At 66.0% G+C, this 56170-nt stretch carries 51 protein-coding genes (2 of these 51 cut by a window edge); 18 read left to right on the forward strand and 33 right to left on the reverse strand.

Annotated elements, in window-relative coordinates:
• The 4 genes from LN047_RS25655 to LN047_RS25670 all read right to left on the reverse strand — a co-directional run.
• Positions 1-1881, reverse strand: partial view of an autotransporter outer membrane beta-barrel domain-containing protein gene (locus LN047_RS25655; protein ID WP_373980589.1) — the 5' portion only. The gene continues 1677 nt to the left of window position 1, outside the view; the window shows 1881 of its 3558 coding nt (coding positions 1-1881); it begins with the start codon at positions 1879-1881; its stop codon lies beyond the left edge, outside the window.
• A gap of 308 nt (positions 1882-2189) precedes the next feature.
• Positions 2190-2735, reverse strand: coding sequence for a GAF domain-containing protein (locus LN047_RS25660; protein ID WP_056324802.1), 546 nt, complete (start codon positions 2733-2735; stop codon positions 2190-2192).
• Positions 2732-4087, reverse strand: a complete 1356-nt coding sequence (locus tag LN047_RS25665; RefSeq protein WP_373980590.1) for an MFS transporter — start codon at positions 4085-4087, stop codon at positions 2732-2734. Before LN047_RS25665 ends, LN047_RS25660 begins: the two co-directional genes overlap by 4 nt.
• A 36-nt stretch (positions 4088-4123) precedes the next feature.
• Entirely contained in the window at positions 4124-5353 is a 1230-nt protein-coding gene (locus LN047_RS25670; protein ID WP_062841225.1) for an amidohydrolase family protein, read from the reverse strand.
• Positions 5354-5499: 146 nt separating this feature from the next.
• Here LN047_RS25670 and LN047_RS25675 point away from each other — a divergent pair, with 146 nt between their 5' ends.
• Positions 5500-6516: a LysR substrate-binding domain-containing protein gene (locus LN047_RS25675; protein WP_373980591.1), complete on the forward strand. Its 1017-nt coding sequence runs from the start codon at positions 5500-5502 to the stop codon at positions 6514-6516.
• Positions 6517-6548: 32 nt separating this feature from the next.
• Here the strand turns inward: LN047_RS25675 and LN047_RS25680 are convergent, their stop codons facing one another.
• Together LN047_RS25680 and LN047_RS25685 are read right to left on the reverse strand one after the other, a co-directional pair.
• Positions 6549-7751, reverse strand: coding sequence for a pyridoxal phosphate-dependent aminotransferase (locus LN047_RS25680; RefSeq protein ID WP_334165573.1), 1203 nt, complete (start codon positions 7749-7751; stop codon positions 6549-6551).
• A gap of 62 nt (positions 7752-7813) precedes the next feature.
• Positions 7814-8788: a D-2-hydroxyacid dehydrogenase gene (locus LN047_RS25685; protein WP_373980592.1), complete on the reverse strand. Its 975-nt coding sequence runs from the start codon at positions 8786-8788 to the stop codon at positions 7814-7816.
• A 168-nt stretch (positions 8789-8956) separates the two neighbouring features.
• Here LN047_RS25685 and LN047_RS25690 point away from each other — a divergent pair, with 168 nt between their 5' ends.
• Positions 8957-9952 (forward strand): LysR family transcriptional regulator, encoded by a 996-nt coding sequence (locus tag LN047_RS25690; protein ID WP_373980593.1) that lies wholly within the window; start codon positions 8957-8959, stop codon positions 9950-9952.
• A 148-nt stretch (positions 9953-10100) separates the two neighbouring features.
• On the opposite strand, the gene LN047_RS25695 is transcribed toward LN047_RS25690, so the two are convergent.
• From LN047_RS25695 to LN047_RS25705, 3 genes are all read right to left on the reverse strand, one after another.
• Positions 10101-11075: a Bug family tripartite tricarboxylate transporter substrate binding protein gene (locus LN047_RS25695; RefSeq protein ID WP_373980594.1), complete on the reverse strand. Its 975-nt coding sequence runs from the start codon at positions 11073-11075 to the stop codon at positions 10101-10103.
• A 132-nt stretch (positions 11076-11207) separates the two neighbouring features.
• Positions 11208-12923: an amidohydrolase family protein gene (locus LN047_RS25700; protein WP_373980595.1), complete on the reverse strand. Its 1716-nt coding sequence runs from the start codon at positions 12921-12923 to the stop codon at positions 11208-11210.
• 33 nt (positions 12924-12956) lie between these two features.
• A complete protein-coding gene (locus LN047_RS25705) occupies positions 12957-13961 on the reverse strand; it encodes a tripartite tricarboxylate transporter substrate binding protein (RefSeq protein ID WP_062841231.1) in 1005 nt (334 codons plus the stop codon).
• A 166-nt stretch (positions 13962-14127) separates the two neighbouring features.
• Between LN047_RS25705 and LN047_RS25710 the strand changes: the two genes are divergently transcribed.
• Positions 14128-15108 carry a LysR family transcriptional regulator gene (locus tag LN047_RS25710; RefSeq protein WP_373980596.1) on the forward strand — a complete coding sequence of 327 codons (981 nt, stop codon included), beginning with the start codon at positions 14128-14130 and terminating at the stop codon, positions 15106-15108.
• A 22-nt stretch (positions 15109-15130) separates the two neighbouring features.
• On the opposite strand, the gene LN047_RS25715 is transcribed toward LN047_RS25710, so the two are convergent.
• On the reverse strand, positions 15131-15352 hold the full coding sequence (locus tag LN047_RS25715) for a hypothetical protein (RefSeq protein WP_062841233.1): 222 nt from the start codon (positions 15350-15352) through the stop codon (positions 15131-15133).
• 89 nt (positions 15353-15441) lie between these two features.
• Positions 15442-16566: an FUSC family protein gene (locus LN047_RS25720; protein ID WP_373980597.1), complete on the reverse strand. Its 1125-nt coding sequence runs from the start codon at positions 16564-16566 to the stop codon at positions 15442-15444.
• Between the two features lie 209 nt (positions 16567-16775).
• Here LN047_RS25720 and LN047_RS25725 point away from each other — a divergent pair, with 209 nt between their 5' ends.
• Positions 16776-17792, forward strand: a complete 1017-nt coding sequence (locus tag LN047_RS25725) for an amino acid ABC transporter substrate-binding protein (RefSeq protein ID WP_056324770.1) — start codon at positions 16776-16778, stop codon at positions 17790-17792.
• 10 nt (positions 17793-17802) lie between these two features.
• Here LN047_RS25725 and LN047_RS25730 read toward each other — a convergent pair whose 3' ends face one another.
• Positions 17803-18723, reverse strand: a complete 921-nt coding sequence (locus LN047_RS25730) for a LysR family transcriptional regulator (RefSeq protein ID WP_063954814.1) — start codon at positions 18721-18723, stop codon at positions 17803-17805.
• Positions 18724-18888: 165 nt separating this feature from the next.
• On the opposite strand from LN047_RS25730, the gene LN047_RS25735 reads away from it, so the two are divergent.
• The 3 genes from LN047_RS25735 (at position 18889) to LN047_RS25745 (ending at position 22465) form a co-directional block, all read left to right on the forward strand.
• Positions 18889-19863, forward strand: coding sequence for a tripartite tricarboxylate transporter substrate binding protein (locus LN047_RS25735; protein WP_063954813.1), 975 nt, complete (start codon positions 18889-18891; stop codon positions 19861-19863).
• 11 nt (positions 19864-19874) lie between these two features.
• Positions 19875-21320 (forward strand): M81 family metallopeptidase, encoded by a 1446-nt coding sequence (locus LN047_RS25740; protein WP_373980598.1) that lies wholly within the window; start codon positions 19875-19877, stop codon positions 21318-21320.
• Between the two features lie 146 nt (positions 21321-21466).
• Positions 21467-22465 carry a Bug family tripartite tricarboxylate transporter substrate binding protein gene (locus tag LN047_RS25745; RefSeq protein ID WP_373980599.1) on the forward strand — a complete coding sequence of 333 codons (999 nt, stop codon included), beginning with the start codon at positions 21467-21469 and terminating at the stop codon, positions 22463-22465.
• Between the two features lie 110 nt (positions 22466-22575).
• On the opposite strand, the gene LN047_RS25750 is transcribed toward LN047_RS25745, so the two are convergent.
• The 8 genes from LN047_RS25750 to LN047_RS25785 form a co-directional block, all read right to left on the reverse strand.
• On the reverse strand, positions 22576-23553 hold the full coding sequence (locus tag LN047_RS25750) for a 2-hydroxyacid dehydrogenase (RefSeq protein ID WP_373980600.1): 978 nt from the start codon (positions 23551-23553) through the stop codon (positions 22576-22578).
• A 16-nt stretch (positions 23554-23569) separates the two neighbouring features.
• Positions 23570-23779, reverse strand: a complete 210-nt coding sequence (locus LN047_RS25755) for a hypothetical protein (protein WP_056324762.1) — start codon at positions 23777-23779, stop codon at positions 23570-23572.
• A 31-nt stretch (positions 23780-23810) separates the two neighbouring features.
• On the reverse strand, positions 23811-24137 hold the full coding sequence (locus LN047_RS25760; RefSeq protein WP_056324760.1) for a 2Fe-2S iron-sulfur cluster-binding protein: 327 nt from the start codon (positions 24135-24137) through the stop codon (positions 23811-23813).
• Between the two features lie 20 nt (positions 24138-24157).
• Positions 24158-25351, reverse strand: coding sequence for an FAD-dependent oxidoreductase (locus tag LN047_RS25765; protein ID WP_280001181.1), 1194 nt, complete (start codon positions 25349-25351; stop codon positions 24158-24160).
• Positions 25352-25356: 5 nt separating this feature from the next.
• Positions 25357-26349, reverse strand: coding sequence for a Bug family tripartite tricarboxylate transporter substrate binding protein (locus tag LN047_RS25770; protein ID WP_373980601.1), 993 nt, complete (start codon positions 26347-26349; stop codon positions 25357-25359).
• A gap of 103 nt (positions 26350-26452) precedes the next feature.
• Positions 26453-27022, reverse strand: a complete 570-nt coding sequence (locus tag LN047_RS25775; protein WP_056324755.1) for a 3-phenylpropionate/cinnamic acid dioxygenase subunit beta — start codon at positions 27020-27022, stop codon at positions 26453-26455.
• On the reverse strand, positions 27019-28377 hold the full coding sequence (locus LN047_RS25780; protein ID WP_056324752.1) for an aromatic ring-hydroxylating dioxygenase subunit alpha: 1359 nt from the start codon (positions 28375-28377) through the stop codon (positions 27019-27021). The genes LN047_RS25775 and LN047_RS25780 overlap by 4 nt, the downstream gene beginning before the upstream one ends.
• 36 nt (positions 28378-28413) lie before the next feature.
• Positions 28414-29178, reverse strand: a complete 765-nt coding sequence (locus LN047_RS25785) for a FadR/GntR family transcriptional regulator (RefSeq protein ID WP_082586342.1) — start codon at positions 29176-29178, stop codon at positions 28414-28416.
• A gap of 262 nt (positions 29179-29440) precedes the next feature.
• Between LN047_RS25785 and LN047_RS25790 the strand changes: the two genes are divergently transcribed.
• The 4 genes from LN047_RS25790 to LN047_RS25805 all read left to right on the forward strand — a co-directional run bounded on the left by LN047_RS25790 (position 29441) and on the right by LN047_RS25805 (position 32967).
• Positions 29441-29722 carry a peptidylprolyl isomerase gene (locus LN047_RS25790; protein ID WP_056324750.1) on the forward strand — a complete coding sequence of 94 codons (282 nt, stop codon included), beginning with the start codon at positions 29441-29443 and terminating at the stop codon, positions 29720-29722.
• A gap of 248 nt (positions 29723-29970) precedes the next feature.
• Positions 29971-30903, forward strand: a complete 933-nt coding sequence (locus LN047_RS25795; RefSeq protein ID WP_373980603.1) for a 3-keto-5-aminohexanoate cleavage protein — start codon at positions 29971-29973, stop codon at positions 30901-30903.
• A gap of 32 nt (positions 30904-30935) precedes the next feature.
• Positions 30936-32135, forward strand: a complete 1200-nt coding sequence (locus LN047_RS25800) for an ABC transporter substrate-binding protein (RefSeq protein ID WP_373980604.1) — start codon at positions 30936-30938, stop codon at positions 32133-32135.
• Between the two features lie 25 nt (positions 32136-32160).
• Positions 32161-32967 (forward strand): SDR family oxidoreductase, encoded by an 807-nt coding sequence (locus LN047_RS25805; protein WP_373980605.1) that lies wholly within the window; start codon positions 32161-32163, stop codon positions 32965-32967.
• 17 nt (positions 32968-32984) lie between these two features.
• On the opposite strand, the gene LN047_RS25810 is transcribed toward LN047_RS25805, so the two are convergent.
• The gene (locus tag LN047_RS25810; RefSeq protein WP_373980606.1) at positions 32985-33914 is read right to left on the reverse strand and encodes a LysR family transcriptional regulator; all 930 of its coding nucleotides are present in this window, start codon (positions 33912-33914) and stop codon (positions 32985-32987) included.
• Positions 33915-33923: 9 nt separating this feature from the next.
• Complete coding sequence (locus LN047_RS25815) at positions 33924-35078, reverse strand: DUF1254 domain-containing protein (protein ID WP_373980607.1); 1155 nt, start codon at positions 35076-35078, stop codon at positions 33924-33926.
• Positions 35079-35227: 149 nt separating this feature from the next.
• Between LN047_RS25815 and LN047_RS25820 the strand changes: the two genes are divergently transcribed.
• On the forward strand, positions 35228-35824 hold the full coding sequence (locus LN047_RS25820; RefSeq protein WP_373980608.1) for a hypothetical protein: 597 nt from the start codon (positions 35228-35230) through the stop codon (positions 35822-35824).
• A gap of 23 nt (positions 35825-35847) precedes the next feature.
• Here the strand turns inward: LN047_RS25820 and LN047_RS25825 are convergent, their stop codons facing one another.
• Both LN047_RS25825 and LN047_RS25830 read right to left on the reverse strand, forming a co-directional pair.
• Positions 35848-36405 carry an ureidoglycolate lyase gene (locus LN047_RS25825; RefSeq protein WP_373980609.1) on the reverse strand — a complete coding sequence of 186 codons (558 nt, stop codon included), beginning with the start codon at positions 36403-36405 and terminating at the stop codon, positions 35848-35850.
• Positions 36402-36635: an Arm DNA-binding domain-containing protein gene (locus tag LN047_RS25830; protein WP_062841246.1), complete on the reverse strand. Its 234-nt coding sequence runs from the start codon at positions 36633-36635 to the stop codon at positions 36402-36404. Before LN047_RS25830 ends, LN047_RS25825 begins: the two co-directional genes overlap by 4 nt.
• Before the next feature lie 103 nt (positions 36636-36738).
• On the opposite strand from LN047_RS25830, the gene LN047_RS25835 reads away from it, so the two are divergent.
• Positions 36739-37119, forward strand: coding sequence for a cupin domain-containing protein (locus LN047_RS25835; protein ID WP_056324729.1), 381 nt, complete (start codon positions 36739-36741; stop codon positions 37117-37119).
• 61 nt (positions 37120-37180) lie between these two features.
• Here the strand turns inward: LN047_RS25835 and LN047_RS25840 are convergent, their stop codons facing one another.
• Entirely contained in the window at positions 37181-38422 is a 1242-nt protein-coding gene (locus LN047_RS25840) for an MFS transporter (protein ID WP_373980610.1), read from the reverse strand.
• A gap of 430 nt (positions 38423-38852) precedes the next feature.
• Between LN047_RS25840 and LN047_RS25845 the strand changes: the two genes are divergently transcribed.
• Together LN047_RS25845 and LN047_RS25850 are read left to right on the forward strand one after the other, a co-directional pair.
• On the forward strand, positions 38853-41999 hold the full coding sequence (locus tag LN047_RS25845; protein ID WP_373980611.1) for a WG repeat-containing protein: 3147 nt from the start codon (positions 38853-38855) through the stop codon (positions 41997-41999).
• Positions 42000-42001: 2 nt separating this feature from the next.
• The gene (locus LN047_RS25850) at positions 42002-44905 is read left to right on the forward strand and encodes a WG repeat-containing protein (protein ID WP_373980612.1); all 2904 of its coding nucleotides are present in this window, start codon (positions 42002-42004) and stop codon (positions 44903-44905) included.
• On the opposite strand, the gene LN047_RS25855 is transcribed toward LN047_RS25850, so the two are convergent.
• Positions 44899-45759, reverse strand: coding sequence for an oxaloacetate decarboxylase (locus LN047_RS25855; protein WP_373980613.1), 861 nt, complete (start codon positions 45757-45759; stop codon positions 44899-44901). The genes LN047_RS25850 and LN047_RS25855 overlap by 7 nt on opposite strands.
• Positions 45760-45862: 103 nt before the next feature.
• On the opposite strand from LN047_RS25855, the gene LN047_RS25860 reads away from it, so the two are divergent.
• The gene (locus tag LN047_RS25860; protein WP_373980614.1) at positions 45863-46750 is read left to right on the forward strand and encodes a LysR family transcriptional regulator; all 888 of its coding nucleotides are present in this window, start codon (positions 45863-45865) and stop codon (positions 46748-46750) included.
• A gap of 22 nt (positions 46751-46772) precedes the next feature.
• Here LN047_RS25860 and LN047_RS25865 read toward each other — a convergent pair whose 3' ends face one another.
• The 3 genes from LN047_RS25865 to LN047_RS25875 all read right to left on the reverse strand — a co-directional run bounded on the left by LN047_RS25865 (position 46773) and on the right by LN047_RS25875 (position 49401).
• Positions 46773-47588, reverse strand: coding sequence for a siderophore-interacting protein (locus tag LN047_RS25865; protein ID WP_373980615.1), 816 nt, complete (start codon positions 47586-47588; stop codon positions 46773-46775).
• A gap of 26 nt (positions 47589-47614) precedes the next feature.
• The gene (locus LN047_RS25870; protein WP_373980616.1) at positions 47615-48391 is read right to left on the reverse strand and encodes a PadR family transcriptional regulator; all 777 of its coding nucleotides are present in this window, start codon (positions 48389-48391) and stop codon (positions 47615-47617) included.
• Between the two features lie 107 nt (positions 48392-48498).
• Positions 48499-49401 (reverse strand): helix-turn-helix transcriptional regulator, encoded by a 903-nt coding sequence (locus LN047_RS25875; RefSeq protein ID WP_373980617.1) that lies wholly within the window; start codon positions 49399-49401, stop codon positions 48499-48501.
• 96 nt (positions 49402-49497) lie between these two features.
• Here LN047_RS25875 and LN047_RS25880 point away from each other — a divergent pair, with 96 nt between their 5' ends.
• Complete coding sequence (locus LN047_RS25880; protein WP_373980618.1) at positions 49498-50949, forward strand: MFS transporter; 1452 nt, start codon at positions 49498-49500, stop codon at positions 50947-50949.
• Positions 50950-50986: 37 nt separating this feature from the next.
• Here the strand turns inward: LN047_RS25880 and proC are convergent, their stop codons facing one another.
• The 4 genes from proC to LN047_RS25900 all read right to left on the reverse strand — a co-directional run bounded on the left by proC (position 50987) and on the right by LN047_RS25900 (position 55113).
• Entirely contained in the window at positions 50987-51793 is an 807-nt protein-coding gene (gene proC / locus LN047_RS25885) for a pyrroline-5-carboxylate reductase (RefSeq protein WP_056324707.1), read from the reverse strand.
• Positions 51794-51892: 99 nt separating this feature from the next.
• Positions 51893-52663, reverse strand: a complete 771-nt coding sequence (locus LN047_RS25890) for a phytanoyl-CoA dioxygenase family protein (RefSeq protein WP_373980619.1) — start codon at positions 52661-52663, stop codon at positions 51893-51895.
• Positions 52664-52767: 104 nt separating this feature from the next.
• Entirely contained in the window at positions 52768-53880 is a 1113-nt protein-coding gene (locus tag LN047_RS25895; protein WP_056324702.1) for an AI-2E family transporter, read from the reverse strand.
• Between the two features lie 165 nt (positions 53881-54045).
• Positions 54046-55113 carry a LysR family transcriptional regulator gene (locus tag LN047_RS25900; protein WP_056324699.1) on the reverse strand — a complete coding sequence of 356 codons (1068 nt, stop codon included), beginning with the start codon at positions 55111-55113 and terminating at the stop codon, positions 54046-54048.
• 386 nt (positions 55114-55499) lie between these two features.
• Between LN047_RS25900 and LN047_RS25905 the strand changes: the two genes are divergently transcribed.
• Positions 55500-56170: the 5' portion of an efflux RND transporter periplasmic adaptor subunit gene (locus LN047_RS25905; RefSeq protein ID WP_271263682.1), read on the forward strand. 532 nt of this gene lie beyond the right edge of the window; only the first 671 of its 1203 coding nucleotides appear in the window; its start codon is at positions 55500-55502; its stop codon lies off the right edge, out of view.

A 56170-nucleotide genomic window follows, 5' to 3' on the forward strand; every position in this document is an offset into this window, starting at 1 on the left:
TTGCGCACCGGGAGACACGAACTGCACGACACCCGCGTTGGTCAGGCTCTTGACGGCAGAATCGCCGCGCACGTTCCAAACGCTGCTGGCGTCTAACTTGACACTGTCCACCGAGCCCTGCCCCGCGCGCACCGCGCCGGTCCACTCACTGCCGCTCGCCAGGCCAATGTCGACGCGGCCGCTGTCGGCGGTCAACACGTCGCCCGTCATGAGCGCGCCTGTGGCGTTCAGGGTGACGCGTTGCGTCTGGTACGGTTGCCCGGGGACGATTCCCGCGCTGGGGGTCGCCTGCGTTCTAAGCAGGATGCCGCTGGCTTCGTCGCCGCCGGCCCGGGCCACCACGGTGGCGTTCTGGACGGTGATGTCGTGGTCTCCGCCCCTGACGAGAAATCCCACCCCATCGTGGGTCTGAAGGTTGCTGCCGTCCGACAATACGAGCGAATTGGCGCCCTGCGGCTCGTAGCGCACGCTCTGCACGCCGTTTGCGTTTTGACCCGTCATGATGACTTGCGTGTCGCTCAGCGAAACCGCCGTGTCGCCGGCGCCGATGTTTCCAAGCAACTGCACGCCGATCGAGCCTGTGGATTGCCCGTTCAACTGTGAATTGACAGCGTCGATGCGTGCCTCGTCGGTTGCCCGAAGCGCTGCGCCCGTGATGCCGGACACGTCCACGGTAACGCCGTCCAATGTCACGTGCGTGCCGCGATGGTTGGCACTCACGCCTACCCCATTCATGACTTCGGCCAGGATATGCGTTCCCACGGCATCGATCGTTGTTGCCGCCGTGTCATCGATCGAGTGTGCATACAGGCCGGCCCGTCTTCCGCGTAAGGTCCCGCCTTCAATCTGTACCGCCCCATTGCGGCTTCGGATCGCATACAAGTCCGCACGGATGTCCAGGTTCTGTCCGGTCATCGCATGGTTGTTCATCACCGTGACGCCCTCGTTGACCGCAACGGCTTCGCTGCCGATTGTCACGTTCGTCAAAGACGCCGAAGACCCACTGGTTTGACTCGCCTCGTTATACAAGAGCACGCCGAAGTCCACCGAATGCGGACCGGCAACAACCGTATCCGTCATGGTCAGGCTGGAACCGTCGACAACGGAAATCTGGCCTTCAATGGTGCTTCCTTGAACGGTGACGATGGCATTTTGCGTGATATGCACGGTTGCCGCCGAGGCATTTTCTGTGCCTCCTGCCTTGACGTGGCTGTCGGTCAGCGACAGCGTGGCCTCTTGCACCGAAAGGTCCGCCCCCGTCGCCGCGCCCATGTCATCCACGCTGGACACAATGACGTTGGACAGTTCGACGCGCCCGCCTGACTGGACGCGCACGCCATAGTTGTTGACGCCATTGCGATCAATGCTCTTGATCTCCAGGTCACTTGCCGTGATGACGCCCCCATCGGAGGCACGGACGGTCCCCTGAAAACCGCCTGATCCCGACACGGTTCCGCCAAGCAGATTGATGCGGCCCGCATCGGTCGCAAGCACGGCCGTTGCCTCCGAGGAGATGAGGGAAATGTCGGCGTGAACAAAACTATTTTCCTGGGACGCGGACAATGCAGCCCCGGCTTGCGTCTGGATCGTGCTGTCCGTGATCGTGATCGAGCCTCCGCTTTGGGCATGGGCGCCTCGGGCGTCCGCCTCTGCGGTCACGGTGATGCCGTTGACGAAGATGCTGTTGCCCTGATTGTTGACGCGGATTGCGTCTCCAGTGTTGACGTTGATGCTCGCGCCGGGGAACACCTCCATCGACGTGTTGCCTTCCGGGTCATCAATGAGGATAGGCGCTGCCGGTGCCGCCAACACCATCAAGGGAAAGGCCGGGACCGTGGCGGCGAGAATCGCCGCGACAACCGGGGAAAGGGGGAAATGCATCGCAAGCTCCGTAACCCGTGCGCGGCCTCGGAGATGCGAAAAGCCAGATGCCAGCCAAGTGCAGCAACGCCGAACCGCCACGAAAAAAAGCGACCATTCTCTTGACGTCGCGCAAGCTCGCACATCGAAAGACTTCTAAAGCTCGCTCCCCCTCTTGCAAAAACGCGGTAACACGCAACAATTCAGACCAGTTCCCGCAACAATGTGCAAAACTGGGGCTGTCCCTGTTTCCGGACGAAAAAAGGGCCGCTTCGAAAGCGGCCCGCAAACATCGTCCCGCACCGGGACGGATACTCAAATTACGCGGCTCACACGCTGTCCAACGCGGACCGGTCCACGCTTGCCGCCGCGGACGCCGCGTCCTGCATCGCTTCGATGAACACGGGCGCGCACAACCCAGCCACGACCGCCGCCAGATCCGGATCGATATCGTCGTAGGCGTGACGCGCGGCCAGCATGTTCAGCGAGCCGATCACCCGCCCCGCGTGCCGCACCGGAATGTTGAACGCCGACTGCAGCCCGCGCTCGATCAGCATCGGCGCTTCGGAGAAAACGGTACGCACGTCGTCTTCGTTGCTGGCGACATACAGGCGCCCTTCTTCCAGCACCAGCCGTGACCACGGGCCGTTGCCGGTGGCCTTGAAGCCGCCGAGCGGACTGATGGTGTCGTCCGACGTGTGCAGACGCTTCATCAGTTTGTGGTCCTGCAAGTACAGCAGCGCCGTGAACAGCTTGTGGCCAAAGCAGTCTTGCAGCAGGTTGGAGATCACGCCCCACTGCGCCTGCCGGTCGCCGGCCAGCGCCAGATCGCGGGCGTGGCCAGCCAACGCGTTGAATGCGGAGGCCTTGGTCATGCGTTGATTTCCTCGAGCACGACGCCACGCGTGTTCTTGCCGTAGAACAGGATGCCCAGGCCGCCGACCAGCAGGATCGCGGTCATCATGGCAAACACGCCGGCAAAGCCCAGGACCGGATACGCCACGCCAACGATGGTGGGCGATGCAATGGAGCCGATGCGGGCAAAGGCGGAGGCCGCGCCCATGCCGGTCGCGCGGATCGACGTGGGATAGATTTCGGCGGTGTAGGTGTATTGACCGGCGATCACACCGTTCATGCCGAAGGACAGCAGCATGCTCAGCATGATGATCTGATGCTCGCCGCTGGCCAGCGCCAGGCCCAGCGCCGACAGGCACGACAGCAGCATGTACGCCAGGATCGTGTACTTGCGGCCGACCTTGTCGTTGAAGTACGCGGCCGAAAAGTAGCCCGGGATCTGCGACAGGTAGATCAGGATCGTGTACGAGAAGCTCTTGGTGATGGTGAAGCCGCGCTCGACGAGCAGGCTGGGGATCCACACCAGGAAGGCGTAGTAGCAGAACAGCACGGTGATCCAGAACACCCAAACCAGCGCGGTGGTGCCCAGGTATTGCTTGGAGAACAGCGACGTCAGCTTGGCCATGGCGGTCTGCTGGTCTGCGGGCGAGGACGCAGCCTTGCGCGTGGCGACAGGCGTAGGCAGCGGGCGGCCGGTGCTTTGCTGCACTTCGGCTTCGATGGCTTCGCAGATGCGGTTGGCCTCGGAAGTCTGGCCGGTGTGTTCAAGCCAGCGGGGCGACTCGAACAGCGACTTGCGCCACCACAGCAGGAACACGACCGGCACCGAAGCGATGATCATGATGTAGCGCCAGCCGTCGTCGCTCATCGGGACGATGAAGTAGCCCAGGAGCGCCGACATCACGAAGCCGAACGAGAAAAATCCCGCCAGCGCGCCGGTGAAACGGCCGCGGTACTTGCTGCTGACGAACTCGGCCAGGTACGGCGCGATGATGGCGCCTTCCGCGCCCATGCCGATGCCGGCGATCATGCGCAGGATGTAGAACTCGTGATAGTTGCGCGCAAAGGCGTTGACGAACGTGGCGACGCAGAACAGCAGCAGCGCCCACATCATGATCTTCTTGCGGCCGTAGCGGTCGCCCAGGATGCCGGAGAACAGCGCGCCGACCAGGAAGCCGACGTACGTGCTGCTGGCGATCCAGCCGATCTGGCCGGTGGTCAGGCCCCACTGCGTGCGCAGCGAGGGAATGATGAAGGCGATGATGCCGGCGTCCAGTGCTTCGAAGGCGAGCCCAAGGCCGCCGATCATCAGCAGCCGGAAATGAAAGCTGCTGAAGGGCAACCGCTCCAGGCGGTCGGATACGGAAAACATGATGGGGAAGTTCCGGAGATAAAAGGAAGGGGACCGTCAGCAGGCGTTCTTGTGCAACAGGCCGCGGTTCATGATGAGCTTGATCGAATCGGGCTTGGTCAGCAGTTCGATGTCGTCCAGCGGATTGCCATCGATCAGCAGCAGGTCGGCGTAGGCGCCTTCGCACACTTCGCCCAAGAGGCCTTCCTGGTTCAGGATCTCGGCGCCGATCAGCGTCGCCTGCTGGATGACCTTGGCATTGCCCAGCACGCGGCTGCGCAGCACCAGTTCGTCGGACTGCATGTAGTGGGTTTCGCCCAGCAGGTCGCTGCCGTAGCCCATCTTCACGCCGACTTCGTCCAGGATCTCCAGCGCGGTCAGGCCTTGCGTGCGCACGGTGGCGATCTTCTTGACCGAGTCCAGCGGCAGGCCGTAGCGCTCGCCGTCGTTGGCCAGGCCTTCGTAGGTGATCAGCGTGGGCACCATGTAGGCGCCATGTTCCTTCATGACCTCGGCGGCCTCGCGGTCGACGAGATTGCCGTGCTCGATGGTGCGCACGCCGCAACGCACGGCGCGCGTGATGGCGCGCGGGGTGTAGGCGTGGGCCATCACGTAGGTATTGGCGTTATTGGCCTCTTCGACGATGGCGATGAGCTCGGCCTCGGAGAAGCCCAGGTTCTGGATGGGGTCGTTGGGCGAAGCCACGCCGCCGGACGCCATGACCTTGATCTGCGTGGCGCCCTTCAGGATTTCCTCGCGCACGGCCAGGCGGCAGTTGTCCACGCCGTCGACCACGCGGCCGATGTTGCCGATCTTGACCGAGCAGGGGCACGGATCGAGTTCGTCGTTGCGCTGGCGGAAGTCGCCGTGACCGCCGGTCTGGGACAGAGCCTTGCCCGAGCAGAAGAGCCGCGGGCCGTCGATGGTGCCGTCCAGCACGGCCTGCGCCAGCGCCCAGTCCGCGCCGCCCGCGTCGCGCACGGACGTGAAGCCGCGGTCCAGCATGCCCTGCATGATGGGCAGCGCGCGCAGCAGCGCCAGCGCGTTGGGCAGGGACGCGACGCGGCCCAGGTTGAACGACGACGCCACGACGTGCACGTGGCAGTCGATCATGCCGGGCATCAGGGTCATGCCCTTGGCGTCCACCACCTGTGCATCCGCGGCAGCCGGTTCATCGGCGCCAATGCGGGTGATCACGCCATCCTCGACCAGCACGGTCGCGGCGGCTTCAAGGGCCAAGGTTCGGGTATTGAGGATCCTGCAATTCTTGATGACAACCGGCTTCATAAATCGACCACGTAAACAGTTCAAAACGCCGGGAAATCACGGCATGCCGAACTCTACCGGTACAATTCGGGGGTCCGATACCGGGTCTCCCCCTATGCGTTCGACACAAATTTGAACAGCCTTATGAGCATTACTCATACCCCCCTATGAGACGTCGCTGCCCCACCCTTTCTGAGTTAAACGCATTCTCCGCGGCGGCCCGGCACTTGTCGTTTTCCAAGGCGGGCAAGGAACTGTTCGTCACGCAAAGCGCCATCAGCCGGCATATCGCCACGCTGGAGAACTACCTGGGGCATGCGCTGTTCATCCGGGGCACCAACGGGCTGCAGCTCACGCGCATGGGCGCCACCTATCTCAGCCTGATCCGACCGGCCCTGCATACGCTCGAAAGCGCCACGTCACAGGTCATGGCGACGCAGCAGTCGGCAAAATCCCTGAACGTATCGGCCGCGCCCACCTTTGCGGCGCAATGGCTGTTTCCGCGATTGAAGACGTTCCGCGAGGTCAACCCGGACATTTCCATCAATTTCGTGCGCTACAGCGTGGCGGATTACAAAAGCACCGAGCTCGATTTCGATGCGTCGATCCAATATGGGTATGGCGACTGGCACGACGGCGACGCCAAATACCTGACGGGGCGTGAAACGCGCCTGGTGTGCTCGCGGGAATATCTGGATCAGCACCCCATCGGCAGCCTCGAAGACATCAAGCAATGCACGCTGCTGCAGCACATCGAGATTCCGCTGTCCTGGGAATATTGGTTCTCGACCTACCTGGGCGATTATGACCGCGCACGATTCGGCCCGGGCTTCAATCTGTTTTCGATGATTATCCAGGCCGCGTCTTCCGGCTTTGGCGTGGCGCTGATGCCGCATTGCCTGATCGAAAAGGAACTGGCCACCGGGCAACTGGTGGACATTTTCGACCGGACGTTTGAAAGCCCGCTTGGCTATTATCTTTGCGCGCCGAACTGGCGCAGCAACATGGAAAGCTACGAACGGCTGAGCCAGTGGCTGGCGCACGAGTGTTTTCACGGCGGGCACGGCGGCGACGCCGCCCTGCCCACTGACGTGCGGCCCGCGCCGGGAAAGCCGGCTGCTGGACGGATGGCGCCCGCGCAGCCCGGTGAATCCGACTGCCCGTATTGCGGGGCGGCAGCCTAATCGTCCGGCGCAAACGCCCGCCCCAACCGCCTTTATCCCAGCTTCGCGCAAGCGCGCTTGATGCGCGCGCAGCCCTCTTCCAACTGTTCCATCGACGCCGCGTACGAGATCCGGAAGAACGGCGACACCCCGTACGCCGCGCCTTGCAGCACCGCCAGGTTCTCCTCGTCCAGCAGGTACATGATGAAGTCCTCGTCGGTCTTCAGTTGCTTGCCCGCGGGCGTCGTCCTGCCCAGCAGCCCCTCGCAGGACGGAAACACGTAGAACGCGCCTTCCGGCATGTGGCAGTCGATGCCGTCGATGCGGTTCAGGCTGGCCACGATCATGTCGCGGCGCGCCTGGAAGATGCGGGTGCGTTCGGCCATGAAATCCTGCGGGCCCGACAGCGCCTCCTGCGCGGCCGCCTGGCTGATCGAAGACGGGTTGGACGTGCTCTGCGACTGCAGCTTGGTCATCGCCTTGATCAGGTCGGCCGGCGCCGCCCCGTAACCGATACGCCAGCCGGTCATCGCATAGGCCTTGGACACGCCGTTGATGGTGAGCGTGCTCGCCTTCAGGTCGGGGGCCACCTGCGCCAGCGTGGCGAACTGCCGGCCGTCGTACAGGATGTGCTCGTAGATGTCGTCAGACATCAACCAGACATGCGGATGGCGCCGCAGCACTTCGGCCAGCGCCAACAGCTCTTCGCGCGAATAGGCCGCGCCGCTGGGGTTATTGGGACCATTCAGGATTACCCAGCGCGTGCGCGGCGTGATCGCCTTGTCCAGGTCGGCGGGTTGCAGCTTGAACCCCTGCGCGGGCGGGCAGGCCACGAAGACCGGCGTGCCGCCCGCCAGCAGCACGATGTCGGGATACGACACCCAGTACGGCGTGGGCACGATCACCTCGTCGCCCTCTTCGACGGTGGCGAGCAGCGCGTTGAAGATGATCTGCTTGCCGCCGTTGCCGACGATGATTTCGCTGGCAGCGTAGTCCAGGCCGTTGTCGCGGCGGAATTTCTCGCGGATGGCGGCCTTGAGCTCGGGCGTGCCGCCCACGTCGGTGTACTTGGTGCGCGACTGCGCCATCGCGCGCACGACCGCCTGCGTGACGTTGTCGGGCGTATCGAAGTCGGGCTCGCCGGCCGTCAGCGCGACGATATCGCGGCCGGTGGCGCGCAGTTCACGGGCCCGCTGGCCCGCCATCGAGCTGGGCGAGGGTTTGATGCGCTGGATGCGCGCGGCGGTCTGGATCATGGAAGGTCCTGGAATTGACGGGTTGCAAGCAGGGGGGGGGTGCGGGGGCAATCAGGCTGGCGTTACTGCCGCCACTGCCGCAGGTAATCAAGAAAGATCCGGTCTACGCGCGCCTCGTTGCCATCCGAGTGGCCCGCCGAATGCGGCGTGACGAATGCGTTGGGCAGCGTCCATAGCGGCGATTCGGCATCCAGCGGTTCGTGTTCGAACACATCCAGATACGCGCCGGCCAGCGTCTTTGCGCGCAGGGCGTCGATCAGTTCGGCTTCAGCCACGATCTCGCCACGCGCCACGTTGACGAGCCGGGCGTGCGGCGCCATGGCGGCGAGCACACGCGCGTTTACCAGCCCGCGTGTGCGATCGCTTAAAGGGCAGGCCAGCACCAGCCAGTCGGCGCGTCCGGCAATGCGTTCCAGATCCTCGAACGCGTAGGTTTCGATGCCATCGGCGGGCGGCGTGGCCGCGCTGCGAACAGCGATGACGTTCAGGCCCAACATCCGCAGATATCCGGCAAGCGTCTGGCCGATCGGCCCCCATCCCACGATCACGGCGGTCTGCCCGGCCAGGTCGCGCGGCAGCAATCCGCCGATCAGTGGCGTCCACGTGCGCGCCCGCTGCGCGTCGAACAGGCGGGGAAACTCGCGTGCCAACGACAGGATCGCGGCCAGCGCCGTCTGCGCCACCACCTGCGCATTGGCCCCGGACGACGTCGTGACGCGCACGCCGCGCGCCTTCAGTTCGCCGAAGATCGGGCGGTCGGCGCCCGCCGAATGCACGTGCACCCAGGCCAGCTTCGGCGACCGGCGCAGCGTGACGTAAAACGCCTCCAGCGGTTCGAGGACGCGATGCTTGGTCGACAAGCCCGTCACGTCGCGCGAGATGAAGGCGACATCCACATCCGCCGGCTCATTGCCGTGCGCCTGGGCCGCAATCACGGCCTCGAAGGGGCGCTCGTCCAGGGCCTGGCTGATAGCGTCGCCGATCCGGTCCCGCGTCGATGCGGACATGAGGATGCGCAAGGGTTGTGGTGTGCTCATGTGGGCAATACGCCTGCAGCGCTCATTTCAGTTCGCTCCCTGTTGCGTGCGGTGGAGACGGCGCGATGCGCCAGATCGAAGGAAATTCTAGAGCGCGGTTTTCTTCACTACAAATTGTTGGTTTTTGCTTATTATTCGGTTTCACCAATATATGAAACGGTGGGGAGCATGACGGCCAAACGCAGCATCACCCTGCGGCACTTTCGCAGCTTCGTCGCCGTGGCCAACACGGGTTCGTTCACCGTTGCCGCGTCGCAATTGTTCCTTACCCAGTCTTCGCTGACGGCGACGATCCAGCAGTTCGAAGACGCGGTAGGCGTCAAGCTGTTTGACCGCAGCACACGCCGCGTGGCGATGACGCCGGAGGCCGCGCGCTTCAGGGCCGAAGCCGAGCGCATCCTCAGCCAGTTCGACGGCGCCTTGAGCGACCTGGAAGCGTTGTCGCAAGGGCGTCAGGGGCATGTGCGGATCGCGGTGGTGGCGTCGGTCACCAACTACTTCCTGGGCGACGCCATCGCGGCGTTCCGCCTGGCTTATCCCAAGATCACGTTCTCGTTGCACGACGCCGGCTCGGAACAGGTGGAAAAGATGATCGCCAACGGCGACATCGATTTTGCGATTTCGACCTCGCACCATGGCTTTGACGAGCTGGTCTACACACCGCTGTTCGAAGACCGCTACGGCGTGATCTGCGCGGCGTCCTATCCGTACGCGCAAGGCGCCAAGCCCTTGAAGTGGGCTGACCTGGACCCGGCGGAATATGTGGGGTTTACCGAGGACACGGGCATCGGGGCGTTCCTGCGCGCGCATGCCGGCAAGCCTGGGTTCTTTGAGCAGCAGCACGACGAAGTGTCGCGGACGTCGTCGCTACACGCCGTGCTGCGCGGCGGCGGGCGCTACTCGATTCTGCCGGCGCTGGCGGCAAGTTCCATCGCGCCGCCGCAGACCCAGGGGATCGAACCGGGGACGTTCGTGTTTCGGGAATTGAGTTCGCCGCGGTTGTCGCGCGAGGTCTGTCTGATTACGCGGCGGCTGCGGTCGCTGTCAGCGAGTTCCGAGCTGTTCCTGCAGTACATGCGGGACGTGATCAACGAAAAGCCGGTACCGGCGGGGGTGAAGGTGTCGGGGAAAAGGTCCAGGAAGGCGGCGTCTGCCGGTGTCTGACACCTGCACCGCCGGTGTCTGACACCCAGGACAGTCGACAATTCACCGCAGGTGTCTGACACCCATGGAGTCGGTCTGCATCTTGAACCGCTGCCGCAAGGGTGTCAGACACCTTTTCTGCACGGGTGCCGGACACCCACGCCGGGGGCTACTGCACCGCGATCTTCGCTTCCTTCACCAGCTTGCCCCATTTGGCGCGTTCGGCTTCGATGTGTGCGGTGAAGTCCTGGGGCGAGCCGCCCGTGGCCTGCGCGCCTAGTTCGGTGAGCTTCTTGCGCACGGCCTCGTCGGCCAGGATCGCGTTGACCTCCTTGTTGAGCCGGTCCACCACGGCCTGCGGCGTGCCGGCGGGTGCAACCACGCCGGTCCAGGACAGGGACTCGTATCCCTTCAGGCCCGCCTCGGTCAACGGCGGAATCCCCGGCAGCACCGACAGCGGCGTGGTGCTGGTGACGGCCAGCGCCTTGACCTTGCCGGATTGCGCCAGCGGCACCGCCGACGGGGCGTTGTCGAAGATCATGTTGATCTGGCCGCCGACCAGGTCCACCAGCGCCTGGCCGCTGCCTTTGTACGGCACGTGCATCAGGTCCACGCCCGCCATGTTCTTGAACAATTCGCCCGACAGGTGCGTCGAGCTGCCCGCGCCCGAGGACGCAAAGGAATACTTGCCGGGGTTGGCCTTGGCCAGCTTGATCAGGTCGTCCACACTGGACACCGGCATGTCGTTGTTCACGATCAGCACGTTGCTGATGGACGCGGTGTACGCCACGGGCTTCAGGTCGCGGTCGGCCTTGTAGCCCGGGTTGTTGTACAGGAACTCGTTGATGGCCAGGATGCCCGTCGTGCCAAAGAGCAGCGTCTGGCCATCGGGCGCGGACTTGGCCACCATGGCCGCGCCGATGTTGCCGCCGGCGCCCGAGCGGTTTTCGACCACCACGGGCTGCTTGAGCGCCACCGCCAGCCGCTCGGCCAGGAGCCGTCCGATCACATCCGTCGACCCGCCGGGCGCGAAAGGCACGACCAGCGTGACCGGGCCCTTCGGATAGGCGGTTTGCGCGCCCGAGGCCGTGGTCACGCAGGACAGCACGGCCAGCGCCGCGCCGGCCAGTTTCCACTTCTTCATTTTTTTCCCCTTGATTTTTGGGTTGCTGGTGAAGCAACCCTGCCGATCATAGGGAGCGCAATCCTGCGCCACAAATGAGAAATTCCAGTGGATTAATCGGTGCAATCAATATATTCGGGAATGCCCGGATGCTTATCCGCGTTGCGGTCCGGCCCCGCGCAGCAGCTTGCCTGGGAGCTCGCCCGTGGCCTGGCCGCGCTCGAAGATCGGTAGGCCGTTGACCAGCGTGGCCACGTAGCCATCGGCACGCTGCACCAGCCGGCGCCCGCCGCCCGGCAGGTCGAAGACCATTTCCGGGCAGTGGACCTTCAGCGCATCGGGATCGATGATGTTGATGTCGGCCTTGTACCCTGGCTGCAACAAGCCGCGATCGTGCAAGCCATAGACCAGCGCGGTGTCGCGGGTTTGCCGGCGCACCACGTGTTCCAGCGGCAATAGCGGGCCGCGGCGGCGGTCGCGCGTCCAGTGGCTGAGCATGAAGGTCGGCATGCTGACATCGCAGATGTAGCCGCAATGCGCGCCGCCGTCGGACAGGCTGTTCACGGTATTGGCGTGCTGCATCAACTGATGAAGGTGATCCAGGTTTTCGTACGAGTAGTTGAAGGACGGGTAATAAAGAATCGCCCGGCCGTCGTTCTCCAGCATCAGGTCGTACACCAGCTCCAGCGGCGGGCGCCCGGTGCGCGCCGCCATGGCCGCCACGCTGTCTTGGGGCAGCGGTTCGTAGTCGGGATCCTGGCCTAACCGGTAGATCTTGTGAAAGCTGCTGAATAGCGTTTCGGCCCGGCGGTCCAGCAGGCCGCGCTGCTCGCTCATGATTTTCTGACGGACCTGCGGATCGCGCAGCTGCGCGAGCTTTTCCGGCAGGGGCAGCGCGTGCAGCGCCTGATAGGTCGGATGGGCAATGAAGGGGTGCAGCGAACTCTGCCAGGAGAACAGGATGCCGAGCGGCCGGCCGCTGATGCCGGCCATGAGCGGCACGCCTTCGTCGCGCGCCTTGTCCAGCGTGCGCTCGATCTGCTTCCAGACGTCTGGCGCGCCATCGGTCTGCTGAAGGTTGAACAGCACCGGCAGACGATTGTGGCGGGCAAGCTGCTCCAGCCAGGGGATCTCGCCTTCCATTGCGGGATGGTTGGCCGTCATCTGGAACACGCCGTGACCGACTTCGCCCATGACCGATCCCAGCGCGCTGATCTCTTCGCCGGTGGCGAACGTGCCCGGGGGATACTTGCGCTCGTCGTACTTGTGCAGGAACGTCCGCGACGTCGAAAAGCCGACCGCGCCCGCCTGCAAGGCGGCGCGCACGACCTCGCGCATGGCCAGCAGGTCTGCGGGCGAGGCCTCGTCGTGATGAATGGCGCGATCGCCCATCACGTACGCGCGCACCGCGCTGTGCGGAATCTGCGCGCCGATGTCCAGCGCCTTGGGCCGCCGGTCCAGCGCGTCCAGGTACTCGGGGAACGTCTCCCAGTCCCATTCGATGCCTTCGGACAGCACCGAGCCCGGAATGTCCTCGACGCCTTCCATCACCTTGATCAACCATTCGCGCCGGTCGGGCTTGACCGGCGCAAAGCCCACGCCGCAGTTGCCCATGATGGCGGTGGTGACGCCATGCCATGTCGACGGGCTGAGATACGGATCCCATGTCGCCTGGCCGTCGTAATGGGTATGGATGTCGACCCACCCCGGCGTCACCAGCGCGCCCGCCGCGTCGATTTCTCGCCGCGCCGCGCCCGCCTTGCCGCCGGCCTGGACGATCGTGCCGCCGTCAATGGCCAGGTCGCCCACCCGGGCGCTGGCGCCCGAACCGTCCACCAGCGTGCCGCCGCGTATCACTACATCGTGCATCGTTGTCTCCCGGGGCCCGCGGGCCCGTCAGCCTTATTCCAATACCAGCCCGATCCGGCGGATCACGTCGCCCCACCGCGCGCTGTCGCGCTGCACGATGGCCGAAAATTCCTTGGGACCCGCGCCGCTGACCTCGTTGCCCTGCGACAGGATGGTCTGGGTGATTTCGGGGGTCTCCAGCGCGGCGCGAAACACCTGGGCGACACGCTCGGCCAGTGCGGGCGGCATGTCGCCCGGGCCGAAGATGCCTTGCCAGCCCACGATGTTCAGTCCCTCGATCCCCTGCTCTTCCAGCGTGGGCAGTTCTGGCAGCACGCTCAGACGCCGGTCCGTGGCCGGGCCCAGCAGCTTGACCTTGCCGGCACGCGCGTTCTCGACCGCCGTGGCGGTGCCGTCGAAGTAGACCTGCACGTCGCCCGCCAAGAGCGCGCGGCTGGCGTCGGCGGTGCCCTTGTAGGGCACGTGGACGATGTCGGTGCCCGTCTTCATCTTGAGAATCTCGCCATTCAGGTGCGAGGTCGATCCGGCGCTGTACGAGGCGTAGTTCAGCTTTCCGGGATTTGCCTTGGCGTAGGCGATCAACTCGGCCGTCGTGGAGAACGGCGCGTTGTTGTTGGCGACCAGCACGGTGGCCGATCTGACCGCCTGCAACACCGGCGTGAAGTCCTTGACCGGGTCGTACGGCAGCTTTTTGTAGAGGTGCGGATTCTGCGTGTGCGTGACCACGATGGTGTACAGCAGCGTATAGCCGTCCGGCTTGGCGCGCGCCACGTCCTGCGCGCCGATCATCGTGCCCGCGCCCGGCTTGTTCTCGATGATGACGGAGGCGCCCGTCTGCTGCGATACCTTGGCCGCCAGCATGCGCGCCAGCGAATCCGACCCCGACCCTGCCGGAAATGGCACGACCATGCGTATCGGCTTGCCCGCGGCGGGCCAGGCGTCGGGTTGCGGGGATGGCGCCGCGACGGCCGCCGTACAGGCCAGCATGCTCAGCGCGGCGGCCCAGCCCGCCAGATGGAAGATCGGCTTGCGGTTCATGTTGTCTCCTCCTGCGAGGTTGGCGTGTCGCGGGGCCGCGCAGCGCTCTGTGTCGTGTTTTCCCGGGTTCTTGCAGCGTTTTCACCGACCCGTGGTCAAGCTGTTTTAGTCTTGCAATTGACTCGAATCAATTGCATATTTGGCGCAATTCCGATGAGAAAAATACATGGGCCTGACGATTCGTTCGCTCCAGCACTTTTCCGTCCTTGCCGAAGAGCGGCACTTCTCTCGGGCGGCCCAGCGGCTGCATCTGACGCAGTCGGCGCTGACGCGCAGCATCCAGTCCCTTGAAGAGACGCTGGGCCTGGTGCTGGTGGATCGCGCGTCGATTGGCGTGACGCCGACGCAGGCGGGAAAAATGGTTCTCGATCGTTCGCGCCGCATCCTGGGCGATGTCCTCGCCCTTCGGCGCGAGGCCGAATTGATGAGGGGCCACGACACGGGACGCGTGAGCTTCGGCGTCGGGGCCTTTCCGGCGGCGGGGTTTCTGTCGCCGCTGCTGGTCCGCCTGGCGCACGACCATCCCGGCCTGAGCGTGCATGTCGAGATCGAAAGCTGGCAGCGCCTGCTCGACAAGCTGTTGCAGGACAAGCTGGACTTTGCCGTGGCGGTGACGCACAGCCTGCCGCCGCCGGCCGACTTCATCGTGCGTGCGCTGCCGCCGCAGCACGGCGGCCTTTTCGTGCGGGCCGGGCATCCGCTGCAATCGGTGCGAAAACCCAAGCTGCGCGCCGCCTTGGCGCAATATCGCCTGGCCGCCACCGACCTGCCGCAGCGCGCGCGGGAGTACCTGGCCAAGCTGTATCAGGTGGCGGGCGTGGATGAACTGCCGATTGCGTTTGAATGCGACAGCGTCAGCGCGCTGCGCGACGTAGCCGTGGGAAGCGACGTGGTGCTGTTCTGCACGCGCGAGGCCATCGTCGCCGAACTGGCGCAAGGGGCGCTCGTGCCGTTGCCGCTGCCCTACCCGGCGTCAGGTCCGCTGACCTACAGCGTCATCCATCGCGCCCGGCGCAGCTTGTCGCCTACGGCGGAACGGATCATCACGTTGGTGCAGGCGTATCTGGCGGGCGACGGGGGGAATGATGCGGCGCCCCCGCGCGGGCGGCGGCGAAGTGCCGGCGCGAAATCGGCCGCAAAGGGCTGACACCCGCGCCGCATCAAGACATTCAAGTCCCCGCGCCGGGTTCCTGTTCGCGCCGCTCCGCCGCTTCCTGCGCGGCGACGTCTTCCAGCTTGACCTGACTGGTGCTGCCATGCGTGGCGGCGCATTGGGCGGGATTCTGGGTGCTTTTGACGCACTCAGCAAACGCCAGCGCCGCGTCGACGGTCGCGAAGTGATACGAATGACCGTCGGCGAACGCGACCTTTCCTTCAACAGAACAATCCATGAGTGCCTCCAGGTTGCGCAAACGCCCATCCTATCCGAGCCGGCAGGGAAAATCGACCTCCGCGGCGTACAGCCGGCGCGGGGCGGCGGTCAACTCACCCGCTGCGGCAGCACTGCCCGCATCCAGCGGGACAGCGTCGGGCGGATGCGTTGGCTGTGCAGCAGCACGGCGCCGAGCACGCCGATGAATGCCCCGAGCGCCGTGTCCACGAAGCGCGCCTCGATCACATCGACGGGATAGCCTTGCCCCAGATGCGGCGCCTCGGCCAGAAAGATGGTCAAGGGCGTGATCAGCGCCACCGCGCTGGCGTAATGGCGAACCACCAGCGTCTCGATGCCGAACGACAGCGCCATCATCACCACGCTCAGCGTCCCGACATTGAGCGGCAGGCTGAGCAGCGCCCATGCCACGCACAGGCCCACGGCGGTGCCCAGGATGCGGTGCATCTGCCGGCTCCACGCCGCGCGCAGGCTGGCGCCCTGGATGATCGCCAGGCAACTGACGGGCACCCAGTACGGCCGCTGCAGTTGCAGCAGTTCGGCCACCAGCAATGAGATGCCGACGAACAGCCCGATGATGACGGAGTCGTACACAACGAAATCGAACGTGGGCTTGGGCAGTTCGACATGCGGCGGCGGCGGGGACACGCGCGTCATGTGCAGCGAATACGCAAAGGCCACCAGGCAGGCGACCAGACAACCCAACGCCACCATGCCCACGCGCAATGGCACGTCTTCGATGGTGCCCGGCGTGTAGGCGGCGATCGCCGTGGCCATGATGAAGAACAGGCTGCCCGGCGGGCCCAGGCGATAGCAGCGGCACACCATGTTCACTACCATCGCAATCAGCGTCAGCGCCGCGATCGTGGCGGTCGGCCAGAACTGCGTCAGCGCGCCCAGCGCATAGCAGGCGACCATGCCGAAGGACGCCGCCAGCAGCATCATCATGCGGATCTGCAACGAGGCGTTGGGCAGGCTCAGGAACACCATCCCGCCCAGGCTGGACATCAGTCCGTAATCCATGCGCCCGAAATACGCGCCCACCATCAGCGGCAGACCCGACGACAGCGCGGCGGCCAGCGGCATTTCCCAGCGGCGGTCGCTGGCGTTGACCCGAGTTAGCTCGGCCCAGGTGCCGTGCAACTGCTCCTTGACGAAGGCGTACGGGCGCCTCGTGCGGTCGTCTGGACCTGCGGGGTCGTCATGTCGATTCATAGGCTGGCGTGGCGGTGTGGCGTTTTCCGGCCGCTGGCGGCCTGGAAGCAGGCGGCAGGGCGGGCCTGCCCGATTCTATCCCCATCAAATTCCGCCTCCCGGATTTAACGGGAATTCCCTGATTCTCCCTCTCGGACCCACTGGTACTATGCGCCGCACTTCAGCCTTCGGCTGAACGATAAACATGCGCCACGCGGCGCGGAGACACCATGAAAGCACTCAAACTGGCTGCGGCAGGAACCGCCTTGTTCATTTCGTCCTGGACCGCCCACGCCGGCGCGACCTTCGAGGCGGTCAAGAGCAAGGGCTTTGTCCATTGCGGCGTATCCACGGGCGTCGCGGGCTTTTCCGTGAACGACAGCAAGGGCGGCTGGATCGGCCTTGACGTCGACCTGTGCCGCGCGCTGGCCATCGCCCTGTTCGGCGACGCGTCCAAGGCCAAGATCCAGGCGATCAGCGCGGTCCAGCGCTTTACCGCCCTGCAATCCGGCGAAGTCGACGTCCTGACCCGCAACACCACGCTCACCCTGACCCGCGACACGACGCTGGGCCTGATTGGCGTGGGCGTGAACTACTACGACAGCCAGGGCATCATGGTGAACAAGTCCCTGGGCGTGAAGAGCGCCAAGGAACTGGAAGGCGCCACCGTCTGCGTGCAGCCCGGCACCACCACGGAACTGAATCTCGCGGACTGGTTCCGCTCGCAGAACGTGAACTTCAAGCCGGTCGTCGTGGAGCGCCTGGACGAGATCATCCGCGCCTTCGCCGTGGGCCGCTGCGACGCCTTCACCGGCGACAAGTCGCAATTGGCCGCCGCGCGCAGCAACCTGGAGAATCCGGAAAAGTACGACATCCTGCCGGAGAACTTCTCCAAGGAACCGCTGGGCCCGATGGTTCGCCAGGGCGACGAGCAATGGTTCAACCTGGTCCGCTGGACCATGAACGCCATGCTGGAAGCCGAGGAATACGGCGTCACGTCCAAGAACGTGGACGAGATGCTGAAAAGCACCAACCCGAACATCCAGCGCCTCTTGGGCGTGACGCCGGGCATGGGCAAGAACCTGGGCGTCGATGACAAGTGGGCCTACAACATCATCAAGACCGTCGGCAATTACGGCGAGAGCTTCGAGAAGAACCTGGGCCCGAACAGCCCGCTGAAACTCGAGCGCGGGCTGAATGCGTCGTACCGCAACGGCGGGCTGATGTACGGCTGGCCCGTCCGGTAATCCAGCGGATTCAGGCCTTGCCTGCGCCGAATAGAGGCGAGGCCTGGATGCGGTCCAGCATTTCCCTTACTGCGCCCGTCAGCGGCCTGTTGGCCCTGACCATCAGGCGCGATTGCGCCGCTTCAAAAATCGGATTGGTGGTGCGAAGCGCCACCAGCTCGCCCCTTGCGACCTCTTTCACGACGGAATTGGCCGACGTGAACGCCAGTCCCAATCTGCACTCGACATAGCGTTTGAGCGTGACGACCGAGTTGGCTATGAAGCTGGGCGCCAGGACCGTATTTTCGGACAGCTCGGCCATCTCGATCAGCTGCCGCAACCCGAAGCCGGGCGCCATCAGCGCGACCGGATACTTCGCGACGTCACGCAGTGCCGGGCGCTTGCGTTGACGAGCCAAGGGATGATCGGGCCAGGCAATCACGCAGAGCGGGTGCGTGCGCGTGTCGACCACGCGAATGGCCGGGTCGGCTGGCGCACCAAACACCACACCGATATGCGCGTCGTCATGCACCACCGCCCGCACGGCATCTGAAGCGCCGGCCACCCGCAGCGAAACCCGCACACCCGGATGCTGCCGGCAGAACGCATCAACCGCGCCGCTCATCAGGATATCGACGAAGCCCTCGCTGGCAACGATCTGGATATCACCACGCTGCAGGCCATTGACCTCGTCCAGACGCGCCCGCAACGCCTGTTCGCTGGCCTGCCTGTCGCGGCAATGGTCCATCACGATGGCCGCCATGTCGGTCGGCACGATGCCGCGGCCCTTGCGCTCGAGCAGGGCCACGCCCAGTTCCTTTTCCAGAAGCTGGATCTGGCGGCTGACGATCGACGGCTCGACGCCAAGCCGCTCGGCGGCGCCACGTACCGAACCAGTGGTCACCGCTTCAAAGAAGTACTGCAAGCGCCGCGCGCTCAGCCCGCCATCCATGTCTGTCTCCCCGCGGCCGTCGGCCTCAAAACAATCGTTGCCAAATAGGCAACAAAATCGCGCCAAGCTTACATTGATTACGCGGCATGGGATTGCCAATAATGCGCCTGACCGAAGCCCCGCCGGCGCCCGCCGGCCCCCCTTTTCCTTTTCGAGCCGACACGCATGAAACCCTTCGCTTCAATCCTGGCAGCCGCGACGCTTGCCGTGTTCTGCCAGCAAGCCGCCGCCGCGCCGGAGACGGCTTATCCTTCGAAGCCCGTGAAAATCGTGGTCGGCTATGCCCCGGGCGGATCGTCCGACGCGGTTGCGCGCCTGGTCGCGGGCCGCCTGTCGGAGCGACTGGGACAGACCTTCGTCGTGGAAAACCGGCCGGGCGCCGCCAGCAACATCGCGGCGGCGGGCGTGGCGCGTTCGCCCGCCGACGGCTACACGATCCTGCTCGGCTCCAACGCCAGCACGATCAACGTGTCGCTCTACAAGGATCTGCCCTTTGATTTCCAGAAGGACTTTGCTCCGGTGGCGCTGTTGACGCGCTTTCCGAACATCATGGTGGTGAACAACACCGTGCCGGCCAAAACGGTGTCGGAATTCATCAGCTACGCGAAGGCCAACCCCAAGGGCATCTTCTTCGCATCGTCCGGCGCGGGCTCGTCGACGCGCCTGTCGGCAGAACTGTTCAAGACGATGGCCGGCGTCGAGATGGAGCACGTCCAGTACAAGGGCAGCGCGCCCGCGTTGACCGACCTGATGGCCGGCCGGATACAGGTGATGTTCGATACCGCGCCGTCTGTCATGCCCCTCATCCAGGGCGGCAAGCTGCGCGCGCTGGGCGTCACCAGCGCCAGCCCGCAACCGTTTGCGCCCGAGATCCCAACGATCGACGCCAGCGGCGTCAAAGGTTATGAAGTGACGTCCTGGTATGCCCTGTTCATGCCGGCGGGCACGCCTGCCGGCATCGTCGACAAGCTGAACCAGGAAGTCAACGCGATCATGGCCGAAAAGGATACGCAGGAAAAGCTTGCCGGCATGGTCGCCACGCCGGGCGGCGGCACGCCGGAAGAATTGCGAAAACACGTCGCCGAAGAGATCGTGAAATGGGGCGCGGTCATCAAGGCCTCCGGCGCCACCGTGGACTGAGCAGGCGGACCATGCGCGTATTCACCGGTTCGCTGGCCACCGAAACCAACACGTTCTCGCCGCTGCCCACGTCGCTGGCGGACTTCGCCGATAGAGGGCATTACTCCGCCGGCACGCACCCGCGGGAAATGACCATCTTCAGCGGCCCCCTGTGGGCTGCCCGCCAGCGCGGCGCGGAGCACGGCTGGAAGGTGATCGAAGGCATGGCGGCGGGCGCGCAACCTGGTGGCATCACCACGCGGCACGCCTATGAAACCCTGCGCGACGAACTGCTCCAGGACCTGCGCGGCGCCTTGCCCGTCGATATGGTGGTCCTGGGGCTGCATGGCGCAATGGTGGCGCAGGGCTATGAGGATTGCGAGGGCGACCTGCTTGCCCGCGTGCGTGCCCTGGTTGGCCCCGACGTCGTGGTCGGGGCCGAACTGGACCCGCATTGCCATCTGTCCGACGCCATGGTGCACAACGCCGACATCCTGGTGGCATACAAGGAGTATCCCCACACCGACATCCGGGAACGCGCCCTGGAATTGGTGGACTTCTGTGCCGCGCAGGCCGCCGGACGCACCAAACCGGTGTCGGCGGTCGTCGATTGCGGGATGGTCGTCACCATCCGGACTCCCCAGGAGCCGGCTCGGCGCTACATCGATCGCCTCATGGCGCTGGAGGGACGCGACGGCATTCTTTCCATTTCGGTCGTGCACAGCTTTCCGTGGGGCGACGTTCCCGACATGGGCACCAAGATCCTGGTGTACGCGGACCGCGACGGCGCCGCAGCCCAGACCCTGGCCCGGCGCCTGGCCGATGAACTGATCGGCATGCGCGAGGCGCTGGCTCCCGCTTGCCCACAGCCCGACGAGGCCATCAGCCAGGCGCTGGCGAGCGGGGTGACGCCCGTGGTGATCGCCGATGCCGCCGACAATCCTGGTGGCGGCGGGGCGGGTGACGCGACCTTCTTCCTGCATTGCCTGCGCGAGCGCAACGTGCGCAATGCCGTGGTGGGGCCGCTCTGGGACCCCGTTGCCGTGCGTATTGCGTTCAGCGGCGGCGTCGGCGCGCGCCTGCAACTGCGCATCGGCGGCAAGATCAGTCCAATGTCGGGCGCCCCGATCGACGTGTCCTGCACCGTCAAGGCGTTGGCGCCGGACATGGTCATGACGGGGCTGTCGGGCTCGCCTTGCGCCGTGGGCAACGCGGCGCGGATAGATGCGGATGGCATCGAGATCGTGCTGATCAGCGTGCGCGCGCAAGCGCTGCATACCGACGTGTTCACACAGCTGGGCTGCCGGCTTGAGGACAAGACGCTCATCGTGGTCAAGTCCGCGCAGCACTTTCATACCGCCTTCGCGCAGATCGCGCGCCACGTGATCTATGCGGACGCGCCCGGCTCGGTGTCGTTGAATCTTGCCGCACTGCCCTACCGCCGCATCGTGCGCCCGAAGTGGCCAATCGACCCCTGAACTGCGCCCCCCCTAGGGTAAGCCGCAATTTGCGTGCTCTCGCGTGGCCCGTACCGTACGAGAAATATGTTTATCGTACAAAGTCCGGATCACATTTTTGGAGCAGCACGTGAAGCAGTAGGTCTATAACCCAAGGGGAAGTCGTCATGAAACGTCGTAGTGCGTTGAAGCTGATGGGGGCCGCCGCCGGCCTGCACCTTACCGGCGCAAGCTGGGCACAGAGCGGGCCGTATCCGTCCCGCGTCATCAAGATCATCGTCTCTTCCACACCAGGCAGCGCCACCGACCTTGCAGGACGGCTGGTGGGCGACCTGCTCTACGCCAAGTACGGCCAGAGCGTGGTGATCGAAAACCGCGCCGGCGCGGGCGGGGTCATCGGCATGCAGGCGGCCGCTGCCTCACGGCCTGACGGCTACACCCTCACCACCGGGGGCCTGGGCCACAACGTGCTGCCGCCCGCCACGCTGCGCGGCCTGCCGATCGACATTCCAACCGCCCTCCTTCCGATCGCCCAGGTAGCCGAGTTCGTCAACGCCCTGGTCGTGCGCGTGGACCACCCCGCCAACACGGTGCCCGAACTGGTCGAATACCTGCGTGCCACGAAGCGTAAACCGCTATATGGCAGCAACGGCGTCGGCAGTTCGTCGCAGATGACGGCCGAGCTCTTTGCCATGCGCACCGGCTTGAAGTTCGACCACGTGCCCTACAAGGGCGCCAGCGAGGCGCTGGTCGGAACGGCCAATGGCGACCTGGACCTCTGTTTCATGAACCTGCCGCCCACGCTGGCGATGGTGGACGGCAAGCGCCTGAAGGCCTTGGCGGTGACCAGCGCCTACCGCGCGCGCCAGCTGCCCAACGTGCCGACCATGCAGGAACAGGGCATGAAGGACTTCGACGTGACGAGCTGGCTGGGCATGTATGCGCCCGCGCAGGTTGATCCGGCGATCATCGCGCAGCTGTCCAACACCATCGTCACGGGACTGGCCGCGCCGGAATACCAGACCCGCATCATCAACGCCGGCTTCGAACCCAAGCTGCGCGACGCCGCGCAGTTCCAGGCGTTCTCCAAGGCGGAACTGAAGCGCTGGACCGAGGTCGCGCAGCAGGCGGGGATCGTGGTGGATTACGGCGGGAAACAGGGATAAGGGGCATGGATAAGGGGCCGCCTCGGCGGCCCCACCTAGGCGGCCCCACCTAGGCGGCCCCACCTCGCAGGCCTTCAATCAACGGCCCGCTGCTTTGCCTGCCGGACGCGTCAGGCGCGCGCCTGCCAGACCTCGGGGTTGACCATCGCCTGCGGCGTCTTTCCGCCCAGTGCATCCATCAGGTTGGCCACCGCCAGGTCGATCATCGCGCGCCGCGTTTCGTGCGTGGCGCTGCCCACGTGCGCCTGCAGCACCACATTCGGCAAGGCGCAGAGCGGGCTGTCGGCCGGCAGCGGTTCTTGCTCCATCACGTCCAACCCCGCGCCTGCGATGGTGCCGGCACGCAACGCGTCGATCAGCGCCGCCTCGTCGATGACCGGGCCGCGCGCCGTGTTGATCAGGTACGCCGTTGGCTTCATCAAGCCCAGCTCGCGCTTGCCGATGGAATGGCGCGTTTCCGCGGACAGGGGGATGTGCACGCTCAGCACGTCCGACGACTTGAAGAGTTCGTCGCGCTCGACATAGGTGGCCAGGCCTTCGGCCTGCGGATCTTCGCGGCGGTTGTGATAGATGACCTTCATGTCGAAGGCCTGCGCCGCGCGGGCAACGACACGGCCGATGCGTCCCATGCCCAGCAGTCCCAGCGTCTTGCCGCGGATGTCGCGCGTCAGCGGAAAGGCACCCTTGGTCCATGCGCCGCTGCGCACGAAGGCGTCGCCCGCCACCAGGTTGCGCGACAGGCACAGCATCAGGCCGATCGTCACGTCGGCCACCGCGCCATCCAGCACGCCGGGCGTGTTGCAGATCAGCACCTTGCGCTGTGTGGCGGCCGCCAGATCGACGTTATCGAATCCCACGGCGAAGTTCGAGCTGACCTTCAGCGCGGGCAAGGCGTCCAGCAAGGCTTGATCGACCTTGGTGCGCACCGTGCAGACCATGCCTTCGATATTCGCGCGCGCATCCGCGTCCAGCACCTCGCCCGGATTCTGTCCGGTGGGCACTTCGACGATTTCGCAACGCTCGGCCAGCTGCTCGCGCAGATCGGGCGGCACGGGCGCGGACACGATGACTTTGGGTTTTTGATTCATGGGGGCTCCAGAGGGTTCAGGGTTCGATTGCTTCGACGTCGGTGGCAAATACCTGCTGCTCACCGGCGTCGACCAGCGCGGGTTCGGCCGGATGGTCCAGGTACCGGACAATCAGCCAGAAGCCGTCCTGCGGGTTCTCGACGATCTCTGCCAACGCGCCGCCCGCCATGCGCACGCGCACGCCGGGTTGCAGATCGACGAGGTTGATGGATTTGTTGTCGGCCATGCGGTTGCTCCTTGGGGTTCGGACGCGCTGGCTACAGCTCGAGCTGCGATGACGGCACGCGCACGCGGATGCCGTCCAGTTCGGGCGTCATGATGACCTGACAGGACAGACGGCTGGTCGGGCAGCGCTCGGGCACCACTTCCAGCAACGCTTCCTCGGCCATGCCGGGCGGCTCCAGCCGCGCGTGCCAATCGGCATCCACCTGCACGTGGCAGGTGCCGCAGATGGCGCCGCCGCCGCATTCGGCGACGATGCCTTCCAGGCCATCGCGCCGCGCGGCTTCCATCAGCGACCAGTCATCGGGCACATCCAGCACCTGTTCGGCGCCATCGGGCAGTTCAAATATCGCAACGGGCATGTTGTCTCCAGAAGGTTTGATCACGCCGTGGCCGCAGCCACTTCGGGCGCGCCGATGCGCGGCACGCCCTTGATGAACTCCACCGGGCTATCGACCGCCTCGATCGCGGCCAGGCGGCCGTGCTGATAGCGCTCGACCAGCCATCCCTTGGCCGTGGGCAGCAATACATCGCGGCACGGCGCGGCCGGATCGACCAGGCCGGCCATCTGCAGTCGGCGGCCTTGCTGTTCTGACCAGAACGTGGGCGGGCGCGACGCGGGCGGCGCCTTGCCCGCGATGGCGGCGGCCGCCGTGCGCGCCTGTGCCAGCGCGTTCTGCACGCTTTCAATCCGGGCATAGCGCTGCAGCTCGCCCCGAAAGGCGCTGGCGCAGTCCCCGATGGCGTAAACATCGGGTGCGGACGTGCGGCAGCATTCGTCCACGACCACGCCGTCCAGGCAGATGAGTCCCGCCGCCTCGGCCAGCGCCGTCTCGGCCACTGCGCCAATCGACACCAGCACCAGGTCGGCATCGATGGCCTCGCCCGTTGCCAGATGCGCGCGCCATCCGGATGCCGTGCGTTCCCAGCGCTGAACCGCAGCGCCGTGGCGGATCTCGATGCCGGCCTCGCGGTGCAGGTCGCCCAGCCGTGTGGCCGTGGGCTCAGACACCTTGCCCGCCATCACGTTGCCGCCCTGCTCCAGCACCAGCACTTGCGCGCCCAGCTTGCGCGCCGAGCAGGCCGCTTCCAGTCCCAGATATCCGGCGCCGACCACCAGCAGCCGGATGCCCGGCCGCAGCGCCTCGCGCAGCCGGTGCGCGTCGTCCAGGCCACGCACCGAGAACACCTGTTCGCCCGCCACGTCGGCAATGCCGCGCGCGCTGGCGCCCGTGGCAAGCACGCAATGCTCATACGCCACGACGCGGCCCGACGCCGTGCGCAGCGTGTGCGCCGCGGTATCGATGGCGGCCACCGGGTCGCCCGCCACCACGATTACGCGCGACTTTTCGTAAGCGCTGCCCGCACGCAACGCGATGCGCTCGGCGCTGGTCGAACCGGTCAGCAGGGCCTTGGACAGCGGCGGCCGTTCGTAGGGTGCATGCGTTTCGGCGCCAAAGAGCGCCACGTCGCCGTCCACCCCCGCCGCGCGCAGGGCCCACGCACACTCCACGCCCGCATGTCCCGCACCGATGATGGCGGTGTGAACCCGCTGCAGCGCCGATGTCGTTTCCATGATGCTCAAGCTCCGAATTTCAGGGAGATGCTGGCCTTGGTGGCGACCTGCTTCCAGCGCGCAAGTTCGGCGCGGTTCAGTTCCGCAAACGCATCCGCGCCCGTGGGCCTGGGTTCAAAGCCCGCGGCGCTCAAGGTTTCCACCGACTGCGGCAGCGCCATGCCTTCCTGCAACGCTGCGCTCAGCTTCTGCACCACCTCGGGCGGCATGCCAGCCGGTCCATACAGTCCAAGCCAGCTCGTCACATCGAAATCCGCCACACCTTGCTCGGCCATCGTCGGCACATCCGGCAGCTGCTTGCTGTGATAGCTGCTGGTGACGGCGATCGGGCGAATCGACCCTTTGCGGATCAATCCCATCACCGGCGGCAGATTGCTGAAACTGAAGTCCAGGTTGCCGTTGACCACGTCCACCAGCATCTCGCCGCTGCCCTTGTAGGGCACGTGCAGCAGATTGGTGCCGGTGTGCTGCGCGAAGAACGCGGTGGTCAGGTGCACCGACGAACCGATGCCGTTGGAGCCGTAGTTCAGGCCATCCTTGCTACGTTTGCGCGCCGTGGCGATCAGGTCGTCGACGCTGCGTATCGGCGAGTCGGCCCGCACGATCAGCACGTTGATGAATTCGGCCATCTGCGCAATCGGCGTGAAGGCACGCGACGTATCGAGCGGTAGACCGGTCACCGTGGCCATCGGCAGCACCATGCCGCCCAGCCCATTGAGCAGCAGCGTGTAGCCGTCCGCCGGCGCGGAAGCCACCTGCTGGCTGCCGATCATGCCGTTCGCACCCGGCCGGTTCTCCACCACCACGGGCTGGCCAAACTTGCGCGTGAGGATTTCTCCCGCCAAACGCCCCGCCACGTCCGTGACGCCGCCCGGCGGATACGGCACGATCAGGCGGATCGGCTTGCTCGGGTAAGCCGCGTCGGCGCCCCACGACATTCCCGTTGCCGACATCGCGGCCGCGCCGGCAATGGCCTTCAGTACAGTACGTCTTTGCATGCTGCAACTCCAGGTATGGGCGAGCGCGTCCTGTCGGCGGTCAGGCCCCGAGTGGAAGGAAAACCATCGAATGCCGGCAGAAGGGCCGGCTCCGGCAACGGCGCTAGAAGAAGATCGTCAGCGCCTTCGATAAGAGGACGTTCTGGTCCAGGTGGATTTCGCGCGACAGAATGGTGAAGCGCCCGTCGCGCCTGCGCAGCACGTCCTCGCGCTTGCCCACGAACAGGTTCACTTCTGACTGCAGGCGGTTCTGGTAGATCAGAAAGCGCGAACGCACCCGCACCAAGTCGCCGCCGCCGTCGTCCGGCGTCACGTCCAGCACGCGGATGTTGGTCACCAGATGCGATACGCGCGAGGCCGGTTCCTCGGCCCAATGAATGCCCGTCTTGATCTGCGCCACGCGCTGGCGCAGCGTGTCGATGCCTTCGTCAAACCACGCCGCATCCTGCTTGCCGGAGTATTCCTGCGCCATCGCGTCGCGGCGCACGTTGCGCGTGAGCGGCATGCGATACGTGATGTCCTCGTCCAGCAGGCCCAGCCACTTGTCGAATTCCCGGTGGTCCAGCAGGTCGGCCTCGAAATGCAGGAAGCGATGCGCCTCCCACCAGAGCAGCATGTCGTCCACGCTGTCGTCCTGCGCCACCGGCGGCGCGTTTTCCACGGTTGCGTTCATGCCGCCTCCTCCAGGCGCACCGCGCCCGCCATCAGTTGGTCCCATGACAGGCCGTTCATGAACTGCGCCCAGCGCCGGTAGTAGATGCGGGCGTTTTCCTCGGTGTATTCACCGTTGACCGCACAGCCCGGAATCTCGGGCACGTCTTGCCGATGGCCCACGCCCATCTGGTAATTGAAGTACAGCTCGCGCGACATCGCGCCCATGCTGGCCTCGGTGGCGCCCGTCCAGTTCTCCATGTCATCCGATTCCGTCATGCCGCCCGGGCCGGAGTAGCGCAGGAAGTAATGGCGCGCCGCTTCCTTGACCGCTTCGGGCGCGTCCTTGTCCACCAGGTACATGCGCCACATCTCCATCTCGGTCGAACTGATCGGATGAAACACCGCCAGCGTGCGCGGCTGACGGCCGTGGAAGGACATGTTCGGGAAGATCGTGCCCACGCTGGTCTGCACGCGCATCGCCGAGCCCAACGTGCGCTCGCGGTGTTCGTGGATCTCGCGGTAGTACGCCTCGACTTCCGGATAACGCGCGTATTGGGGCGCGTACGGCCCTTCCTCGTAGAACGGCAGCCGGCCCAGCAGCCCGTGGCCCAGTTCAGGAAAGCAGATTGCCGAGCGCGTGGCGGATGCATCGCGCCGCCCCTTGCCGCCGCCCGGGCCGATGCCCACGATGTCCACGGATCGGTGGCTGATGTCGTGATACAGGTCGCCAATGAAATTCTCGGGCGCGAATTTCCAATTGCACTTCACGCGCCACTTCTGCACGCCGCCGATCACCTCGGAGCCGCCCGGACTGCCGTTGCGATGGTCCAGCGCAGCGTCCAGATACAGGCGCATGTTGCCGATGTAGTCCAGGAACGGCGGCGCGTTGGGATCCCACGTTGCCCAGATGGCGCCCTTGTAGTTCACCACCTGCGCCACCGTCTTCAGGCCCCACTGCTTCTTGTCCAGTTCGCCCTTGTAGTGCGTGGCGTGGCCGGGCACGCCGACCAGCTCGCCGGGCCGTTCCACCAGCTTGCCGTCGGTGGAAAAGCTCCAGCCGTGGTACGGACAGGTAAACGTCCGGTTGTTGCCATGGTCGTAGCGGCACAGCTTCATGCCGCGATGCGCACAGCTGTTCAGCATGACCTGAATCTGCCCCTGCCGGTCGCGCGTCAGGATCACGGATTCCGTGCCCATGCGCGAAACAAAGTAGTCGTCCGGTTTGGGCACCAGGCTTTCGTGCCCCACGAACAGCCACGCGCGCGAGAAGATCTGCTTCAATTCCTGCTGGAAGATCTCTTCGTCCACGAAGATGGACCGGCTGACCAGTCCCTCGTCGGCGCGCACCAACTCATCGATCGTCTTCTGACCCATCACCACTTCCCCTTGGAGGATGCCCTTAGTGGGCGCCTACGGCTTGTCGGCCGTGGCCGCCGCTGTACGCAGACGTGCTTCCGTGTTGTCGACGTGCGTGCGCGCGTGCTGCCGTGCAAGTTCCACGTCGCCCTTTTCGATGGCGGCAAACAGCGCCTCGTGCTCCTTTTGCGCCTGCGCCCCGCGCCCCGCGATCTTGGCCGACCGCGAACGCGACACGCGCAGGTTCTTTTTGAGCAACACCGCCAGGAAGTCGAAGAAATTCAGATAGTGTTCATTGCGCGTCGCACGCGCCACGCAGCGGTGGAACTCCATGTCGGCATCCACACCCACCGCTACATCTCCGGACGCAATCGCGTCGGCCATCTTGCGCAGCGCCAGCCGCATGGCGGCCAGATCGTCCTCGTCACGCCGGGCCGCCGCCAACGGCGCGGCCTCGATCTCGAAACCCCGGCGCAATTCCACGATGCGCAGCACCTGATCCGCATCGCCAATGTCCGCGGCCTGCATGCGCAACACCGACGGCCGCGCCGTCTGCATGACGGTCAGCCCGCGGCCCTGCTTGCTCTGCACGATGCCATCGCCCTTCAGGCGGGAAACCGCTTCGCGCAGCACGGTGCGCGAAACGCCAAGCCGGGTGGCGATGGTCTGCTCTGGGGGCAGCACCTCACCGACCTGGTAATCGCCGCTGGTGATCTCGTCCAGCAGCATCTCGGTCACACGATCCGTCAGATTGGGCTCCGACGTAAACGGCACGACCGCGTCTTTTTTCAACAGTACTCGGGAAGCTGAATCAGGCATAGGAAGTCTCGTCCGAAAACGTGCATCTCATTGCCAGCCCGCGTTGCCTCGGCTGTGGACACGCCCGGGGTGGGGTGTGTTGAAAATACGATAATCGTATAAGGATAGGGGCGGGTATTAGGGGAAGTGCGGGGGTGTGCCCCCTCGCGCTTACCGTCTGTGACCCGGGGCCGGATCACTCCCCGTTTATGATGCCAGCGTAGCGAGTTCACGCGAATGCGTTACTCTCCCCTCCCCAAATCAGTCTGCAAGGAGTTCCCTCATGGCACAAGCCTCCGCCCGTCACATCCTCGTTTCCACCGAAGCGAAGGCCAACGAACTCAAGACCGCCATCGAGAATGGCGCTGACTTCGCCCAGCTCGCCAAGGAAAACTCGAGCTGCCCGTCGAGCCGCGACGGTGGCAACCTGGGTACCTTCGGTCCGGGCCAGATGGTCAAGGAATTCGACACCGTCGTGTTCAGCGCCCCGGTCGGCCAAGTGCAAGGTCCGGTCAAGACCCAGTTCGGCTACCACCTGGTTGAAGTGACCAGCCGCAAGGACTAAGTCCTCGAAGCCGTTCGGCAAAAGCCGCCGCCAGGAGCGATCCTGGCGGCGGCTTTTTTTCGTGCTCCGGCAGCGTGAATGGCACGCTGCAGCGCAGCACCGGATTCCCTATCAATTGATAATTTCTGTTCAGGTGACAGGACCCGAAGCCCTGCTACAGAATGGCCCACACCCGGAGGAGACAGCCGGGGCCATAAAGATCCGTAGCGACATATTCACAGCGGCAAGCTGCCGCGCGCCAGAGGCCCATGAAACAGTCCAGAAAGGTCATCATCACCTGCGCCATCACCGGTTCGGTCCATACGCCGTCGATGTCGCCTCACCTGCCCGTCACGCCTGAAGAGATCGCCCGGTCGGCGCTTGATGCCGCCCAGGCGGGTGCGGCGATCGTGCACCTGCATGCGCGTCAGCCGGACACGGGGCGACCTACGCAGGATCCGGCGCTGTACGCGCAGTTCCTGCCGCGTATCAAGGAAGCATCGGACGTGGTGGTCAACATCACGACGGGCGGATCGCCGGTGCTGCCGATTGCCGAGCGGATGGCGCCGGCGTTGCAGTTCAAGCCGGAAGTGGCGTCGCTGAACATGGGGTCGATGAACTTCGGGATGTACGAGCTACTGGAGCGGTTCAAGACGTTCATGCAGGATTGGGAGCGGCCGTATCTGGAGGGCAGCAACGACCTGATCTTTCGCAACACGTTCAAGGATATCGAGCACATCCTGTCGTCGTGCGGCGATAACGGCACGCGCTTTGAGATCGAGTGCTACGACATCGGTCATCTTTATACCGCCGCGCATTTCGTGGACCGCAAGCTGCTCAAGCCGCCGTTTCTGATCCAGTCGGTGTTCGGCATCCGTGGCGGGATTGGCACGCACCCCGAGGACGTGATGATGATGAAGCGCACGGCGGACCGGCTGTTCGGCGACGACTACATCTGGTCGGTGCTGGCCGCGGGCCGCAAGCAGACGCCGCTTGCGACGATGGCGGCGACGATGGGCGGGAATGTTCGCGTGGGCCTGGAGGATTCGTTGTGGGACGGGCCCGGCGAGCTGGCGAAGTCCAACGCGGATCAGGTGCGCCGCATCCGCCGCATTCTGGAAGACCTGTCCTTGCAGATCGCCACGCCGGACGACGCGCGCGAGACGCTGCAACTGAAGGGCCGCGACCACGTCGCGTTCTGAACACACACATCCACTTAGTGGGGAGACAAGACATGAAAAAGACGTTGCGCGCGACGGCATTGGCCGCGCTGTTGGGAATGGCAGGTGCGGCACAGGCCGATGACGGCGTGATCCGAATCGGGTTCATCACGGACATGCCCGGGCTGTCCGCGGACGCCGACGGACCTGGCGGCGTCGAGGCCATCAAGATGGCGATCGCGGACCTGGGCGGCACGGTGGCCGGAAAGAAGGTGGAGGTACTGGTTGCGGATCACCAGAACCGGGCCGATATCGCGTCGTCCCGCGCGCGAGAATGGCTGGACCAGCGCGGGGTGAACATGCTGATCGCGGGCGCGAATTCGGCGGCGGCGCTGGCGATGGCGAAGGTGGCCGAGGAAAAGAAGACGCCGTTCTTCGTGGTGAGCGCGGGTGCGTCCGAACTGACGAACGCGCAATGCACGCCCTATACCGTGCACTACGTGTACGACACGGTGTCGCTGGCGCGCGGCACGGCGCGCGCGATGATGAAGGAAGGCAACAAGGACTGGTATTTCCTGACGGTGGACCACGCGTTCGGCCATGCGCTGGAGCGCGACGCATCCAAGGTGGTGCAGGCCGACGGCGGCAACGTCAAAGGCCGGGTGCGGCATCCGCTGAACACGGCGGACTTCTCTTCGTTCATCCTGCAGGCGCAGGCCTCCGGCGCGCAGGTGCTGGGCCTGGCCAATTCCGCCAGCGACACCAGCAATGCGGTCAAGGCGGCCAACGAATTTGGCCTGACGCCCAAGATGAAGATCGCCGGCCTGCTGGTGCTGATCACCGACGTGCACGCGCTGGGCCTGCCGGCGGCGCAGAACATGTATTTGACGACCGCGTGGTACTGGGACCAGGACGACGCGTCGCGCAAGTGGGCATCGCGTTTTGAGGCCGTGATGAAGAAGAAGCCGTCCATGCTGCAAGCCGGCGACTATTCCGCCGCGACGACATACCTGAAGGCGGTGGAAGCCACCAAGAGCACCGACGGCGACACCATCATGAAGTGGCTGAAGGCCAATCCCGTGAACGACTTCTTCGTCAAAGACGGCAAGATCCGCGCGGACGGGCTGATGGTGCACGATATGTTCCTGATGCAGGTGAAGACGCCTGCGGAATCCAAGGCGCCGTGGGACTACTACAAGCTGGTGGCGCGGGTGCCAGGCACCCAGGTGTATACGTCCCCCGAGGAGTCGACCTGCCGCCTGATGAAGCCCTGACACCATGAATCAATCTGGAAATCCCATGACGACACCCGAGGCGATCGCCGCCCTTCCTGTTGACCTGTCTGGAAAGCGCGTCATCGTGACCGCGGGCGCGTCCGGCATCGGCGCCGCGCTGGCCGACGCCTTTGCAGAACGCGGCGCCCGCGTTCACTTGTGCGACGTCGATGAACAGGCGCTGGCCAGTTGCCGGCACCCGTGGGCGCGCGCGGACGTGGGCAGCCGCGATGAGATCGACCGCTACATGCAGACCGCGCTAGCGCATTTGGGCGGGCTGGACGTGCTGGTGAACAACGCCGGCATTGCCGGGCCCACGGCAGGCATCGCCGACATTACCGCACAAGAGCTGGATGCCACGCTGGACATCAATCTGGCCTCGCAGTTCCACACCGTGCGACACGCGTTGCCCGCGCTGCGCGCGTCGGGCGGCGGCAGCATCATCAACATCAGTTCGGTGGCGGGACGGATGGGCTTACCCATGCGCACGCCGTATGCGGCCACCAAATGGGGCGTGGTGGGCCTGACGCGTTCGCTCGCGATGGAGCTCGGGCCGCTGAACATCCGCGTCAATGCGCTACTGCCGGGGCTGGTGGCCGGCCCGCGCATCGATCGGGTGATCGCCGCCCGCGCCAAGAACATGGGGTTGTCGGTCCAAGAGCAGACACGGCTGGAGCTGTCGGGCGTCAGCCTGCGGCAGTTCGTGCGCGCCGCTGACATCGCAAACATGGCGCTGTTCCTGGCAATCCCTTACGGGGCCATGGTCAGCGGCCAGGCAATCAGCATCGACGGCGATCTGCAATCGCTGCCGTGGCAGCCGCCGGCGCAATAAGCCCGGCGCACTTGCCGCTATTGCAGCAACGCGATTGTCTCTGCATACACGCCCTGCCGCCGCGCCTGCGCCGTGGATCGCAGGGCGTCCAGCAGGCGCGCGGTCAGCTCGTTGTTGCGGGACTCGGTGCGGGTGATCAACAGGAAATCGAACCATTGCCGCGAGGCGAGCGGCACGGCCACCAGATCCGGGAACGACGTCACGATGTCGGACGCGGACAGCGCGTTGACCAGGCTGATGCCCTTGACGGCGCGCACCGTGCCCGGCAGCAGCGACATATGCGCCTGCATGCCGGAGCGCAACAGCAACGAATCGGCGATGTCGCCCTGCGCCACGACATAGTCGGACCACAACGGCTTGACGTACGTGTCCGGCGGGATGTCGAGCACCGTGATGGCGTCGCGCCCGGCCAGCGGATGTTCGCGATGCGCGATCGCCATGACGTCCGCACGCAGGAATGGCGTGAACGTCAGCCGCGTGCTGTCCCGGCCGACAGCGCCCAGGCCGAAGTCGGCGCGCATGGTTTCCACGGCGCTGATGACCTGCATGGACGACTCGACATCGATGGAGAACGGGCGCGTGCCATTGATGTCCAGATAACGGCGCACTGCGTCGGACGCGTAGCCCAGCGCCAGCGCGGGTGACGAGGCGATGCGCAGCCCGCGGCCGCCGAACTGTTCGATGCTGTGCAGGGCTTCGTCGATGCGCACCAGTTCGTCCAGCACGAACTTGGCTTCGCTGTAGAGATATTGCCCCGCTTCCGTCGGGCGCAGCGTCTTGTGCGACCGGTCGAACAATTGAACGCCCGTGGCGCTTTCCAGACGCGATATCGCGTGGCTGATGGCGGGCTGCGTCAGGTGCATGGCCAGCGCGGCCTGGCGCGTCGAGCCTGTCATGACGACGGCGTAGAAGATTCGCAGGTCGTGGATGTTGAAGTTGCGCTTCATGCGGCGCGCCTATTGTGGCGTGGGTGGCGGTTTGGGCTGAGACTTTAGCGGCGGCTTCGGTGGCACCTTCGGTGGCAACTTCGGCGCCGCCTTGGGCGCGTTCATTCCGCCAAACGCAAACAGCCCCATCTGCGCCCCGGTCGCGCGCGTCAGATAGTCGTTCTTCAGCTTGTCCCGGTCGCCGAACAGCGCCCCGGCATCGGCGCCCTGCGCCGCGCGGTTCTTGTCGATGTCGTTCTGGCCATCGTGCATGCCCTCTTGCAGCGCGCGGCGCAACGCGGGGTTAAGCGTAGCTGTGTCGTAGTCCTCGCCGGGGCGCAGGCCCAGGGTGGCCATGCGCTCGCGCAGCGCGGTCTCGGATTTGTGTGCGGGTGCGAACCGCAGCAGGAAGGCCAGTTCGTCATAGAACTCGAGCGACGAATACATCTGCGCGCGCGGAACCGGCGCCTTCCATTCCACCTTGGCAGGGGCGGCGGGCGCGGCCCGGTTGCGGAACGCCGATAGCGGCTGCACCTTGAAGCGCGCCTGGATGCGCTTGGCGTTTTCCTGGTCGGCGGGATTGAACCGCTGCGTGCGCGCCACCAGCGTGGCAAGCTGCGTCTCTGACCGAATCACCTTGGTGATGCCCGGGGGCACCTTGCCTTTCCAGGAGGGACCCGCCACGAGAAAAACGCCACCGCCCAGGCCGCGCGAGCCCAGGTCGCCGATGTGGTGCATGTACAGGTCCATGACCTGCAACGAGGCGTCGCGCCGCTTTTCGACGCGGGGCACGATGACGACGACGGGTTCGGCGCGCAGGTCCAGGGCGGCGTAGGAATACAGATAGGCGGGATCCAGGCCCGCCGCGGCGGCGGACGTGGTGCCGACCGGATTGATGCTGTTCACCGGCCCCTTGTATTGCGCCCCCTGCTTGTCCAGGCTGTAGGCATACATGGCCTGGTAGCTGGCAACCATGGGCGCGCCGTAAAGGTAGGATTCGCGCGCGATGCCACGCGCCTGTTGCGCGGTGAGGCCCTCGATGCCGACAGACTGCCCGGCGGCGGCGTCGTGCGACGGGACCGCACAGCCGGACAAGACGCCCGCCACGACGATGGCGGCAACCAGCCCCATGAACGGACGGCAGGCGGCGCGGCAAAATCCGGTGCTAATCTGGCGGTGGCGCATTCAGGGCTCCGACATGACGGGATGGCGCAGTCGCCCGAGGGCGGCGGCGGATTGCGCCAGGGCTCGAATTCCGGGGGATTCTGTCATATTTCCCCGGCATGTAGAAGTAACAGTGCACCGCAGCGGTGCGACAGGAAAGACACAGCAGCATGTCAACGCGAGACCCCAGCATGACCGGTCCGGACGGAGAGGCGTTCAACATTCGCGCGTCGTCGTACTTCGTGTTGCGGGTCGTGCACCGCTGCGCCGCTTGCAACACGCTGTCGCGCGTGACGGCGCTGGCCGTGCCGCCCGGCCACGAGAGCACCGAGGGCGACCTGGAGCTGGATGAGGACGATGCGGACAGCACGGGACTGGATCCGCTGGCGTTTCAGGACTGGCTGTTCGGACCCGCGCAATGGCAATCGATGCCGGGTCCGGCCATGATCTCGTCGACACGGGCTCTTGCGCCCGATGTGGCGCAGACGCTGCGCTCGCTTGCGCCGGCCTACCGCCAGAACCCTGCACGGTCAGGGGAATGGTGCAATTTCTGCGAGCATTGCGACCAACCCATCTGGGACGGCGCGTTGTACCCGACGCCAGGGCAGGTCTTCTGTCCGCCCGATGCCGACGCCGCCGCGCACATATCGGCGCAACGGGTCGACGCGCCGTTCGCGGCGTTTTTTGGGATGTGCTGGACGGACAGCTACCGCAACAAGTGGCCCTTGTTCGCGCGCCTGGGGTTCGCGTGCAGCGAGGGAGACTGATTCCCCCCCCTCGTGGCGCAATATCAGGCGCTTTGCAGCAGATCCTGAGGCATTTCCAGTTGCCGTGCGGGGATGGCCGCGAAGGCGCTTTCCGTGGTGCTGGCGTCCGTGGTCAGGTGCTGGATCAGGTCGACCGTGGTGGATCGGCGGGTCAGCATCAGGCACGTGACCTCGTTGCCCGCCACGCGGGTGGCGTGCCAGCAGCCCGGCCGCATGCACACGCCCTGCCCCTGCGCCACATGAAAGGCCGCAAGCGTGGCCAGGTCGGGCGAGCCGTCCGCGGCGCTGCGCGCCACGATCTGGATGATGCTGCCCGTCAGCGGGACGATCGCCTGCTGCGTCAGCAGGTGCTTTTCCAGGCTGGCCACTTCGGCGGACTGGCTTCGGTAATTGACCCACAGCACCTCGGCGTCGCCGCCCGCGCCCGTGTTGAACAGGTGCTCGTGCCAGAAGTCGGTGGCCGGGTTCGTAAACAGCGGAACGCCGTTGCCGTCCGGCATGGGCTTGCCCAGCATCCACCCGTAGGCATTGAAGGCATCAGGCGAAAGATCGTGGACTTCAAGCTGCGAATTGCTCGTCATGCGGGACCCTGTAATGGCTTAGCGCCGCGTTTGGGGAATTCGGCGTCGTAGTCGAAGTCGCCCCGCGCGATGGCCTCCAGGATGGCAACGCGCCGGTCGGCAGCGCGCTTGAGGTTGGCGGCGGTGGGCTTGACCCGGATACGCTCGACACAATGCCGGCCGTCATAGAAGAAGCCGATCTCGATGGACGATTCGGACGCGGGGCGCACCCCTTCGAATCCCGTGCTCATCGCGTGCTCTCCAAGTTGCCGATGGCAGACATAATAAACGCAACGATGTGACAGTCGTCGCTGGCATACACTGCCCTGATCCCCCCACCCGAGGACGCGCAACATGGCCATCGACCTGACGTCGCACTATGTGTATCTGGACGCCGCCGGCGCCGCCGCCACCGTGACGGGCGGCGACGCATTCTGGTCCCAATCTCCGGAAGACCTTGAGCAATACGGGCGCGGCTGGCTTGTGTCCGAGTACGAATTCGCGGCCGACTGGCCGCAATGGGAGATGCACCCCGGCGCCGACGAGATCGTGCGGCTGATGTCTGGGGCGGCCGAACTGCACCTGGAATGGCCCACCGGGATCCAGATCGTGAAAATGCTGGCCGGCGATGCTTACGTGATTCCGAAGGGCGCGTGGCACACCGTCAAGGTCATTGAGCCCTGTCGCATGCTTCACATCACCATGGGCGCGGGCACGCAGCACCGGCTGGCGTAACGCCGCTTCCCGTCTGCGCCTTGCCGGCCGCGCCTCGCCTGCCGCACCTCGCCGGCCGCACCTAGCCAGCCGCGCCCACCGGCCGCGCGCGCTGGATCTCCCGGTCGTCGATGGGCCAGTGCAAGGCGGCCGACAGCACGCCCAGCGCCATCGCCCCCAGCCAGATCAGGTCATAGGAGCGAGTGGCTTCGAACACCACGCCGCCCAGCCACACGCCCAGAAACGAGCCGACCTGATGGCCAAAGAACACGAAGCCGAAGAGCGTGGTGATGTAGCGTACGCCAAATACCTGCGAGATCAGGCCGTTGGTGAGCGGCACCGTGCCCAGCCACACAAAGCCCATGACCGCCGCGAACGCGTAGACCGACCACGTGGATAGCGGCACCAGGATGAAAAGCGCAATAGCCGCGGTTCGGATCAGATAGATGCCCGCCAGCAGGTACTTGCGCCGGTGATGCGCGCCCAGGATTCCGCAGACATAGGTGCCCATGACATTGGTGAGCGCAATGATGGCCAGCGCGGCGACCGCGTCCGATGCGCGCAGGCCCTTGTCCATCAGGTAGGCGGGCAGGTGCGTGCCGATGAACGCCAGCTGGAAACCGCAAGCCAGGAATCCCAGGTTCAGCAGCCAGAAGCCCGGGCGCGTGAAGGCCTCGCGAAGGGCGTCGCGCAGCGACAGGTTTGCGCCGGGCGCGCCGGCATCGCGCAGGCGGTTCGCCGGTTCGCGTAGCGGAAACGCCAACGGCAACAGGATAGTCAGCGCCACGGCAAACGCCAGCAAGGCCGCCACCCAGCCCCAGCCCCCGATCAGCCATTGCGCCGCGGGCACCATCGTGAACTGTCCAAGGCCGCCGACGGCTCCCGCCACGCCCAGCGCCCAGCTTCTGCGTTCGGGCGGCACCAGGCGGCTGAGCGCGCCATAAATGGCCGCGAACGCCGTGCCGGACAGCGCGATGCCGATGCACACCCCTGCCGTCCACATGAAGCCCGCAGGCGTCGTGGCGTGCGCCATGCCGGCCAGGCCCACCGCATAAAAAACCAACCCGCCAGCGATCACCTTCGCCGAACCATAGCGGTCGGCAATCATGCCGGTGAAGGGCTGCACGACGCCCCAGGTCAGGTTCTGCACGGCCAGTGCGATGGCAAAGGTCTCGCGGCTCCAGCCGCGGTCCATGGTGACGGGCAGAAGAAACAGGCCCTGCACATGGCGCACGCCCAGGGCAAGGCCCATGACGACGCCACCGGCCAGCACCAGCAGCCACAACTGCGATGCATCCAGGGAAGATTTTTGGGGGGTGGACATGGCGAACCTCTTGCAAGGAAACGTCGCCCCCGTTCAGGCGGGCATCGGCTCTATTACAGGGTCGCCAGACGCGAGGCTCAACCGATTATTTTTTGCCCGCTGCATGCGTGGAGGGAATGTCACGGCAACGCGCCAGACTGCGTTGATGACCGAGACAGGCACCTGAATCGAGCGGCTATGCCAACCTTCCACGTGCGCACAAAAAAAGAAATTACGCGATGTTTTTGAAATATGACGGGAATTACCGAAAAAATCAGCCGAAGGCTGCGACATGTTAACGCTTCGTTTTTGATGGTTACATCTCCCGATCCGTCCCCGGGCACCGCTGAGTACAGTGGCTGCCTTCCCAATCCTTCGGCAGGCATCGACTCATGTGGCACGCCCGGTCCGGCACGTTCGTTTCCGCGGTTGTTGACCGCGCCCGCAACCCATGACGGCGGCGCCCATCTTCAAGCCGCTGGCGCTTGCGGCGGCGCTGGCGGGGATCGCGCTCCTGGCGCCGGTCACTTCGCACGCGCAAACCAACTGGGCGCAGCAGTGCGCGTACAACAATTTCGGCGAAGGCGCGGGCACATCGTGCCACCAGCCATTCCAGGAAGGCCTGGCGGCCGTGCTGGTGGGCACCGCCGACGGCGATTCCGCTGCCTGGGGTTTTATCGACAAGCAAGGCGTCATGGCCATCGTGCCGGCGTATTCGGAAGCCCGCTCCTTCCAGAACGGGTTGGCCGCCGTCAGTCAGCAGGATCTCTGGGGTTACATCGACACCCGGGGACGCTGGGTCATCCCGCCGCGCTTTAGCGACGCGACCGGATTCAACGCGCAAGGCACGGCGCTGGCCGAAGAGGGTGGAAGGGATGTGCTGATCGACCGTCAGGGCAAGGTCGTGAAGACCTTTCCGCTGGGCACGCGCACCTCGGGGTTTGAGCCCGGCCAGAAGCTGGCGGCGATGGAAATCCCCACGCCGCCGCGCTTGGTGAACACCGTAACCGGCAAGCCTGCCGCGCTGCCCGAAGGGGTGATGGCGCTGGCCGCGCCGACCAGCGGCCAACTGCCCGCGCAGACGCGCGATTCGCGTTACGGCGGCTGGTGGGGTCTGCTGGATCAGAACGGCACCTGGGCAATCAGCCCGCAAGTGCTGCGCTCGCTCGCGCCGCCGTTGCGCGATGGCGATGTGGTGGCCGTGAACCGCGAACGGGCATGGGAATTCGTGGATGTGCGCGGCGAGGCGCTGTCGGCCAAGCGTTACGAACGCGTGGAGCGGGTGGCGCCGGGCATATGGCTGGTGCGGGTCGCTGATGGCGGCACGTTGCTGCTGGATGACAAGCTCCAACCCATGCATACGTTCGAAAGCGACTATGTGGGCGTGCGGGAGCAAGACGGCTGGCGCTTTGCCGCCGAGCCCGGCATGACGCTGCTGATCGATCCCGAGGGCCGGCTGCAGCTGATCCCCTTGCGCAGCGGCGAGGTCAAGATTCATCACGGGCGCGCGTGGGTCTATGGCGCGGCGCGGCGCACGGCCGGCGTTGCCGACGCGGCTGGCGACGCGATGAGCGCGGAAGATCAAGCCCATGCCGCCGACGCGGCGGCTGCAGTGCAGGCGGCGTCCGAAGCGGAGACTGCGGCGGCTTTCCAGGACCCGCCGGTCGCCGCCGATGCCGCAACCGATATTGCCGAAGCGGCAACGGTGGCAGACGCGACGCCCACCGAGGCGACTCAAGCTGAGGCGGCGGCAGCCGGTGCTGCGGCAGCCGCAGCATCGGCTGCCGGTGCTGCCGCAGACGACGCCATGGCGGCCGACGCAATGCAAGCCGATACCGCGGCAGATGCCGCCATGGATGCGGCCACCGCCGCGGCAGACGCCGCACAAACGACCGCCAACGCAGACGAATCGCTTTACCAGGTCTACGGCCGGGACGGCCTTGGCATCCTTGACGAGGCCACCCTCGCGCAGCTGCGCGCCTACGACGTCAGCGAGTTTCACTATGCGCGCACGACCGCCCGCGATGCCGATGCCCCGCTGGCGCTTCTGCGTCCGCACGACTATGGCCAGCCGACAGGCATCCTCACGGCGGCGGGCAAGATCGTCACGAATCCGGATTGGGCAAACATCGACACGTACGACGTCACGCTGCCCCTCGTGGCGCGCACCAGGAACTACCAAGCCGGTGCGATCGGCGCGGACGGCGCCTGGGCCATCGAACCGCGCTACACCGAGATCCGCCCCTTCAAGGGCCCCTACACCTGGGCCCGCACGAAGGACATGCTGCGCGGCGACGCGCTTCTGATCGATGCCCGCGGGCAGGAAGTGTCCGTTCCCGCACACGTGCTGGAAGAGGCCTCGCGCCTTGACGGCGAACTGCTGCACTACTACGCACGCAACGAAAACCGCCAGCGCCGCTCGGGCCTGTGGAACGTGCGCAAGGGCGCGCCAGTGCTCAAGCCGGTCTACGAGCAGATACAGGAGTTCGAGGACGACTGGGCCAAGGTCCAGGACAAGAACCGCTGGGGCGTGGTCAACCGCGAGGGCCAGTGGGTAGTGCCCGCCCGCTACGACGGCGCCTACGATCTGGAATACCTGGGTAACGGCCTGATGCTGGTCGAAGCGCCGGAGGGCAAGCGCAATCGCGGCGGCTTCACCGAACGCGCCTACCGCGTCATCAACCTGCGCACCGGCAAAACGAGTGAACCCGTGGTCGGCAAGCCGCAGAAGCTTGCCGATGGGCGCTTTCTCGGCGAATTGGCCGACGCAAGCGCTGTCCTGATCGATGCAGAGGGCGCCTCCATCCGCTTGTCGGCGGGCCGGCCCAACAACAAGCAGCAATTCGGCGACTGGCTTTACATCGACTTTGACGAACGCGAAGGCGCCATCGATGCGCGCGGCAACATGAAGGTGCCCGCGCAATATGGCGAATTCAATCCGTTCTTCACGCAGCCCGAAGGCCTGGCGCGCGCCAATATCGGCATGGGCTATCGCCTGATCGACCAGACCGGCAAGACCCTGCTCGAGAAGTGGGGCGACGCCACGCCGCTGGCATCGATGCAGCGCGTCGTCGTCAATGACGACGAGAGCGGATCGAGCATTCTGGTGGACCTGCAAGGCCGCGAGGTCACCCGCCTGCCCGGCCGCTACGCCATCGACAGCGACAAGGCCAGCGAGGGCGTGGCGCCGTACAGCGACGGCGACAACAAGTACGGCTTCATCGACGCGAACGGCAAGCGCGTCGTGGGCGCACACTTCAACCAGCTTGGCCGCATGAAGGACGGACTGGCGCGGGCGCGCCGCCTGGAGCGCACGGGCAAGCTGTACGGCTACATCGATCTGACCGGACGCTATGCGATTGCGCCGGCGTTCACGTGGGCCGGCGACTTTTCGGAAGGCCGCGCGCTGGTGCGGCGCAATCGGCTCATCGAGTACATCGATACCCAGGGCAAGACCACCGCGCTGTTCGGCGTGCTGTGCGACACGGTGGTGATCGTGGATGCAGAGGACCGGCAGAGCTGGCCGCCCCGGAAACTCACCTGCCCCGAGGCCGCCGGCATCTCGCCGCCGGCAGTCGACAACGCCAACGCAGAATGATCATGACGTCACGCGTGCTACGAACCACCCGCCTCGCCTGCGCATTGGCCGCGCTGGGCGCATCCCTGTCCGTTCAGGCGCAGACCGGCGACGTGCAGCCAGGCCACATCTATTGCCTGGGCGAATCCGATTACCCGGTCTATCCGGCTGCCGACGACATCTCCGCGCGCAACCCCTTCAGCAACGGCTGCATCCGGGATCTAAAGGACGGCCGCGCCGCGGTGCTGCTGCCGTCAGCCATCGAGAACATCGACCGAGTGCCGCGCGACAACTCGCTGCGCCGCCACGCATGGGGCTTTCTGGACCGGAACGGCCGCGTCGCGATCGAGCCGATCTTTGAAGAAGTGGGCGATTTCCGCCACGGGCTTGCCGCCGTGCGGTGGCAAGGCAAGTGGGGCTACATCGACCGCAATGGCCGCATGGCCGTGCGCCCGCGCTACGACGCGGCACAGGACTTTGTCGAGGTCGGGCTGGCGGCGGTGACGTTGGACGGCAAGCCGATGCTGATCGACCGCCAGGGCAATCCGGCGGGCGAGCCGTTCGACGAGGTGGTGCGTGCCGTGCGCCTGTTCGATGGCGTGCCCGCTCGGGCCACGGTTCAGTACAAAGAGGAATACCGTTCAACCAGCGGCGAACGCCGCTTCGGCGGGAACGGTGTCGTCATCACGCGGCCGCTGGGCGACAAGGGTCTGTACATCGCCACCAACGGCCAGGCCAAGTACGGCGTGGTGGACAAGGACTGGAACTGGGTCGTGGACCCGGTGTTCGACGACATCTCCTTGCAGGACGACGGCAACCTGGCCTCGGGCTACGGTCCGGACGGCTCCGTGCTGGTGACGGCGGACGGCAAGCTGATCGGCGCGGACCAGCAGTACGAAAGCATCCTGCCCGTGGGCAAGGCTTTCTACAGCGCGCAGCTGCCGCAGCGGGGCGGTTTTGCGGTGATGGACCGCACCGGCACGATCGTGGCCACGCTGACAACCGAAGAAGGCCAGACGTCGCAGCGCCATGCCGACACCATTCTGTATCGGTCGGGCGACAAGCTGATGGCGCTGGTGCCCGGCCATGCCGCGCCGGTCACGTTGGGCGCGGGGCTGTCGGCCGGCGACGAACTCGAGGGCTATGTCCTTTTCGTGGACGAATCCCGCCGCGCCGCCGGTTTGCTGACGCCGACCGGCGCGTGGCTGCACGGCGCCACGGCGCCCGCATGGCTCGCGGACGCCCGCCGCCTGCAGACGCGCGAAGGCAATCTGTGGCTGTCCGACGAGCAAGGCGCCCTGCTCAATGTGGTGGACAAGGACGGCAAGCCGCTGCTCAAACCCGAGACGGTAGCGGCGCTTCAGAACCAGCAACTCCAGCCGCTGCCCGCTGGCGTCCCGGGCGGTCCGCTGGGCCTGCTGGGGCAAAGCCACTGCAATTGCGACGACACACAGGTGGGCTTGCTGCTTTCCGATGGCAGCATCGTCACCGATCCGTCCTGGTCTGCCGTGACGCCGCTGGACGACACCGACCATGAAAACGCCGCAGCCCTGACAGCGGACCAGTTGCGCTACGCGGCCGAAACCGACGACGGCATGGTGCTGCTGGACGCGCGCGGCAAGCGCATCGACCTGCCCGCGCAGCAGCACATCGGCATGTTCCGTCATGGCTACGCGCAGGTGTATGGCGACGGCGTGGTGCGCATGATCGACCGCGCGGGCAAGACGTTCGAGCTGCCCGAGAACTTCGATACGCAGGTCGTGGCGCCCGGCGTGGCGCGCTTTGTGCAAACGGCGGCCGACGGCGCGCCGTGGGGTCTGTACGATTTTGCGGCCGGCAAGCTGCTGGCCGCCCCCACGTTCCGCAGCATCGGCGAATTCCAGAATGGCCAGGCGATCGCATCGCTGGGCGCGGGCCGGGTCGGGGTCATCGACCTGCAAGGCAAGTGGGTCGTACCGGCCAGCCACCACGGCGTGGAACGCGTGAACGACACGCTATGGCGGGTGACGCAGCCCGGCAAGCAAGAAGACGAGTATGACCGTCCCGCCGCAGTGTTCAATACGCGCGGCCAGGCGCTGACCGCCTTCATGCGCGGATTGCAGGTGGGCGATTTTGGGGATGGCTCGGTTAGCGCGGGCAACAGCGAGCGCCGCTGGATCATCTCGCCGGACGGCTCGGACGCGCTGGACATGAAGGATGCCGACTACCTGCGGCTGGGCGACTGGATGGAGATCCGCCGCGCCGACCGCGAAGGCTACCTGAACGGCAAGGGCGCGTGGCAGATCGCGCCGGCAGCCCGCACCGGCACGCTCTTCCAAGGCACGCCGGCGCGCGCGCTGACGTCCAACGCCAAGGGCATGCAGGTCATGGACGCCAACGGCAAGATCCTGGCCACCCTGCCCCGGGGCGAATGGACGTGGCCGCCACGCTCCGACCTGCTGATCCGCTATTACTCGGCCGACCGGGGCACCATGACGGACTACACGGACTTGTCCGGCAAGACCCGGTTGACGGTCGAAGGGTTTGGATCGGGGTTCTCGGAAGGCCGCGCCGTCACGCATCTGTCTGGCGGCGGCATGCGCTGGGTGGATGCCAAGGGCGTGCTGACGGGGCCGGCGTTCGACGCGCTGGGTACGCTGCGCGAAGGCCTGGCGCCCGCCGCCCGCGACCGGCGCTACGGCTATGTCGATAGCACGGGCGCGTTCGCCATTCCTGCGGAATACCGGGCGTTGTCCGGATTTGAGAACCAGCGTGCGGTGGTGTCCACGGAAGACGACTCGCGGATCATCGACAACGCCGGCAGCCTGGTCGCACAGGTCAGGATGCAATGCGGCATCCGCACCCTGTACGGCGCGGCCGGCCAGCGGCTGTGGCCGCTGCGCATGCCGCACGGCTGCAAGCGTACCGAGGCGTCGCGCGCCTACTGAGCATCCAGCGCCAGATAGCGGCCGGTCTGCACGATTGCTTCGCGTTCCTTGAAGCTGGTCAGCCGGTCCGCCATTGCGCTGCTGTCGCCCGTCAGCCGGATCGCGCGAAGCGTCTCCTGCATCGCGTGGATCGCCGCGCGCTGCAGGTCCGACGGGATGATCGCCAGGCGGTAGCCCATCGCCGCCAGGTCCGGCAGCGGCACCAGCGGCGTCTTGCCGCCGTAGAACATGTTGATGAGCTTCAAGCCCGGCAACCGCTCGGCAATGGCGCGGATCTGCGCCAGCGTCTCCGGCGCCTCGACAAAGATCATGTCGGCGCCGGCCTTCAGGTACAGCTCGGCGCGGGCGATGGCCGCGTCGAACCCTTCGACCGCGATGGCGTCGGTGCGCGCGATGACCAGCGTGTCGGCGTCGGCGAGCGTCTGGCGCGCAATGTGGACCTTGCGGGCCATCTCGCCGGCATCGACCAGGCTCTTGTCGTCCAGGTGGCCGCAGCGCTTGGGAAAGGTCTGGTCTTCGATATGAAACGCCGCCACGCCCGCGCGCTCCATCAGGCGCACCGTGCGCTCCACGTTGGCCGAGCCACCGAATCCGGTGTCCGCGTCCGCCACGACGGGCAGGCCGCTGGCGTCGACGATCTTTTCCACGCGGTCCATCACTTCGGTGAAGCTGAGCAGACCGATGTCCGGATAGCCGGCGGCACGCGCGATGGCGCCGCCGCTGGCGTAGACCGCCGAGAATCCGGCCGCGGCAACCAGGCGGGCCGACAGGCCGTCAGACGCGCCGGGCGCCACGACGATGTTTTCAGAGAGCTGCTGGCGCAACCGCGCGCCGGGTGATAAGTGGGCAGTCATGGGGATCATTCAAAAGAAAAGGTTCATACCCGCATGATCTGCGCCGGCCATTAGAATGTCCAATATATGGAATATTGCTGACCAGTACTCTTTAGATATCAATATGGAATTGCGCCATCTTCGCTATTTCGTCGTCACTGCCGAGGCCCAGCATTTCACGCGCGCGGCCGAGCTGCTGGGCATGGCGCAGCCGCCGCTCAGCCAGCAGATCCGCCAGCTCGAACAGGAAGTGGGCACGCCCCTTTTTGACCGCACGGGCCGCGGGGTGACGCTGAACGACGCCGGACGCGCATTCCTGGCGTGCGCGCAGGACATCCTGCAACGCGCCGATGCGGCCGTGCGCACGGCCCAGCGCGCCGCGCGCGGCGAGGTGGGTGAACTGACGTTGGGGTTCACCGAGTCGGCGTCTTTCAACGGCGTGGTGACCGAGCTGATCCGCCAGTACCGCGAGCGCTACCCGGAAGTTGAAATGACGCTGTCGCAGGGCGATAGCGAAACGCTGGTGGCGCAACTGCGCGACGGCGCGATCGACGCCGCGTTCGTGCGCCCGCCCTTCGCGCTGGACGGCGGATTGACGTTCACGCAACTGGTGGAGGAACCGCTGGTGGTCGCGATGCCGCTGGGCCATGCGCTGGCGCGCCGCAAGCGGCTCACGCCCGCCGACCTGCAGCAGGAGACCTTCATCCTGTACTCGCGCAAATCGGGCTATGGCCTGAGTGCAGACATCATGGCGGCGTGCCGGCAGCACGGGCTGAGCCCGCGCATCGGGCAACAGGCGCCGCAGTTGTCATCGGCCGTGAACCTGGTGGCGGCGGGAATGGGCGTGGCGATCGTGCCGGCTTCGCTGCGCCCCCTGCGCCCGGATGGCGTGCTCTACCGGCCGTTAGCGCTGGATTGGCCGCGCGCGGTGCTGGGCCTGGCCGTGCGCGATGCGACCGGTGCGCGGGCCGCCAATCTGCTTGCGCTGGCGCGGGCTTGCCGCAAGCCCTAGCGCGTTTTGCTGGCCCGCACGCTCAATCGTCGTGCGATTCGTGCACGGCAATTGCGCCGCGCTTCCAGTAGCTGGCGGCGCGGATGCGGCTCTTGTCGATGCCGTGCTGGGCCACCATGATCTCGCGCACCGCTTTCGCGGTGGCCGATTCCGCCGCCACCCACACATAGCCTTCGCCCTGCGGCAACGCCAATTCGCGCGCGGCTTGCAGCAAGAGCGTGCTGTAGCCCGGCGCTGTCCCGTTGCGATGCAGCCAGCGCACCGACGCCTTCGCGGCCGTTTGCAGCGGGATTTCATTCTCTGCCGCCGGCACTTCGATCAGCACCAGCGCCTGCGCCGAGGCGGGCAGTTCTTCCAGCCGGCGCGCGATGGCGGGCAGCGCGGTCTCGTCGCCGATCAGCACATGCCAGTCGAACGCGGTGGGCACCACAAATGAACCGCGCGGTCCGCCGATGCCCAGTTGCTGGCCGGGCGCGGCCTGTTCGGCCCAGGTCGAGGCGGGGCCGTCGCCGTGCAGCACGAACTCGATCTCCAGTTCCTGGCGCGCCGTGTCGAACCGGCGCGGCGTGTAGTCGCGCGCGGCGGGCCGGAGCACGCCGTCGGGGAACTTGATGCCGTCCGGCCCGGCAGTGGGCAGCACGGGCGGTTGCAAGGGATCGGCGGGGAAAAAGATTTTCACGTGATCGTCGAAGGACGCGGACACGAAGTCCTGCAAGTCTTCGCCGGTGAACGTGACACGGGCCAGCAGCCCGGCGATGCGCTCGACGCGCGCCACCGTCAGCGTGCGCATCTTGAGGGTATGGCGCACGCGCGCCACGGTGAGGTCGCTTTGATTCATGGGTACTCCAGTCAGTTGGGACGGGATCAGGCGCCGGACTTGCCGTTGATCTCGTCGGTCGCACGCGCCAGGATGCCGGCGATGCGTCGTTGTTCGGCGGGCGAGGCGTCGGTGCGATCCAGCAACGCGCGCTTGAGCGCCTGGCGCGCCTCGACGAATTCGGGCAGCCAGCCGGTGCGGGTGTCCTCGCCTTCGGGGCCGGTCTCGCGCGGCTGGCCGCTCCAGGCCTGGCGCATGTAGTCCATCTTGCGCGCCACGTGCTTGAGCTTGTTGAACATCAGCGTCAGGCGCTCGCGGTTGGCGTCCAGGTGCGTCTTGCCGGGTTCCGCGAGGTGATAGCGCTTCTTGGCGCCTTCCTGTTCGACGGTGGCGTAGCCCAGTTCTTCCAGATAGGTGAGCGCGGGATACACCATGCCGGGGCTGGGGGTGTAGAAGCCGTTGCTGAGCGCGCCCAGCGCCTTGATGAGTTCGTAGCCGTGGCTGGGATTCTGCTCCAGCAGCCCGAGCAGCATCAGTTGCAAGTCGTCGCTGGACACCTTGCGGCTGCGGGTGAAACCCCGGCCGTCGCCGCCGAAGCCGTCTGCGTCGCCGCGGCCGTGGGCGCCACCCGAGAACCAGTCGCCGCCCGCGCTGGCGTGACGCGGGTGATGATCATGATGACGGCCGCCGTGATGGTCGGGATGCGGGGCGTGGGGATGGGCGTTGCCGTGGCGACCATGATGCTGACAATGGCCGCGATGGCCATGGGCGCGGCGTCCGCCGGCAGCGCGCTGGACGGCGGCGATGAACGAAAAGGGGGACATGAATGCCTCTTACGATATGTCTTACGATAGCTCGTACGATATACCTGCCGCTTTGGCGGCGTCAACTCCCCCGTTGTTTTCTGGCGCCGGCAGGACGTCAGCGCGTCTTATCGCAGAGAGTCGCTCGGCGCGGTGGCAGCCACCTGCACCCAACGGGCGAAGTCCGCCGCCTTGGGCTCCTCCGGCGCGGGCGCATAGACCACCAGGCGCAGGTGACGGCTTTCGTCGACGCTCAAGGTGGCGTGCTCGAATGCGATGTCGCCCAGTGATTCCACCTGCAGCGTGCGCACGCCCATGCACGAACCATGCACATCGTGTTCGCGCCACCAGGTCCGGAAATCGGGCGACACCCGTTCCAACTCATCGACCAGTTCGGCGATGTCGGGCACCCCGGCGGCGCTGGCGAAGTCGCGCCGGAACGACGACAGCATGCGAGGCGCCTGCGCGGTCCAGTCCACGAAGCGCTCGCGCATGGCGGGGTCCACGAACAGCATCCAGAGCAGATTGCGGCGGCCCGGCGCCTGCCCGGAAAAATTGAACACCTTGTCCGCCGCGGCGTTCCACGCCACGACGTCCCAGCGCAGATTCAGGATGTACGCGGGGCGCGCGGGCAGGTCGTCCATCAGGCGGCGGACCTGCGCGGGCACGGTGCACCACGTGCGGCCCGTCTCGGCCGGCGGGCGCTGATGCGCGAGCAGGTAAAGGTGGCGGCGCTCGGCATCGTCCAGCCGCAACACGCGCGCCAGATTTTCCAGAAACGCCGACGACACGCTGATGTTGCGGCCCTGTTCGAACCACGTGTACCAGGCCAGCCCGACGCCCGCGAGCGCCGCGACCTCCTCGCGCCGCAGCCCCGGCGTGCGGCGACGGCGGCCGGGCGGCAGCCCAAGGTCGGCGGGGGTCAGCCGCTCGCGGCGCAGCCGCAGGAATTCGGAAAGATCGGCGCGGGTGCGGTCCAGACGATGCGCCGTAGCCGGTGCGGACGGGGTTGAAGGCAGAGATGCGGTCATGACGCTGTTGCAGGCAGTAATAGCATAAACAGCTAAATTGTATAAGGCTGAAGGTCCGACCAGAATAGCGCCGATCCTGACTTTCTGGCCTTTTCGATGTCGACCTCCTGCCTTCCCGCCACGCCCTCGCCCACCCTCCCCCACACCGATTCGCCGCGCCTGGGCAATCTTGGCCTGGCCGTGCTGCTCTCCGGCGGATTCATCACAATCTTCGACCTCTTCGTCGTGAACGTGGCCATTCCCAGCATGCAAGCCACGCTGTCGGCCAGCTTCGCGCAGATCAACTTCATCATCGCCGCCTACGAACTGGCGTACGGGGTGCTGCTGATCGCGGGCAGCCGGCTGGGCGACCGGCACGGCAGGCGGCGCCTGTTCACGCTGGGCATGGCGGGTTTCGCGTTGGCATCCGCCTTGTGCGGCCTGGCGCCCACGCCGGACACGCTGATCGCCGCGCGCATCGTGCAAGGCGCCGCGGCGGCCCTGCTGTTTCCGCAGGTGTATGCGCTGATTCGCGTCAGCTTCGAGGGCCACGCGCGGCGGCGGGCGTTTGCGTGGCTTGGCATGACGCTGGGCCTTGCGGCCATCGCCGGGCAGGTGCTGGGCGGATGGATCGTCCATGCGGATCTGTTCGGCCTGGCTTGGCGCACCATCTTCCTCGTCAACCTGCCGCTGGGTCTGTTGGCTTGCTGGTTGGCGCGTCACATCCCTGAATCCGCCGAACCTGTCGGCGCGGCCATGGACTGGCCCGGGGCCGCGCTCGTGGGGCTGGGGCTGGCGTTGCTGCTGCTTGCGCTGATCGAAGGTCCGGCACGTCAATGGCCCGCCTGGACGCTCGCCTGCGGCGCGGCATCGGTGGCCGCATTGACAGCATTCGTGCGGTTGCAGCGCCGGATCGCCGCGCGCGGCGGCGCGCCGCTGGTGGACATGGCCTTGCTGACGCAGCCGCGCTTTGCGGCCGGGTGCCTTGTCGTGATGCTGGTGTTCTCCACCGCCAGCGCCATGTTTCTTTGCTATGCGCTGCTGGTGCAGACTGGCTTTGGACGCGATGCGCTGACGGCCGGCCTGATCTTCGCGCCGGCCAGCGTCGGGTTCGTCGCCGGCTCGATGGCCGCGCCACGGCTGGTTGCCCGGTATGGGACGCGGGCGATCGCGCTGGCCGCGCTGCTGTATGGCGGCGCGACGGCTGCCCTGATGCTGCACACGGAATTTGCGGGCGCCGATCTGGACCCTTGGACGCTTTTGCCCGCGCTGGTGTGGCTGGGCGCGGCCCAAGGCGCGGTCAACACGCCGTTGGTGAACCTGGCGATGGGACTGGTTCAGGACCGCCAGGCCGGCATGGCCGCCGGCGTGGTCTCGACCCTGCAGCAGGTGGGCGCGGCGCTTGGCGTATCGGCCGCGGGCATGCTGTATGGCGGTGCGCTGCAAGCCCATGCGGATGCGGGCGTGGCCGAACGCCATGCGCAGGCATTCGCGTCAGCCATGCAGTTCAACGTCGCGGCCATTCTTCTGGCGGCCGCGCTGTTGTGGCGGCTGGGCCGTCAGCGCTGACCGCGTTCGGACTTGCGGCGCGGCCGTGCCGGCGCGCTTACCCCGCGGACAATTCGCGGGCGCGCTGCTGCGCCTTGTGCACCGCCTGCGTGATGGCCTCGGCCACGCCGGCCTGCTGCATGTGCGACAGCGCGGCGTAGGTGGTGCCGCCCTTGGAAGTGACGCGCTCCTGCAATTCGGTGAGCGGCACGTCTTCGCTAGCGGCAAGCTCTGCCGCGCCGCGGAAGGCGGCGACCGCCAGCCGGCGGGCGTCGGCAGGCGTGAAGCCCAGCTCGACAGCGCCCTTCTCCAGCGCCGCCATGAAGTGAAACACGTAGCCGGGACCGCTGCCGGTCACCGCGGTGACGGCGTCGATCATGGCTTCGCTGTCGGTCCAGATGCGCTCACCGACGGCGGCGAAAAGCGCGTCGACCTGATCGCGCTCGGCCTGCCCGCAGGCCGGGGTGGCGTACAGGCCGGTCATGCCCAGCCCCACCTTCGCGGGCGTATTGGGCATGGCGCGCACGATGCGCGCGTGGCCGCCCAGCCAGTCCGACAGCGCGGCCAGTTCCACGCCCGCCGCAATGCTGACCACCGTGGCGTCGGCCGGCAGATGCTGACGGACCTGGCCGCACGCCTCGCGCAGCACCTGCGGCTTGGTGGCCAGCACGCACAGGCCCGCGTCGCCGATGTCGCTGCTGACCTGCTCCAGGCACGGCAAACCGCGCGCCACCAGCGCCTCGCGCGTGGGCGCGTAGGGCTCGATGACCAGAAAATCGGTCAGCGCCCGGCCCTGGCCGAGCAGCCCGTCGATGATGGCGGAGGCCATATTGCCACCGCCGATGAAGACGATCTTTTCACGCATGTTGCTTCAGTTCCAAAGAGGGATTGCGGACCGGGCCGGCGTGGCTGCAATGCCGGCGCGCGGGATGGGGATTCGACAGTCTACGGGCATCGCGAGGCATCACGCCTTCGTCAGCGCCACGCCTGCCTGCGACGACGAACGCGTGCCCGGCACCGGATGGCAGGACTCGGGGTGATAGGTGTGGACCACCGACAACTTCACGCGGTCGCTGCTGTTGCCCTGCGCGGCGTGCAAGGTGCGGCAGTGAAAGAACACGACGTCGCCCGCCTGCAGTTCCGGGCAGACGGCGCGCGCAATCCAATCGGCGTTCTGCGGCACGTCCTCGCGGAAGAACTTCTTTTCGTCGAATTGTTCCGGCGTATAGGCCGCCGTGTGCGAACCGGGAATGAACGACAGGCCGCCATTGGCGCGCGTCTCTGGCCCCAGCGCCAGCCAGCAGGACACCAGATCCGTGTCCGAGAACGACCAGTAGCGGATGTCCTGGTGCCAGCCGGTCAGGCTGCCATACGCGGGGTGCTTGGTCATCACGCAGTTGTGGTGCACCGTGGACAGCACGGGCGTCTCGTTGAAGTAGCGCTGCAGCCACTGCCCGATGCGCGGATTGGTCGCCCATTGCGCGAACAACGGGTCGCGCGCGTAGGCGTTGAGCAACCGGCGCACCGTCAGGCCGCCTTCGGCGGTGCGGGATACCGGCGCGCCGGGGTAGCGCAGGTCGGCTTCGTATTCGATGGGTGCGACGTGATCGCGCAAATGGCGTTCGGCCAGCGCGCGCAGCGCGGCGACCTCTTCCGGGCTGGCGAACTGTCGCGCCACCACGAAGCCCTGCTCACGCAGCACGGCTATCTGATCATCAGGCAATAACCCGGACATCTCGATCCTCACAGCCCGCGTCGGAAAGCGGCGCGTCTGCGGGCGGGCAGGCGCGCACCGGCAAGGCGCCGGTCACGCGGGATGGCTAGATTACCAAAACGGCCTCAGCCCGCGGGGGTCTTCTCGGGGTGGACGGCAGGCGCGCCCAGCCGGGCGGCGTCGCGCTCCTGGACTTCGTGGTGGACCCATTCACGCCAGACGGCCACCAGCAGCGCCATCAGCACCGGGCCCACGAACAATCCCACGATGCCCATGGTCTTCACGCCGCCCACCAGGCCGAAGAAGGTCGGCAGGAACGGCAGCTTGACCGGGCCGCCCACCAGACGCGGGCGCAGCGTCTTGTCGACGATGAACAATTCCACACTGCCCCAGACCATCAGCGCGATGCCCGCGACCACATGGCCCGAACCCACGAGATACAGGGACACCAGCGTGAATGACAGGGGCGCGCCCCCGGGAATCAGGGCCATGAAACCGGTGACCACACCCAGCAATACGGGCGACGGCACGCCCGCGACCCAATAGGCGATGCCCAGCACGACGCCTTCGCCCAGCGCGATCAGGCCCATGCCGGTGACGGTGGAATTGATGGTGGCCGGCACCACGCGCGAAAAGCGCTGCCAGCGCGCCGGCAGGATGCGTTCGCCCAGCACATCCAGCTGCGCGACCATGCGGATGCCGTCCTTGTAGACGAAGAACAGCGTGATCAGCATGAAAAGGACTGTCAGCAGCAACTGGAAGACGTTGCCCGTGGCGGCCAGCGCCATGCGGTAGATGTTGCCCAGATGCTCGCCGCTGACCGCTTCGACCAGCGCGCCCAGCGCGTGGGGCTGGCCAATATAGGATTCCCAATATTGCGCCAGGCGGTCGCCCACGACCGGCATCGAGGAAATCCACGCGGGCACGTCCACGCCATGCCGGTTGGCGGCGATGGCCCAGGCGACGAACGCGCTGGCTTCCTTGATGGCATAGGACAAGGCCAGCGACAACGGCACGATCAGCACCACGACGACGACCAGCAGCGCCAGCGACGCGGCCACTGTTGTACGGCCGCCGCACCGGACGACGAGGCGTTGATACAAGGGCCAACTGGCCAGGCCGATGATCAGCGCCGCCAGGGCCGGGACCAGGAATCCGCTAAGAAAGTAAACCCCCGCCAACAGCACAAGCAGCAACAGCCATCGGGCAATGAGGTAAGCGGGTAGAACAGGCTGCATAGCGCGAATCGACTGTAAGGGCGTTGTAGGCTTTGACTGTCGGACTATACAGACGTTTCATGCGATTCGAGGGACGTAAGGGCTGTATTTACTACGGGGTTTCCCGCGCTTAACGCACATGGCGGACCCGAGGGTCCGCCATGTCGTTGCGCAGGATGCGATGGCTTACAGCAGGTATTCGGCCGCTTCTTCGCGCGCGGTGCGGCGGCGCGGGGCCATGTCGGCCAGCGCCGGGATGGCCGGCACGGGGGGTTGCGCCGGCGCGGTCTGGCCCTGGTTGCGCTGGTACACGGCGCAAGAAGCGGCGGCCGGATCGGTCTCGTCGCGGCCGCTGAGCAGCGGACAGCCGGCGAACAGGTCGGCAACCCAATCGGTAAAGGCCCGCACCTTGGGCGACAACTGCCGGCTCTGCGGATACAGCACCGAAATGGCCGTGGAACTGGGCTTCCACTGCGGCAGGATCTCGATCAGCTCGCCCGATTGCAGGTACGGCAGCGCCATGTAACGCGCGGTCTGGATCAGGCCGAAGCCTTTCAGGCCGCAATCCAGGTAGGCGCCGGCTTCGTTCACGGCCACCGTGCCCTTCATGTCCACTTCCTGATGCTTGCCGTCCACCTTGAAGTCCCAGGCGCAATTGCGGCCGGTGCGGCTGGAAAAATAATGCACCGCATGGTGATCGCGCAGCGATTCGATGGTTTGCGGCATGCCGTGGCGCGCCACGTACGTGGGGGACGCGCAGGTAACGGTCTGCAAGGTGCCGATGCGGCGGGCGACCAGGCTGGAGTCTTCGAGGTCGCCGGCGCGGATCACGCAGTCCACGGCTTCCTGGACCATGTCGACCGGACGGTCGCCCAGGCCCAGCACCAGCTCGACGTCGGGGTATTTGTCGTGGAAATCACACAATGAGGGGATCAGGATCAGCCGGCCGATGCAGGTGGGCACGTCGATGCGCAGGCGGCCCTTCAGACGCAGCGCGGCTTCCTGGAAGCACGCCTCGGTTTCTTCGACGTCGGCCAGAATGCGCACGCAATGCTGGTAATAGCCCGCGCCGTCGGGCGTCAGGCCAATGCGGCGGGTGGTGCGGTTCAGCAGGCGCACGCCCAGGAGGCGTTCCAGATTCTGAATGATGGTGGTGACGGTGGTGCGCGGAAGCGATAGGCTGTCGGCCGCCCGGGTGAAGCTATTGGCGTCCACGACGCGCACAAACACCTGCATAGCCTGAAAGCGGTCCATGGCAAGGGTGTCCTTAGGCAAATAAGTCGGGGAGAACGGAGCATAACCCGATTTCGCTGCCGATTAGTCATTCTCCACGAACAGTGTTGCCGGGAAAGACAGGTTTATCCGCCCAGACAAAACACTCAGAATGCAAACCATCTTGAAGTGCCCTTGCCGCCCGGCGCAAGAAAAGGGCATGTCAATCCTCAGATTCCGCACCGCAGCGGCCCGCCCTTACCCGGCGGCCACCGCCTCCAGATCAGCGACCCCGGTTGATGCTGCATTGCAGCATATCCATATGACCCTGGATTCTTAGGACTGGCATCCCCGCACCGCCGCCTTCTGTTTTCCCGCATTCCGGGCAAGCGCGCTTCCGCCTCTAAAGAACCACTCAAGGAAACACCATGGTTTCGCGTAAACGTATTGCTGTGCTCGTCGTATTTGCAGCCGTGCTGGCGGCCGGTGGCGGCTACGCCCTCACCCGCGGTCCCGCGGGCGGCAATGTCGCCATGGCGCAGGGCGCCCCCGCCGCGCCCCCGGTCGAGGTGGCCGAGGTGGTCAACAAGACCATCGTCGACTGGCAGCGCTATTCCGGCCGCCTGGAGGCCATCGACCGCGTGGACATCCGGCCGCTCGTGTCCGGCACGCTGACCGCCGTCCACTTCAAGGACGGCAGCATCGTCAAGAAGGGCGACGTGCTCTTCACCATCGACCCGCGCCCCTACGCGGCCGAGGTGGACCGCGCCGCCGCCGCGCTGACGGCCGCCAAGGCCCGGGCCGCCTACACGGCGTCCGAACTGGCCCGCGGCCAGCGCCTCTTGGCCGACAACGCCATCGCCCGCCGCGACTTCGAGGAAAAGCAGAACGCCGCGCGCGAAGCCGCCGCCAACCTGCAAGGCGCGCAGGCCGCGCTGGACTACGCCAAGCTGAACCTGGGCTACACCCGCATCGAGGCGCCCGTGGACGGCCGCGTGTCGCGCGCCGAGGTCACGGTGGGCAACGTGGTGGCCGCCGGCGCCGCGTCGGTGCCGCTGACCACGCTGGTGTCGGTGTCCAAGATGTATGCATCGTTTGA

Origin of the sequence: Achromobacter sp. JD417, from assembly GCF_041879325.1 — a bacterium.
Classification (GTDB): domain Bacteria; phylum Pseudomonadota; class Gammaproteobacteria; order Burkholderiales; family Burkholderiaceae_B; genus Achromobacter; species Achromobacter mucicolens.

What these genes read in the sequence shown, in the direction of transcription:
- LN047_RS25850 (WP_373980612.1), top strand. Translation starts at nt 42,002, where the DNA reads ATGACGTCACGCGTGCTACGAACCACCCGCCTCGCCTGCGCATTGGCC.
- LN047_RS25705 (WP_062841231.1), bottom strand. Translation starts at nt 13,961, where the DNA reads ATGAACCGCAAGCCGATCTTCCATCTGGCGGGCTGGGCCGCCGCGCTG.
- LN047_RS25760 (WP_056324760.1), bottom strand. Translation starts at nt 24,137, where the DNA reads ATGCCCGTTGCGATATTTGAACTGCCCGATGGCGCCGAACAGGTGCTG.
- LN047_RS25690 (WP_373980593.1), top strand. Translation starts at nt 8,957, where the DNA reads ATGACGGCCAAACGCAGCATCACCCTGCGGCACTTTCGCAGCTTCGTC.
- LN047_RS25735 (WP_063954813.1), top strand. Translation starts at nt 18,889, where the DNA reads ATGAAACCCTTCGCTTCAATCCTGGCAGCCGCGACGCTTGCCGTGTTC.
- LN047_RS25730 (WP_063954814.1), bottom strand. Translation starts at nt 18,723, where the DNA reads ATGGATGGCGGGCTGAGCGCGCGGCGCTTGCAGTACTTCTTTGAAGCG.
- LN047_RS25720 (WP_373980597.1), bottom strand. Translation starts at nt 16,566, where the DNA reads ATGAATCGACATGACGACCCCGCAGGTCCAGACGACCGCACGAGGCGC.
- LN047_RS25770 (WP_373980601.1), bottom strand. Translation starts at nt 26,349, where the DNA reads ATGCAAAGACGTACTGTACTGAAGGCCATTGCCGGCGCGGCCGCGATG.
- LN047_RS25890 (WP_373980619.1), bottom strand. Translation starts at nt 52,663, where the DNA reads ATGTCCGGGTTATTGCCTGATGATCAGATAGCCGTGCTGCGTGAGCAG.
- LN047_RS25680 (WP_334165573.1), bottom strand. Translation starts at nt 7,751, where the DNA reads ATGATCCAGACCGCCGCGCGCATCCAGCGCATCAAACCCTCGCCCAGC.
- LN047_RS25830 (WP_062841246.1), bottom strand. Translation starts at nt 36,635, where the DNA reads ATGAGCACGGGATTCGAAGGGGTGCGCCCCGCGTCCGAATCGTCCATC.
- LN047_RS25900 (WP_056324699.1), bottom strand. Translation starts at nt 55,113, where the DNA reads ATGGACCGCTTTCAGGCTATGCAGGTGTTTGTGCGCGTCGTGGACGCC.
- LN047_RS25725 (WP_056324770.1), top strand. Translation starts at nt 16,776, where the DNA reads ATGAAAGCACTCAAACTGGCTGCGGCAGGAACCGCCTTGTTCATTTCG.
- LN047_RS25825 (WP_373980609.1), bottom strand. Translation starts at nt 36,405, where the DNA reads ATGACGAGCAATTCGCAGCTTGAAGTCCACGATCTTTCGCCTGATGCC.
- LN047_RS25700 (WP_373980595.1), bottom strand. Translation starts at nt 12,923, where the DNA reads ATGCACGATGTAGTGATACGCGGCGGCACGCTGGTGGACGGTTCGGGC.
- LN047_RS25800 (WP_373980604.1), top strand. Translation starts at nt 30,936, where the DNA reads ATGAAAAAGACGTTGCGCGCGACGGCATTGGCCGCGCTGTTGGGAATG.
- LN047_RS25880 (WP_373980618.1), top strand. Translation starts at nt 49,498, where the DNA reads ATGTCGACCTCCTGCCTTCCCGCCACGCCCTCGCCCACCCTCCCCCAC.
- LN047_RS25665 (WP_373980590.1), bottom strand. Translation starts at nt 4,087, where the DNA reads ATGTTTTCCGTATCCGACCGCCTGGAGCGGTTGCCCTTCAGCAGCTTT.
- LN047_RS25865 (WP_373980615.1), bottom strand. Translation starts at nt 47,588, where the DNA reads ATGAATCAAAGCGACCTCACCGTGGCGCGCGTGCGCCATACCCTCAAG.
- LN047_RS25790 (WP_056324750.1), top strand. Translation starts at nt 29,441, where the DNA reads ATGGCACAAGCCTCCGCCCGTCACATCCTCGTTTCCACCGAAGCGAAG.
- LN047_RS25780 (WP_056324752.1), bottom strand. Translation starts at nt 28,377, where the DNA reads ATGGGTCAGAAGACGATCGATGAGTTGGTGCGCGCCGACGAGGGACTG.
- LN047_RS25805 (WP_373980605.1), top strand. Translation starts at nt 32,161, where the DNA reads ATGACGACACCCGAGGCGATCGCCGCCCTTCCTGTTGACCTGTCTGGA.
- LN047_RS25835 (WP_056324729.1), top strand. Translation starts at nt 36,739, where the DNA reads ATGGCCATCGACCTGACGTCGCACTATGTGTATCTGGACGCCGCCGGC.
- LN047_RS25855 (WP_373980613.1), bottom strand. Translation starts at nt 45,759, where the DNA reads ATGACTGCCCACTTATCACCCGGCGCGCGGTTGCGCCAGCAGCTCTCT.
- LN047_RS25775 (WP_056324755.1), bottom strand. Translation starts at nt 27,022, where the DNA reads ATGAACGCAACCGTGGAAAACGCGCCGCCGGTGGCGCAGGACGACAGC.
- LN047_RS25670 (WP_062841225.1), bottom strand. Translation starts at nt 5,353, where the DNA reads ATGAAGCCGGTTGTCATCAAGAATTGCAGGATCCTCAATACCCGAACC.
- LN047_RS25870 (WP_373980616.1), bottom strand. Translation starts at nt 48,391, where the DNA reads ATGTCCCCCTTTTCGTTCATCGCCGCCGTCCAGCGCGCTGCCGGCGGA.
- LN047_RS25715 (WP_062841233.1), bottom strand. Translation starts at nt 15,352, where the DNA reads ATGGATTGTTCTGTTGAAGGAAAGGTCGCGTTCGCCGACGGTCATTCG.
- LN047_RS25740 (WP_373980598.1), top strand. Translation starts at nt 19,875, where the DNA reads ATGCGCGTATTCACCGGTTCGCTGGCCACCGAAACCAACACGTTCTCG.
- LN047_RS25895 (WP_056324702.1), bottom strand. Translation starts at nt 53,880, where the DNA reads ATGCAGCCTGTTCTACCCGCTTACCTCATTGCCCGATGGCTGTTGCTG.
- LN047_RS25755 (WP_056324762.1), bottom strand. Translation starts at nt 23,779, where the DNA reads ATGGCCGACAACAAATCCATCAACCTCGTCGATCTGCAACCCGGCGTG.
- LN047_RS25875 (WP_373980617.1), bottom strand. Translation starts at nt 49,401, where the DNA reads ATGACCGCATCTCTGCCTTCAACCCCGTCCGCACCGGCTACGGCGCAT.
- LN047_RS25785 (WP_082586342.1), bottom strand. Translation starts at nt 29,178, where the DNA reads ATGCCTGATTCAGCTTCCCGAGTACTGTTGAAAAAAGACGCGGTCGTG.
- LN047_RS25820 (WP_373980608.1), top strand. Translation starts at nt 35,228, where the DNA reads ATGTCAACGCGAGACCCCAGCATGACCGGTCCGGACGGAGAGGCGTTC.
- LN047_RS25710 (WP_373980596.1), top strand. Translation starts at nt 14,128, where the DNA reads ATGGGCCTGACGATTCGTTCGCTCCAGCACTTTTCCGTCCTTGCCGAA.
- LN047_RS25745 (WP_373980599.1), top strand. Translation starts at nt 21,467, where the DNA reads ATGAAACGTCGTAGTGCGTTGAAGCTGATGGGGGCCGCCGCCGGCCTG.
- LN047_RS25795 (WP_373980603.1), top strand. Translation starts at nt 29,971, where the DNA reads ATGAAACAGTCCAGAAAGGTCATCATCACCTGCGCCATCACCGGTTCG.
- LN047_RS25685 (WP_373980592.1), bottom strand. Translation starts at nt 8,788, where the DNA reads ATGAGCACACCACAACCCTTGCGCATCCTCATGTCCGCATCGACGCGG.
- proC (WP_056324707.1), bottom strand. Translation starts at nt 51,793, where the DNA reads ATGCGTGAAAAGATCGTCTTCATCGGCGGTGGCAATATGGCCTCCGCC.
- LN047_RS25860 (WP_373980614.1), top strand. Translation starts at nt 45,863, where the DNA reads ATGGAATTGCGCCATCTTCGCTATTTCGTCGTCACTGCCGAGGCCCAG.
- LN047_RS25810 (WP_373980606.1), bottom strand. Translation starts at nt 33,914, where the DNA reads ATGAAGCGCAACTTCAACATCCACGACCTGCGAATCTTCTACGCCGTC.
- LN047_RS25750 (WP_373980600.1), bottom strand. Translation starts at nt 23,553, where the DNA reads ATGAATCAAAAACCCAAAGTCATCGTGTCCGCGCCCGTGCCGCCCGAT.
- LN047_RS25765 (WP_280001181.1), bottom strand. Translation starts at nt 25,351, where the DNA reads ATGGAAACGACATCGGCGCTGCAGCGGGTTCACACCGCCATCATCGGT.
- LN047_RS25675 (WP_373980591.1), top strand. Translation starts at nt 5,500, where the DNA reads ATGAGACGTCGCTGCCCCACCCTTTCTGAGTTAAACGCATTCTCCGCG.
- LN047_RS25695 (WP_373980594.1), bottom strand. Translation starts at nt 11,075, where the DNA reads ATGAAGAAGTGGAAACTGGCCGGCGCGGCGCTGGCCGTGCTGTCCTGC.
- LN047_RS25815 (WP_373980607.1), bottom strand. Translation starts at nt 35,078, where the DNA reads ATGCGCCACCGCCAGATTAGCACCGGATTTTGCCGCGCCGCCTGCCGT.
- LN047_RS25660 (WP_056324802.1), bottom strand. Translation starts at nt 2,735, where the DNA reads ATGACCAAGGCCTCCGCATTCAACGCGTTGGCTGGCCACGCCCGCGAT.
- LN047_RS25840 (WP_373980610.1), bottom strand. Translation starts at nt 38,422, where the DNA reads ATGTCCACCCCCCAAAAATCTTCCCTGGATGCATCGCAGTTGTGGCTG.
- LN047_RS25845 (WP_373980611.1), top strand. Translation starts at nt 38,853, where the DNA reads ATGACGGCGGCGCCCATCTTCAAGCCGCTGGCGCTTGCGGCGGCGCTG.